The organism is Pontimicrobium sp. MEBiC06410 (genome assembly GCF_053601615.1).
Genome location: NZ_JBSHNT010000155.1, coordinates 1 through 57,671 on the forward strand (window position 1 = coordinate 1; position 57,671 = coordinate 57,671).

Sequence of the window (57,671 nt, forward strand, 5' to 3'; positions counted from 1 at the left end):
TTCCAAAATTCAGTTCTTATGATTAAAGATAGAAAAATTTATGGTATTGACATTAGTAAATCTGTATTTGATATTTACAGTAAATCTAAAGGTCATGTTGAATTAAAAAATGATGAATCTGGTTTTAAACAACTTTTAAAAGGTTTACCAAAAAAGGCATTAGTAGTTATGGAAGCTACTGGTTATTATCATTATCGCTTGGCTCAATTTTTATATAAAAATGGAGTTGTAGTTTCGGTTGTAAATCCTTTAAGTGTTAAGCGATTTATCCAGATGAAATTAGCAAAAGTAAAAACCGATAAGAGTGATGCAAAAGCAATTTGTGAGTATGGTACAATAAACGAAGTGCCACTTTATAATGCCTCAACAGATATTCAGGCAGAATGTTTACAGTTGTTTAGATTACTGGATAGTTATGTAAAAAAGAGCACAGCAACGAAAAATAAACTATATGGTGAAAATATTTTAGGTATTCCATCAAAAAACAGTTTATCGTTCTTTAAAAAGAAATTTATATCACTTAAAAAAAGAGATAAAATTATTAGAAGATAGATTGTTAGAATTAGTAAAACAAGACCAACCACATCAATTAACATTATTACAAACTATTCCAGGAATAGGAATAAAAATAGCATTGTTTCTAATAGTTGTAACCGATGGTTTTAAGAAGTTTGAAACGGCTTCACAGCTTTGTAGTTATGTAGGTGTAACACCAACAATTAGAGAGTCAGGAAGTAGTGTTAGAGGACGAAGTCGTATTAGTAAAGTAGGAAATAAAAAACTTAGAAATTTAGTGTCTTTAGCAGCGTTTTTAGCTTATAAATATAACAAAGCTTGCAAAGCATTATTTGACAGAATAGTTGCTAAAGGCAAGAGTAAAAAACTAGCATTAATAGCAGTAGCAAATAAGTTATTAAAACAAGCTTTTGCTATTGCAAAAAGTGGATTACCTTATGATGAAAACTTTGTTTCAAGATTAGCTTAAAATTGCTTGTTTTTTAACTCAGTTCTTTGTTGTAAAACGTTTTTCTACATTGCCATAATTGACCAATTATTTGGAAACTGTTTTTCCATTACCGCTTCTTTAAAAGCTTGTGGAATTAAATCAGCTTTATTTTCGAAGTATACTACAGCAAAGAAAAACTTATAGATTGGGTCTCCAACATAATTATCGGCATCAGTCTTTATTTCGTCTAAATAATCCTCAATATTATGTCCTGAACGAATAAACTTATATTCAACTGCGGTGCTTAATTCTGGAACTAATATATCTGGGTTATAAGTTTTAAATTTATGAATGAACCTTGCCTTTTTTAAACTTCTCGTTGAAGGATAAACTATTTCAGTAATCCATTTTACTGGTTTATAAATCGATGCCTCATTTGAGATTTTTGTTTTCGTTCTTGCAATTATTGATGTAGTATTTTCTAAAATCAATTTTAGTTTGTTTACCTCAAAGTCTTTCGGTGCTTCATAATCAAATTCACGAAAAGCCGATAAAAATTCACGGAATTCATCGTGGATTATCATTGAAGGTTCGTCATCCATATAAAGTGGACCTCGGTCTTTGCGTACTTCTGTTTCGTTATCAATGATTTTACCAAATCGTTCCGTGAACATTTGATAATATCTCGGGACTTTTTTGTATTCAAGAAAAAGACATATTTTATAATATAATTTTCGAGTTCCATAAAAAAGCCAAGTTTTTTTATCCTCTTCCTCATAATCTATATGCGAAACTCCAGGTGGTGGTGGTTCAAAATCAAATTCTCCTGGTAAAACATAAACTTCAAAAAAAGCGGATTCGAGTTTATGTAATTGAGTTCGGATTTGCTTGACTAAAAATTCTATTTCTTTTTCCTCTTTATTCAATGATTATCGGTGTTTTCTTAAATGTTTTACAACGGTCTTGTGTATGAAACGTAGCGTATAAATAAACGCTGATTTTTCGGATTATACACGAGCCGAATTTTTAATTTTTATGTTTAATTTTCTTTTCTAAATATAACCAAATTAAAAATTTGGCGTACTTTGTAAATATACACAAACCTCTCGAAAAGCCTTTAATAGCTATGTTTTATACACGTTGTTACCTGCTGGCTTTTATTCCGCAAACTGGCTAGCGTTGGCAAAGACATACTCTTTTGCAATTTTGGGTTTGTGTGTTGGCTGGTGCGAATTGCAAATGTGTATGGCTTTCAGCGTTGGCTATATTCCTAATTAGACATATTGGTAAAGTCGAATATCAAATGTTTTAAAACTCCAATTTCAGTATGTTCAGATTCAAAATATTCTTTATGTAAATCATTCTTTTTTGAATTCAGAGTTTGAGTATTTCGTTTATCTTTAATTAACAATTTATTAATACCCTTTACAGTTCCATTTACACTACCTTGAAGTAAGTAGCCTAACATACAGCCAGAAGGATATTTCTTAGAAGTAAACCTGTCCATTCCATCATTTATGTAGCTTCTCTTAAGTCGAGCATCATTTTCTTTTAATCGTTTAGCTTCAAAAAAGTATTTAAATTCTAGTCTCGAAGTTATACTAGACATTTTCAAATCTACACGTGGTAGTTTATCTGCAAAACCTTTCTTTTTCTCTACATCTTTTGATAAATGTTCTTCTCTGGTTGCAAATATGCTAAACTCAAGTCTTTTAGGGTTACTGTCTAATTTTTCAAATAATACTTGTGAGATATCATTCTCGTCCATATTTAATTTTATAATTTTCTCATTTAACGAAAAATAATAAGACTCTATAATTAGACTGAAACATTTAAATTCAAATGCATTCCTGAATTTTTCTTGAATAATCGTATTTAATGCCATAATTAATTCTCGTTTAAAATTTCAAGAATTAATTCTGAAGCATCTTCTAATGCCATCGATTGCGACCAAAATCTTTGTTGATTTGGTCTAATAATATAAATATCATTCCCTGTTTTATAGTTAAGTTTTTTTCTAAAAAAGATATTGGTGGCTTTTTCTTCCCATAAGTGTTTATCGAGTTTTTTTAATTCCTCATCAATAAATTCATTTGATTGAAAAGTTTTGTTTTTCTTTTCATTAAAAGAAATTTTAATCATCATTAAAGGACTAAATCTATTGATAGAATTAAAAATTGTCGTATTTGCAAATAAATTTTGACCCTCAAGAAAATTATTTAATTCATTAGAAATTAATGTGCTAAACATTTTTACTTGCTCTTGACGTGCGGGAAATAATGCTTTTGATTTTTCCTGTTTATGGAATAAATCAATATTATTTAGTAAATGTTGAATAGTAAATCGGTCATACTCTGATAAATCACTTAAAATAATATTATTTAATTCGTCTTCAATTGTTCTGTTAACTAAATAAAATTCTTTGTCGTAAAGCTTATTATCAAATAGTTTTACTATCTGATTTCTGCTTTTTTTATTTAATTTATCTATTAAAAAAGGGGCTTCGAATAATTCTTTATGTTTAACGACATCTCTTTCTATTCCCCAACTAGATGTTGTTAAAAAAGAAAAGTAGCGTATGAAGTCAGAATTTAAATAGACAGTTAACAATTTTAATAAATCAATATCGTCATCCTTTGAATAAATACCAACAATCCCTTTAGAATAAGCACTTTTATAATCAACAAAAGAAGCTAGTAATGTTAAATTGCCATTATGAACTTTTACGCCTTCGTTTAATAGAATATGTTCTTTTTGATATGCTTCGGTTTTTCCTAATCTGTGAAATGCATCTAAATTAATTCTTTTATCAGGTTTAGGTGTATAGTATTTTACTATATTTCTTGGAAAATGAATAGGAAGTTTTTTTATTTCAGTATTGGGTTTATTTCTAGGACTGCTCGTTTGAAATCCTACGCCATAACTAATATTTTCTTTTTCAAGAAAATCCTTGATTAATGGGTTATCTCGATTTAACCGTTTTACTAATTCCCAATCATTCATTCCTCCCCACATTGTGATTTTCCAAATTTTAGTGTCGGGTTTTTGACATTCCTCTCTTGGTAAATATTTTAAATCTGAAAAATCTATATTTAGGCCTTCAATAATATTTGACTTGATGTAGGTTTTAGGCGCATAATAAGCGATTTTATCAGAAGGATTGATAGGTTGCTCTTTTTGATAAAATACAATGCTTATAGGTCCAGTTGCATCTCCAAATAATTGACCACCAAAATTTTTCTTTGCATTACGAAGTATCGAAAAATTATATACTTTTTCTACATAACAATCATTAAATAGCCATTTCCTGAAATTCTGATAAGTTCCTCCTCGATTAGTTAAAACTTTAGTGTTGAATATTAGTGCTATTTCTCCTTTCGGTGAGAACTTTGTGGATTTATGTAAAAATGGTAAAACCATTTCTTGAGCAAAATCAAATTTTTTGCAATAGTTTTTTACAGATTCAAGCAAACCTTTAGTTCCAAACGGTGGATTTCCGACTACTAGATTAAACTCTATGTTTTCTATTTCTTCGTTTGTCTCTACAGTATCTCTACAAAATAAATTTCTACCTTGTACTTTTAATGATTTATCTTTTGGATTATTAATGAGATTTGGTAAGCTATGATTTTTATTTTGCCATATATTTTTTGGATTAAGATTATCAACTAAAGCTAAGTATAAACTAAAAGCAGCAACTTTAATCGCTTGTGGATGTAATTCAATTCCAAAAATATTATCAATAAGTAGTTTTTTTAATTTATTAAAATCGGTTAGTTTTTCATTATGAGAATTCTCATAACGCTTTACTAATCGTTTAAAGCTTTCTACTAAAAAAATTCCAGAGCCACACGAAGGGTCTAAAATCTTTATATTATAATTAGTTTCTGCTTTATTAACTGGTAGTTTCTCATTTAAAATAAATTCAACTAAAGAAGGTGGTGTGTAATATGTTCCTGTTTTTTTCTTTAATTCAGGGTCAGTTTTAAATAAAAAGTTTTCATAGATTTCACTTAACAATTCTATTTGTATGATGCTAAAATCAAATAGTCTCCAATCCTCAAATAGATTTTTTTGCGGTGTGTTATCATAACCATTAGTAAAACATTTTTTAATCAATTGAAGTTGATTGATAGATATGTTTTCTCCATCTTCTAAAGTAAAAACGTTACCATTAAAATGTTCTTCTAATTTATCGAATAAATCATAAGTTGAGTTTACATCATTCAGAATGTCAAAATAGGATTTTGCTCCCTTTTTAATTTTGGAATAAAATTTCTCATCTGTAGCCTCTCTATCTTCTAAATATAACAGAAACAAAGAACGAAGAATAATTTTATGAATAAAATTAATTTCAAGTCCTTGTTGTTCCAATTGTTTAGCTGTGTTAACTAAACTATCTACTAAATACTTATCTACTCTGCGTTGTAAGTTTATTTTATTTCTAATAAACTGAGCTTCTTCTAAAGTCCAGATAATTCCTGTATCAATTGCAATAGTTGAAAAAAGTTGATTAAGCTCTTGAATTTGTTCTTTGTCAGAAAATTTATAAGACTTTATTTCAATGTTCTGTAGTTCTTTATCATAATCAAAATCATCTTTAGTGATGATAATAGGTTTTTCAGAACAGTTATAAATACGAATTTCTGTTTCAGAGTAAACGTATAGAAATAGTACTTTTTTGAAGTTCCAAGCTTTTTTGTGAGTGTTTACAATTTCTTTTAATGAATCTGTATCGAATGAGTTTATTTTTTTTAAAAATATAGCAGGAAAGCTATTGTCGTTTTCATCGGTATTAAAATAAACTGCATCTATGCCAAATTCCTTTGCTTGGTTCAAGACAATAGATTTACTTTCGGACAGCTTCTTGCCTTTCGAAGTAGTAGAAAAGGCTTTGTTTAAGCCAATTAAATCTATTGTTTTTTGTCCGTTCATTAATGTTTTCTATGGTCTTTTCTCGTTTTTCGTAAAATACGAATTTATTAACCTACAAAGTTAATCTTTTTGAAAAAAAATATAGTCAAATTAATTCGAATCTAGTAAAGAAATTTTCATCAGATGGTGTTGGAAAAAGGCAAGCTCTTTTTATTTTTTGAGGCACGAAAAAAAATGAAATGTGCTTGACTGTGCGTAGGCTTTTCAGCTTGCAGGTAACTAGTGTATATACGCAAGTTATAAATAATTATAGATATTATAAGGGGTAAGCGCTTATAATTTGTAAATAATTAGAAGTTTAAACAAAAATGTATATAAGTATGTTTTAAAGAAAAAAATAATTAAGAGCTATTATATAGTACTTATAATAATACATAGTTTATGTGTTATTTCTGGCTTTAGGAAAGGTGAATAGTTAATCTGTAATTTTAAATTAACAGGTTATGAAGATGTAAAACTACTTATATACACAAAAAAAGAGAGTTTTATTAAATTATAAATAGTGAGTAAAAAAAGACCTTTCTAAATGAAAGGTCTTTTTAAAAATGTATAATTATAAGAAGGTTTATAAACCAAATTCGGCTTTAACCTTATCAACGTAATCTAATTTTTCCCATGTAAATAACTCTACGTCCATAGTTTTAGGAGCGCCATTAGGTTGTGTAAACGTTTTAGAAACCGTTTCGTTTTGTCTTCCCATGTGCCCATAAGCAGCAGTTTCGCTATACATAGGACTACGCAGTTTTAAACGCGACTCTATAGCAGCAGGACGCATATCGAAAATTTTAGCAATTTTCTCAGCAATCTCACCATCGGTCATATTAAACGGACAAGTACCATAAGTATCTACAAAAATTCCCATAGGCTCTACAACACCAATAGCATAAGATACCTGTACTAAAATTTCGTCACAAACACCAGCAGCCACTAAGTTTTTAGCAACATGGCGTGTAGCATAAGCCGCACTTCTATCTACCTTACTAGGATCTTTTCCAGAAAAAGCGCCACCACCATGTGCTCCTTTACCACCATAAGTATCTACAATAATTTTACGTCCAGTTAATCCAGTATCGCCATGAGGCCCACCAATAACAAACTTTCCTGTAGGGTTTATGTGGTATTTAATATCGTCGTTAAATAACGCCTTTAAATGCTCGGGTAATTTAGCAACAACACGAGGAATTAAAATTTCTACAATGTCTTTTCTAATTTTAGAAAGCATAGCTTCATCTGTATCAAAATCGTCATGCTGTGTAGAGACTACTATTGCTTCAATACGTTGTGGTACATTATCATCGCTATATTCTATAGTTACTTGACTTTTAGAATCTGGCCTTAAATAAGTAATATCTTTGTTTTCTCTACGTAACTCTGCAAGCTCAATAAGTATATTATGCGACAAATCTAAAGCCAAAGGCATGTAGTTTTCTGTTTCTTTAGTCGCATAACCAAACATCATACCTTGATCTCCAGCCCCTTGTTCTTCTTTAGTTTCTCTATCAACACCACGGTTTATATCGTCCGATTGTTCGTGGATAGCGCTAAAAACACCACAAGAATTACCATCAAACATGTATTCGCTTTTAGTGTAGCCAATTTTGTTTATAGTATCTCTAGCAATTTTTTGTACATCTAAATAGGTTTGCGATTTAACCTCCCCGGCCAATACAACTTGTCCAGTAGTAACTAACGTTTCGCAAGCGACTTTAGAGTTCGCATCGAACGCTAAAAAGTTATCAATTAAAGCATCACTAATTTGATCTGCTACTTTATCTGGGTGTCCTTCAGAAACACTTTCTGAGGTGAATAAATATGCCATTCTTTTAAAATTATTTTAGTCAGAGGATTTGACGAAAACGTCGAAGGAAGTTTACACTGCCTTTAGCATTTTTTAATCTCGAACGCTATTCGAAACTGTTTCTTAATACCTTAGAAACTAGAGGTTGCAATCAGTCAAATCCTTCCTCTTTATATTATATGGATGCAAAAATACGTATAATATTAAAACTACAAATAACATTATTGCTAAAAATTTAAACAGAAGAATTAACGTTGTTGTATAGAGACAAAAAAGCCTTTGCGTTAACAAAGGCTTTTCTATAATTATAGAGAGTAAAAAACTATTCCTTTTTTAAACCGTCTATTTTTTTCTTAGCATCGTCAACAGCTTTGTCAGCTTTCTCAGCCGCTTTATCTGCAGCATCAACAGCAGAATCTTTAACATCTTTAGCAGCATCTTCTACAGCATCAACAGCTTTGTCAGCAGCTTCTTTAGTAGCGTCTATTGCGTCACCAGCAGCATCGGTTGCAGCATCTACAGCATTTTCTGTAGCTTCAGCAGCGTTATCTACTGCTTCTCCAGTAGCTTCAACAGCGTCCTCAACAGCGTCTCCAGCAGATTCAGCAGCGTTTTCTATCGCATCTCCAGCAGAATCTGTGTTTTCTTTTACGTCTCTACAAGAAGTGAATGATACACTTAGTGCTAATAATAAAGCAGCACTTAATAATAATTTTTTCATTGGTTTAAGTTTTTAATGAGCGGTAAATTTAACATTTTGTAAATTAAAAACAGCTCTTTTTTTTAACAGTTTTTAACATATTGTCGGTAAAAGACAAATATTACAGCTTAAATACGTAAAAAATTAAGAATTTGGATCACGGCACCTTTATTTTTTTCAATATAAAGCTGGTTTTGTTTACCATAAAGTATGCGCTTTTCGGTATCATTAATAAATGAAGTTAAAGCTTTATTAAGTTCCTCTTGGTTAGTAATAGAGAGCATGCCATTATTATTTATCATGTCTTGAGCCTCAGGAAACTTTTTATGATTAGCACCAATAATTATAGGAACCCCAAAAACGGCTGCTTCTAAAGTATTGTGTAACCCTGTATTGCCCATAGCGCCGCCAACGTATGCAATATCTGCATAATTATACACTTTACTAAGTAAACCAATGGTATCTAAAATAAAAACTTGATACTTGCTTAAATCTTTACCCTCCTTTTCCGTAAATAGAATACAAGGCTTATTAATACTATCATTTAAATGATTAATTTGATTTGCTTTAATATTATGAGGCGCAATAATAAACTTAGTATTTGATTGAGCTTCAGTATTAATGTAATTAATTAATAACTTTTCATCTTCAGGCCAAGAACTACCAATAACAACACATAAATGATCTTGTTTAAAATTATTAATAAAATCTATAGTGTTATTTTGTTGTAATTGGCTAGTAACTCTATCAAAACGAGTGTCGCCAGATACCGTAGTAGAAGTGTAGTTTATACGTTCTAAAAGTAATTTAGAATTTTCATTTTGAGTAAAAATATGATGAAAAGCAAATAAGGCCTCACGTGTTTGTTTGCCGTACCATTTAAAAAACGATTGGTTGGCTCTAAAAGTTGCCGAAATTAAAATAGCCTTTAATGTTCTATGCTTTAATTCTTTTAAAAAGTTTGGCCAAATATCATACTTTACAAACACGGTTAATTCTGGGTTTACTAGATTTAAATAACGCTTTGCGTTAGTAGGTGTATCTAGTGGCAAGTAAATAACAATATCTGCAATAGGCGAGTTTTTACGTATTAGGTAACCAGAAGGAGAGAAAAAAGATAACACAATTTTATAATCGGGGTACTCTTGCCTTAAAGCTTTAAAAACAGGTAAACCTTGTTCGTATTCTCCAAGAGATGCGCAATGAAACCATAATGTTTTATCGGTTTTAGAAAGCCCAGCTTCTAAAACTTTAAACGTGTTAGAACGCCCTATAATACCTAGCTTAATTTTTGTATTAAAAAAAGAAATGATTTTTAGTATAAAACCAGTCAAATAAATCCCAAAAGTGTAGAGTGTGTTCAAATTTAAAAACGTTTGTGCTAAAATACATAATTCATTGTTTAACAATAATGAATTTTGTAATTTCGCATAGTATGAAAAAAATTCAAATGGTTGACCTTAAAGGTCAGTATACAGGTATAAAAGATGTTGTAAACGAGTCTATACAAGAAGTTTTAGAAACTACAGCATTTGTAAATGGACCAAAGGTTCATCAATTTCAAAAGAATCTAGAAGATTATTTAGGAGTAAAACATGTTATTCCATGTGCCAATGGTACAGATGCATTGCAAATAGCAATGATGGGATTAGGATTAAAACCAGGAGACGAGGTTATTACTGCCGATTTTACCTTTGCAGCAACAGTAGAAGTTATAGCCTTGCTAAACCTAACACCTGTGTTAGTAGATGTAGATGCCGAAACATTTAATATAGATGTAGACGCAATAAAAAAAGCAATAACGCCAAAAACAAAAGCCATTGTGCCGGTACATTTATTTGGGCAATGTGCTAATATGGAAGCTATAATGGCAATAGCAAAAGAACATAACCTGTATGTTATAGAAGATAATGCCCAAGGTATAGGTGCAAAATATAAGTATAGTAATGGAGACGAGGTTATGTCTGGAACAATAGGGCATGTGGCATCAACATCATTCTTTCCATCAAAAAACTTAGGTTGCTACGGAGACGGAGGCGCTATATTTACAAACGACGACGATTTAGCACATATCATTAGAGGTATTGTAAATCATGGGATGTACATACGTTACCATCACGATGTGGTGGGTGTAAACTCTCGCTTAGACTCTATACAGGCAGCAGTTTTAGATGCAAAGCTACCACATTTAGATAGTTATAATAAAGCAAGAAGACGCGCAGCAGTTAAATACAATGCCGCTTTTGCTAACCATACGAACATTATAACCCCAAAAAAAGTAAATAACTGCGAAGGCATTTGCGATACTTGTAATTGTCACGTATTTCATCAATACACATTAAAAATAAAAGGAAAAGACAGAGACGCCTTAGCAAAACACTTAAACGAACAAGGCATTCCTTGTGGTGTATATTATCCAATTCCTTTACACAAACAAAAAGCCTATTTAGATACTCGTTATAAAGAAGAAGATTTTAAAGTAACAAATCAATTAGTAAAAGAAGTGATTTCGTTGCCAATGCATACCGAATTAGACGATGAGCAAATCGACTTTATAACTAAAACGGTCATTAATTTTATAGATAATAATTAGGGCGAGCCTTTTGCAGAAAAAGCAAAAGTCAGGCTGTCCACTGTATCTTTTTAATCACTTTTTTGTTTTACCACAAAAAAAAGTGATTAAAAAGGATGCCGTTACCATCCCTCTCGCAAAACCAAGACAAATTTATCTATTTAAGAAATTGTTTGTCGCATAAATAAGTAATAAACACATCTAGCTTTAGAGCATAATGAAAATATTAGTAACAGGAGGATTAGGTTTTATAGGTTCGCATACAGTTGTGGAACTTCAAAACTCAGGATTCGAAGTAATTATAATAGATAACCTTTCAAACGCCTCTATAACAGTTCTGGAAAATATTACAGCTATCACAGAACAAGCCCCTAGTTTTGTTAAGTTAGATTTAAAAGAAAAAGAAAAGGTACAAGACTTTTTTAAAACGCATCAAGACATTAAAGGTGTTATTCATTTTGCTGCAAGTAAGGCCGTTGGCGAGAGCGTAGAAAGCCCTTTAATGTATTACGAAAATAATATTAATACATTAGTGTATCTATTACAAGAACTAAAAAAAATAGAACAATCTAATTTTATTTTTAGTTCATCATGTACTGTATATGGCCAAGCAGATGAGATGCCTATAACAGAAAATGCGCCAATAAAACCAGCAGAATCACCATACGGGAATACTAAAAAAATTGGCGAGAATATAATAGAAGACGTCTGTAAAATTAATCCAGATTTTAAAGCCATAGCATTACGTTATTTTAATCCAATAGGTGCGCATCAATCTGCAAAAATAGGAGAGCTACCAATAGGTGTACCACAAAATTTGGTACCCTATATTACACAAACTGGGCGCGGTATTAGAAAAGAATTGTCTGTCTTTGGAAACGATTACCCTACACCAGATGGTACCTGTATTAGAGACTATATACATGTAGTAGATTTGGCAAAAGCACATGTGGTAGCTTTACAACGCTTGCTACATGATAAAAACGAAACCAATTATGAAGTTTTTAACTTAGGAACAGGAACAGGAAGTTCTGTATTAGAAGTTATAGACTCTTTTGAGCGTGTTTCAAATAAAAAATTAAACTATAAAATAGTAGAGCGCCGTAAAGGAGATGTAATTACTGCTTATGCCGATACTACTAAAGCTAATACCGTTTTAGGTTGGACAGCAAAATCTACATTAGATGATGCCATGCGTTCCGCCTGGAATTGGCAACAAAAACTATAAGCCTATGAAACGTTTTATTTTACTATTAGTACTATTGCTTTGCATAACCATTAATGCACAAGATACTTATCTGTATTGTGGGACATTAATAAACACAGAAAAAGGAACTATAGAGCATAACAAAACTATAGTCGTTTCTGGTAACAAAATTATAGCAATTAATAAAGGCTATACACAACCAAAGGATGCTAGTACAATAATAGTAGATTTAAAATCTAAAACAGTAATGCCTGGCCTTATAGATATGCATGTACATTTAGAAGGCGAAAGTAATCCAAAAAAATATTTAGAAAAATACACACTAGATGATGCAGATATTGCATTTAACTCAACCGTTTTTGCAAAAGAAACATTGTATTCTGGTTTTACAACAGTAAGAGATTTAGGAGGCAGTGGTGTTAATATCTCTTTAAGAGATGCTATTAATGCAGGAAAAGTAGAAGGCCCCAGAATATTTACAGCAGGAAAATCTCTAGCAACAACAGGAGGTCATGCAGACCCAACAAACGGTAATAGAAAAGATTTGGTAGGAGATCCTGGGCCAAAAGAAGGCGTGGTTAATAGTGTAGAAGATGCCAAAAAAGCTGTGCGACAACGCTATAAAAATGGAGCAGATTGTATAAAGATAACAGCAACAGGAGGAGTTTTAAGTGTTGCAAAAAGTGGAAGTAACCCACAATTTACCCTAGAAGAAATAAAAGCTATTTGCGAAACAGCAAAAGACTACGGAATGCATGTTGCTGCGCATGCACATGGAGACGAAGGCATGCAACGTGCTATTTTAGGAGGTGTAAAAACAATAGAACATGGTACTTATATGAGTAATGAAACCATGGAGCTAATGAAAAAACATGATGCTTATTTAGTGCCAACCATAACAGCAGGGAAAGAAGTAGAGGAGAAGGCAAAAATTAAAGGGTTTTACCCAGACATTATAGTTCCTAAAGCATTAGCAGTAGGACCAAAAATTCAAGGAACTTTTGGAAAAGCTTATAAAAAAGGAGTGGGAATAGCTTTTGGTACAGATGCAGGTGTTTTTAAACATGGCAATAATGGTAAAGAATTTGGTTACATGATGGAAGCTGGGATGCCAGCAATAGAAACAATACAAAGTGCAACAATAACAAACGCTAAACTATTAGGTATGGAAAACGAAATAGGTCAACTAAAAGTAGGGTTTATTGCAGATATTGTTGCCACAGATGATAATCCATTAAAAAATATAAAAACAATGGAAACTGTCGTTTTTGTCATGAAAGAAGGAAAAATTTATAAAAATTAAATTAGCTGTCTCATAATTTTTAACCCTTATCATTAGTAAATATGTAACAATAACACAATTGTATTGTTATAATCACATTCAAAATATTGATTAACAATAGCTTAACGTTTAGTTTTTGGCATTAGTTATTTATCTTGCTTTCTTTGTAGCTAATGCAATAGATATTATGAAACTGATAAAAATTAAAAGAAAAACCAAACAAGAAAACAGATTTGCTCCTAAAATGGGTAGACTAAACGCAAAAGTAACGTATGTTAAAAAACTATTTTTAGGCATGCCTATTAAAACACTTCACAAGTATAGAGAAACGTATTACGGAGAAGTTAAAGACTGTAAAGATTGTATTTTAGCTAGATAGAAATAATAAAAAACCTCGATTTTAAATCGAGGTTTTTTATTATAATATGTTGTCTAAATCTTGTGTAATTATTCAGTTACTTGAGTTTTCTTTTTTCTATTTTTAAAACTAGAAAGTAATAAGCAGCCCATTCCAACCATTACAGAAACATCTGCAAGATTAAAAATTCCTGTTCTAAAAACACCACCTAAATCTATATGTAAAAAATCGGTGACAGAGCCATAGAGTATTCTATCGTATACATTGGCAACACCACCACCTACAATACAAGCAAAGCCTATAACAGAAGCTCTATCTAAAGCTTTATTTCTAAAAAGGTGAATGAGTACAAAACCTAAAACTACAATAGGTAAAACATTAAGCAATATTATTTTTAATACAGGGCTAAAGTCTCCTCCTAAACCTAGAAAAGCACCATCGTTTTCTACATTATGTAACGATAAATATTGTCCTAAAAGCTCTGTTCTGCTTCCAGCAACAACATCTGCTCTAACCCAAATTTTAGACACTTGATCTAGTACAATATTTAAAATAATAAGGAAACTTATAAAAAGTGATCTAGAACTCATTAAGAATTACTTTGAAACGTTGCTGAAGCTGTTTGCGCTTCTCTATTTATTTTTCTTACTAAACCTTGTAATACTTTACCAGGACCAACTTCGGTAAACGAGTTAGCGCCATCAGCTATCATTTGTTGTACAGATTGTGTCCAGCGTACAGGAGCAGTTAATTGAGAGATTAAATTAGCTTTAATTTCAGATTCATCTATAATAGCATTTGCCGTTACATTTTGATAAATTGGGCAATTTGGTTTGCTAAACGTAGTGTTTTCAATAGCAGCCGCTAATTCTTCTCTTGCTGGTTCCATCATTGGTGAATGGAAAGCGCCACCAACTGGTAATACTAATGCACGACGAGCACCTTCTGCTTTTAATGTTTCGCAAGCAGCATTAATAGCTTCTATTTCTCCCGAAATGACTAACTGCCCTGGGCAATTATAGTTTGCAGCAACAACAATACCATCTGTAGTAGCACATACTTTTTCTACGATATCATCATCTAAACCTAAAACGGCAGCCATAGTACTAGGTTGCATTTCGCATGCTTTTTGCATAGCTAAAGCACGTTGCGATACTAATTTTAAACCATCCTCAAAGGTTAAAGCTCCATTAGCAACTAATGCAGAAAATTCCCCTAGAGAGTGTCCAGCAACCATATCTGGTTTAAAAGAGTTTCCTAGCGTTTTTGCTAATATTACAGAGTGTAAAAATATTGCAGGTTGTGTTACCTTAGTTTCTTTTAAGGCCTCAGCAGAACCTTCAAACATGATATCTGTGATGTGAAATCCTAAAATTTCATTAGCGTCTTCAAATAAATGTTGAGCTTCTGGAGAATTCTCGTATAAGTCTAAGCCCATTCCTGAGAATTGAGCACCTTGGCCTGGAAATATATATGCGTTCATTAATTTTTAATTTAGTGCTGCAAAAATAGGAATAATATTTTTATAGACTAAAGATTATATTACTGAAAGTCTTTAAGGTAGATGAATGTTAGATCCCTTTAATAGCCGCTTCTGCACAACGTTCGCCATCCATAGCAGCCGAAATAATGCCACCTGCATAACCGCCACCTTCTCCGCAAGGGAATAAATTTGAAATTTGTGGGTGCTCTAAAGTGTCCGTTCTTGGAATATTTACAGGAGAAGAGGTTCTAGATTCTACACCTATTATGTTAGCTTCTTCTGTGTAATAGCCTTTCATTTTTTTACCAAAAGCGGCGAATCCTTTTCGTAATCGCCCACCAATTAATTTAGGTAGTAACGAATGCATTGGCGCAGATTTTAAGCCAGATTGGTAAGATGTTTCGTTTAAATCGTTAGACAGTCTGCCTTCTACAAAATCGGTTAATCTCTGGGCTGGCGCTACTTGACTTCTACCTCCAGCGGTAAATGCTAAACGCTCTAAATCTTTTTGGAACTCTAAACCTTTTAATTCGCCAAATTGCTCATATTTTTTTAAATCTTTTTCTGCATTAATTTCTACTACAATTCCCGAATTTGCAAATTTGTTATTTCTTCGAGAAGGAGACATGCCGTTTACAACAACTTCTCCATTGGCTGTAGCTGCTGGTACAATAAAACCACCAGGACACATACAGAAAGAATACACACCACGCTCGTTTACTTGTTGTACCAAACTATATGCTGCTGCGGGTAATAACTCATGGCGCGCTCCAGAACAATGGTATTGTATAGAATCTATAATATGTTGTGGATGTTCTACACGAACCCCCATAGCAAACGACTTAGATTTTATAGCAATTTCTTTATTTTTTAATAAATAGAAAATATCTCTTGCAGAATGGCCTGTAGCTAGTATAACACGTTCTGTATCTAACTCATTTCCATTTTGAAGAATCATAGATTTTATAGAATTATCTTTTATATTAAAATCTACAACGCGCGTCTCAAAATGAACTTCGCCACCATATTTTATAATATTTTCACGGATATTCTGAATGATTTTAGGAAGTTTGTTCGTTCCAATGTGTGGATGCGCATCTATTAAAATTTGCTCAGTGGCTCCGTGGTATACAAGGTTTTCGAAAATTCTACGAACGTCACCACGTTTTAAACTGCGAGTGTATAATTTTCCGTCGCTATACGTTCCTGCTCCACCTTCTCCAAAACAGTAATTGGAATCTTCGTTTACAAAATGATCTTGGTTTATTGCTTTTAAATCTCTACGGCGGTCTTGTACATTTTTTCCACGTTCTAAAACAATAGGTTTATATCCTAATTCTATGCAGCGTAATGCCGCATACATACCTGCTGGGCCAAAACCTACAATATGTATTGGTTTGGCTTTAGAAACATCTTTATAATCAAATTGGTATTCGGATTGTTTTGGTAAAGCTTCTTTTATATATACAGCAACCTTGTAGTTAAGTATAATTTTAGGTTTACGTGCATCTATAGATTTACGTAATACTTTTATTCCTGTAATAGCTTCTTTAGGAATATCTAAATGATATGCTGCCTTAATTAATAATATATCGCTACGTTCTTCGTCTTTTAGTGTAATACGAAGTTGAATCTCTTTTACCATAGCACAAAATTAGGGAAAATTAGGCGGTTTATATTATTATACTTTAGCGTAGTTTTTCTAGTCGTTTTACTTTCTAAATAAACGAACAACTGGTTTTAAAAAAGACAATGAGTTTTTTATAAAATGTATAGAGTGTTTGTAGGCTATATTATATAATTTTAATTGACTTTGGTGTACTTGAAGCTGAGCAGAACGTTTTTTGGCTAACATAATAATCAATGCTAAACCTCCCCACATTTGTCTATTTAAATTATCTGGTGCAAATACACCTGAAATAAAATCTAATTCAACATAATGTACATGTTTATTCTCATTGTAATTGTATAATTTCATTCCTTTTCTACATCTAGGGTTAAAACTATCGTGTAATAAAATATGTAAACTCTTTAATGGTTTATAGTTTAATAAATTTTTAATATCTGTGGCAACACCTTCAGTACTATGGTCTCCATCTATTAAAGCAAACTCTATAGAGTCTCCTTTAGCTTGTAAATCTTGTATTAATTTGGGGACTAGTATTTTAGAGTCTCCTATTAAAAATTCAACATTAGAGAATTTTGAACCTAAACGTTCTACTATTGTAGAGTCGGTATCTATAGCATAAACTTTTTCAGAATATTTACTTATTACTTGTAAACTTCCGCCATTATATGTGCCAATTTCTATTGAAATTTTAGGTTTTACATGTTGTAAAACATGAATAAAACCATAACGTTCGTTTCTAGTCATTGACCAATCTAACGGAAAATCATTTTCAGTAAACGCTGGTGTGTTAGTATCTGATGTTGTTAATTTGTTTTTGTAATTAACCATTAGTATAGAATCTTATCTTCTTTTGTAAGTTAAAAAAGAAAAGACATGTTTGTGATCTTTGTCTTTTGTATGGAAAGTATTTGCAATTTCCTCCCAAATATTTTCATCGATCTCTGGAAAAAAAGTATCGGCTTCAAAACTTTCATGTACACGAGTTAACTCTATAGAGTCTGCTATAGACATAGCTTGTTTATATATTTCCCCACCACCAATAATATATGGCCTTTCATCATTTTTAGCAACTTTTAATGCAGCTTCCAAAGAGTCAACAGTAATAACACCTTCAGGTACTTTGTAATCACTTTGTCTAGTAATAACTACGTGTGTTCTATTTGGTAAAGGTTTGGGGAAACTTTCAAATGTTTTACGGCCCATAATAATATGGTGTCCAGATGTTAAGGCTTTAAAGCGTTTAAGGTCGTCTTTTAAATGCCAAATAAGTTTATTGTCTTTACCAATAGCATTATTTTCAGCTGCTGCTACGATTATGGTAACGTTCTGCATTTTTGTGTTTAGTTCGTTATTGTAGACTTCTGTCTTTGCAATATGAATATCCTCTTTTTTTAATTGTGTTTTTAGCTTCTCTATGCGTACTTTTTGTTTTGCTACTAATTTATCTAATTGTGCTTTTTCCCAATCTTTCCCCATGAATTTATGAGTAATAAAAACATTAAAAATATGATATAAAAGAAAAAACAACCAGAGAAGTATGGCAAATACAAACCATTCTGTACCAAAGAATGTTACAGTGTCTCCAATACCTAAAAGCGTATTTGCGAGAACTAAAAAGAGTGCTCCAATTAAAAAAATAACAAAATGAACGTATAAGCGTTTTTTTTGCTTAATACGACGTTGTGCATTTTGAATGAGTTCTAATTGCTCTTGATCTATTTGTGGTTTTACTTTTTTCTTCCCGAACATAAATTATATATATAATGTAAATTTAATGTTTTTAAAAATAAAGCAATAATTAGAAATCAAAAATAAATAGTCATTAGTATTCCCATAGGAACATTAACAGGTTTTCCATCTTTATATGCAGGTTTCTTTAATTTAGGAAGTCGTTTTAAAACCTTTATAGCTTCTTTGGCTATTTCTTTATTGTAAGCTTTCGCTGTAATTTTTTCAACCTTTCCTTTTTTATTAATTATAAAATTAACTTGAAACTTAGTCGTTTTAGCTTGCGGTAACACTTTGCTTGCTAATTCGCCATCGAAGCTAAGTTGTACAAAGTTATTTATTTTTTGTGTTGTACATTTCTTAATATCTGCATTAGTAAGTTCATCTTCGCAACCTTTATAGACAGGGTAGGTGTCTGGTTTTGTAGTTATTTCAATGCTATTTTTTTTGTTACTTTTACTCTGCTTTTCAACCATAAATTGAATAGGTAGGTAATATGGTACAATAACGGCTTTCCCTTTTTGCATACCTGGTTTTTTTAACTTCGGAATTAATTTTAAAACACGAATGGCTTCTGCTTCTAATTTAGGGTGTGGTCCACGTATTTTTATAGCTGTAATTTCTCCATTAGTATCTATTTTAAAAAAACAGGAGATTTTAGCTTTGCCTGGTTTTAAACCTAGATCCTTAGCGATATCGATATTAAAGTTTTTAGAGACAATAAACTTAATATTCTCATTCATGCATTTTTTTAACCCGTCGTTATCCAATCTTTCGTCACAACCTTTAAATAAGGGAACACGTTCAATTTCCTCTAAAGTTTTTTCTTCAGTATCGTTTGTATTTAGTTCTTGCGTTTCAATAGGTTTGTTGTCTTCTGGAGATTGTTCTTGAGTAAAAGCTGTTAAGCTTAATAAGTACAAGATAGAGGATAATAATAACTTCATAAATGGTATACTATATAGTTTAAATAGGGGGAGCTATGTATTGAAAAGGCCTTTCTTTTGTAGTAAAAGAAAAGCCTTTTAATTATTTGTAAAAGTACAAAAGCTTAAACTGCTACTGCACCTTTAATATGTGGATGTGGATTATAATTTTCTAGCGTAAAATCTTCAAATTTAAAATCTAAGATATCTTTTACTTCTGGGTTAATTTTCATTGTTGGTAATGGACGTGGTTCGCGAGATAATTGCAGTTCTAATTGTTCAAAATGATTACTGTATATGTGTGCATCTCCAAAAGTGTGTATAAAATCTCCTGCTTCGTAACCGCAAACTTGTGCCATCATCATCGTTAATAAGGCGTAAGATGCAATATTAAATGGAACGCCTAAAAAAATGTCTGCACTACGTTGGTATAACTGACATGATAATTTACCATCTGCTACATAAAACTGAAAAAAAGCATGGCATGGTGGTAAGGCAGCCTTACCATTAGCTACATTCTCGCTAAATGATTTTGAAGTATCTGGTAATACCGAAGGATTCCATGCAGAGACTAACATGCGTCTGCTATTTGGATTTGTTTTAAGTGTTTCAATAACATCTTTAAGCTGATCTATGTCATCGCTATTCCAGTTACGCCATTGGTGTCCGTAAACAGGGCCTAAGTCTCCATTTTCATCGGCCCAACTGTTCCATATTTTCACACCATTTTCAGTAAGGTAATTAATATTTGTATCCCCTTTTATAAACCAAAGGAGTTCGTAAATAATAGATTTTAAATGTAACTTTTTTGTTGTTACCATAGGAAAACCTTTACTAAGGTCAAATCGCATTTGGTGTCCAAATACACTTTTTGTTCCTGTTCCTGTTCTATCTCCTTTTTCGTTTCCGTTTTCTAAAACGTGTTTTACTAAATCGTGATACTGCTTCATAAACACTTCCCATGGTATGGGAGTCTCATTAAATTAAACGCTTATTTTTCAGGGTTAAAAATAAAAAAATAAGGATTGAATTTAATAAACTCAATCCTTTATAATATTAAAAGTTATTAACTAAGTTAACCTTTACTGTATATCTTTTGTTTAGCCAATAATCATTCCTGCAATTGTTGCAGAGATAAGTGATGCTATTGTTCCGCCTATTAAAGCTTTTAATCCAAATTTAGATAATACTTTTCGTTGCCCTGGTGCTAACGACCCAATACCTCCAATTTGTATTCCTATAGATGCAAAGTTTGCAAATCCGCAAAGCATATAGGTTGCCATAATTATAGATTTGTTATAAGTAAGATGCGTTGCGCTTGCTATATTTTTAAGTTCTGCTAATTGTATGTATCCTATAAATTCACTAGCTGCTAATTTTATACCTAATAATTGGCCCATTAAAGCCATGTCTTCTTTTGCTACACCCATTAACCACATTAAAGGTGCAAAAACATAACCAAGAATTAATTCTAGAGATAAGCTTTGATATGGTGTGTTTGCAGCAACCCAAGTATTTAGTGTAGAGACATTACCAACCCAGCCTAAAATACCATTAACCATGGCTATAAATGCAACAAACACAAGTAACATTGCACCCACGTTTACAGCTAATCTTAAACCTTCTGTTGTTCCGTTAGCAATAGCATCTAATATATTTGAGCCAATTTTTTCTTGAGAAACTGTAACGTCGGTATCGATTTTCTCAGTTTGTGGGTATAATATTTTTGAAATAACAATTGCACCTGGTGCTGCCATTACTGAAGCTGCTAATAAGTGTTTTGCGAATTGTAATCTTAATATAGGGTCATCTCCTCCTAGAAAACCTATGTATGCTGCTAAAACGGCTCCGGCTACTGTTGCCATTCCGCCAATCATAACTAGAAGAATTTCAGACTTATTCATTTTTTCTAAATAAGCTTTAATAAGTAGTGGTGCTTCTGTTTGTCCTAAAAATATATTTCCAGCTACACTTAAACTTTCTGCTCCAGAAATTCCTAAAACTTTAGATAGTAACCAAGCCATCGCTTTTACTATTTTTTGTATTATACCTAAGTAAAATAAAACAGATGTTAAGGCAGAGAAAAATAAAATAGTTGGTAATACTTGAAATGCAAATATAAATCCGTAGGAACTAACATCCATAATATCTCCAAAAAGGAAAATACTACCTGCTCTAGTATATTCTAATAAATCAATGAATTTTTGGCCTATAAATTCAAATACTTTTTGAATAAATCCTACTTTTAAAACACCAATAGCAATTATTAATTGAAATGCTAAACCAATACCGACAGTTTTCCAATTAATACCTTTTCTGTTACTACTAAACAAAAAGGCTATAAAAATTAAAGAAAGCATCCCTATAATACCTCTCCATAAACTATTAAATGAAAAGCCTTGACTAGGTATAATTGCATTATTTTCTGTAGTAGATACAAGAACTGCTTCTTCTGTATTTATGTCTTTTGGAGTAGAAAAAGAATACTTAATATTCTTTTCTTTAAAGACTAAAGTAGAGTCTGTAAATTCTGTGATTTTATATCTACGAATAGTATCGTTTGGTGTATTGTAATAAAATACTAACAGATTATTTTGAAAAATATAATCTCCTGATGCTTTTAAATTATCTTTGGCTTCTAGCGAATAGTTAAACTCTCCATTTTTTAATTCTAAAATATCGTTTTCGCTAACTGAAAATAAAGTGTTTCCTATTTCATTTTGAATATTTTCAAACTGCCATGATTTATTAATGTCCTGAGCAGAAAGCGCATGTATTCCAAAAAAGATAGCTGCAATAGCTAAAATAAAATTTTTCATAATTGTTAGTTATCGTTTAGATATCTCGTCACGAAGCTTAGCGGCTTTTTCATAATCTTCATTGTTTACGGCTTCGTCTAATAAGTTATGTAAATCTTCAAGGGAGTGTTTTGCGTAGTTGTCTTGCAAAGGTGTAGGTTCTAGATCTTCGTTAAGAATATCTTCTACTAAAATACTGTCTTCTTCTGTTTCTTCTTCTTTGGTAGGGTCTACTTTTAAATATATTCCAGCTTTATCTAAAATATTTTTATAAGTAAAAATTGGTGCTTGAAAACGTAATGCTAAAGCTATAGCATCACTAGTTCTTGCATCTATAATTTCTTCTATTTTATCACGTTCGCAAATTAAACTAGAATAAAATACTCCATCTACAAGTTTGTGTATAATAACTTGTTTTACAACTATATCGAAACGGTCAGAAAAGTTTTTAAATAAATCGTGAGTAAGCGGTCTTGGAGGTCTAATTTCTTTTTCTAATGCAATAGCAATAGATTGGGCTTCAAAAGCACCAATAACAATAGGGAGCTTTCTGTCTCCATCTACTTCGTTTAATATCAATGCATAAGCGCCATTTTGTGTCTGGCTGTATGATATTCCTTTAATATTTAGTCGTACTAGACTCATAGTTTATAAAACGCAAAGAACTGTTTAAATTTGGACTTTACCAACTGTAAATTACAGATTTGATTTTTTGTCACTGTAATTTTACAAATTTTATATGACTTTAAAGTTTGTAAAATTAAATTTAAACAGCCCTTTGATAATTAAACTTAAATTTATAAAAAATTATGCGTTTGTGGCTTTAAAAGCTTTTAATTTTTCTATTAATTGTGGAACAACTTCAAAAGCATCTCCAACAACACCATAATCTGCAGCTTTAAAGAAAGGTGCTTCTGGATCTGTATTTACAACTACTTTTACTTTAGAAGCATTAATTCCTGCTAAATGTTGTATTGCTCCAGAAATACCAATAGCAATGTATAAGTTTGATGCAACTGGTTTTCCTGTTTGCCCTACGTGCTCAGAGTGAGGTCTCCATCCTAAATCGCTAACAGGTTTAGAGCATGCAGTTGCAGCACCTAATACATCTGCTAATTCTTCAATCATTCCCCAGTTTTCTGGGCCTTTCATTCCACGTCCAGCAGAAACTACTATTTCTGCATCTGCAATGGTTACTTTATCTGTTGCTTTGTCTACAGATTCTACTTTAACACCTGAAGTAGGAAGTACTGGAGAAAAATCTTCTGTAGTTGCACTACCATTATTTTCTACTAAACCAAATGCATTGTTTGAAACACCTACTATTTTTACATCTGTATCTATAGTTGTTAAATTAAATGCTTTGTTAGTAAATGCTGTACGTTTTACAGTAAAAGGCGCTGTGTTTGATGGAGCTTCTACAACATTAGAGGCATATCCTGCATTTAATCCTACTGCTAAAACTGGCGCTAAATATTTACTGTCTGCACTTTGGCTAACGATAACAACTTTAGCATCTTCTTTTTCTGCTGCTTGTTTTACAACAGCTGCATAAGCTTTTGCATTAAAGTCATTTAAATCGGCATTAGATACGTTTAATACTTTATCTACACCATACGCTCCTAGTTCTGAGCTATCATTTGCATTTACTGCTACAGCAGTCACAGAGGTTCCTAATTGATCGGCTACTGCTTTTGCGTAAGATGCGACCTCGAATGCTGTTTTTTTAAATTTTCCGTTTTCTGATTCTGTATATACTAAAACTGACATAATGTTTTCTTTTTTTTGTCATCCCTGCGAAGGCAGGAATCTCATTTAATGTTTTCGTAAACTTTAAAAGATCCTAAATCAAGTTCAGGATAACTTAGTTTACAACTAAATTACTTTAGCTTCGTTATGAAGTAAGTTTACTAACTCATCTAAATTATCTGCATCTACTAAAGTAACTGCACCTTTAGGAGCTGGTTTTTCAAATTTAAGTGTTGTCGTTTCTGCACTCGAAGCACTTGCTTCTACAACGGTTAAAGGTTTTTTACGAGCCATCATAATTCCTCTCATATTTGGAATACGTAAGTCACTCTCTTCAACTAATCCTTTTTGTCCAGCAATAACTAATGGTAATGTTGTAGAAACCGTTTCTTTACCTCCGTCAATTTCTCTTGAAGCTGTAGCATTAGTACCATCAATTTCTAAATTTATACAGTTTGTTACATAATTTGCTTCAGTTAATTCTGCTAACATACCTGGTACCATCCCTCCGTTATAATCAATAGATTCACGACCAGCAATAACTAAATCATAACCACCATCTTTTACAACTTTTGCTAGTTCTTTAGCTACTTGAAAACCATCTGTAGCTGGTGTATTTACTCTAATAGCGGTGTCTGCACCTATTGCTAATGCTTTACGAAGTGTAGGTTCAGTTTCTGGACCCCCAACATTAACAACATCTACGCTTGCTCCCTGTTTTTCTTTAAACCACATAGCACGTGTTAAACCAAATTCGTCATTTGGGTTAATAACAAATTGAACACCATTGGTATCGAATTTAGAATCACCATCAGTAAAATTAATTTTTGATGTAGTGTCTGGAACGTGACTAATACACACTAAGATTTTCATATTTTTTTGATTTTATTTGCTTTAACTATAAAACGTTACTAAAACGATATAGTAACTGCTATTTATAGCTAATTTTTAATTTTTATTTTCCTCTAAAAGAGGTCTAATTTATTGAGGTTACGAAGATAATTATTTTATTTGTAATAAATGCTATGCATGCATAGCAAATTTATAAGAAAAGTAAAATGAGGTTATTTATGTTTTTAATAATTTACTTCTATTATCTTTATCAAATACCTTTATTATATATAGACTTGAAGGATAATAATCAATCTTTATTTTATTATTCTCCAATGTTGTTTTTTCGAGGATTAATTTACCTGAGGTAGAAAAAACTTCAATAAATAGACTGTTGTCTTTTATATTAGATATTTGTAGGCATGGATTACCTTCTTTTTCATAAATATTGATATCTTCTATTTTAAAATACAATTAGTAATATAAAAAGAAAAGTAGTGGTTTTTCATAGCAATGATTAATGAATTTTACTTAAAGTATAAAAAAAAGTCTTTTTTAACTAAATTTAAAACTATTATTTATTTAATAGTTTTACGTGAATTCTTATTTTTGCTTTTCAATTAAAAAGAATAGATGAAGACAATTCAATTTAGAGAAGCAATAGCTGAAGCGATGAGTGAAGAAATGCGCAGAGATGAAAGCATTTATTTAATGGGGGAGGAAGTCGCAGAATATAACGGTGCATACAAAGCATCAAAAGGAATGTTAGACGAGTTTGGACCTAAACGTGTTATAGATACACCAATTGCAGAGCTTGGTTTTGCAGGTGTAGCAATTGGTTCTACTATGACGGGTAATAGACCTATTGTAGAATACATGACATTTAACTTCTCTTTAGTTGGAATTGATCAGATTATAAATAATGCAGCTAAGATTAGACAAATGTCTGGTGGGCAGTTTAAATGTCCAATTGTATTTCGTGGGCCAACCGCTTCTGCAGGACAGTTAGCAGCAACGCATTCTCAAGCTTTTGAAAACTGGTTTGCAAATACACCAGGATTAAAAGTAGTAGTTCCCTCTAACCCTTATGATGCAAAAGGACTATTAAAATCTGCCATTCGTGATGATGATCCAGTAATTTTTATGGAAAGTGAGCAAATGTATGGAGATAAAGGTGAAGTGCCAGAAGGAGAATACACTATTCCATTAGGTGTTGCAGAATTAAAAAGAGAAGGAACAGATGTAACTATTGTTTCTTTTGGTAAAATTATAAAAGAAGCTTACAAAGCAGCAGACGAATTGGCTAAAGATGGAATTTCGTGCGAAATTATAGATTTACGTACAGTAAGACCTTTAGATAAAGCTGCAGTTTTAGCATCTGTTAAAAAAACTAACCGTTTAGTAGTTTTAGAAGAAGCATGGCCATTTGGAAATGTATCAACAGAGTTAACATACATTGTACAATCTGAAGCATTCGATTATTTAGATGCTCCTGTTGTAAAAATTAACACAGCAGATACTCCTGCACCATACTCTCCAGTATTGTTAGCAGAATGGCTACCAAATAGTGAAGATGTTGTTAAAGCTGTTAAAAAAGTAATGTACAGATAGAATTGTACTAATAAATAATATTTTTTTACGTTATTTAAACTTCATTAGCACGATTGTTGATGAAGTTTTTCTTTTTAAAACCATTACATGAATAGATATAAATTACTGTTTTTCTTTTTTTGCTTCGGATGTCTTTCCGTTTTAGCGCAAACAAAAGTTAGTGGCTACGTTTTTGATGAATACGATTTACCTGTAGCCTATGCCAATATTATATTTAAAGGAACAAGTAAAGGAACAATTACGGATGAAAACGGAAAATTTTATTTAGAAAGTGATGAAAACCATGACACACTTGAAGTCTCTTTTATAAGTTACGAGACTCAAACTATTAAGCTAGAAAAACGTGTAAATTATAATTTAAAATTCACTTTAAAAGAAGCTGTTGCGGCTTTAGATGAAGTGGTAATTGTATCTGGGAAACAGCCTAAAAAGAATAATCCAGCCATTGATATATTAAGGAAAATATGGGCAAACAAACGTAGTAATGGCTTAAAACAATACAAACAATACCAATACGATAAATACGAAAAAGTAGAGTTCGATCTTAATACAATAGACAGTTCGGTTATAAAAAGTAAGCTATTTAAAGGGATGGAGTTTGTGTTTGACCAAGTTGATACCTCTAAAGTAACGGGGAAAACGTACTTGCCAATGTTTATTAATGAAAAATCTAGTGAGGTATACGGAGATAATGTAACAAAACAAAACAGAGAAATATTAAAAGGTAATAAAAACTCTGGGTTTAGCAATAATCAAGTAATTATAGATTTTGTGGACGACTTATATTCTGATTACGATGTTTATAATAACTATTTAAAATTTTTCGATAAAAGCTTTACAAGTCCAATATCTAGAACAGGAATACAAACCTATAACTATGTATTATCCGATAGTACTTTTATAGATAATAAATGGTGTTACAACATTATATATTACCCTAGACGTAAAAACGAACTAACTTTTAAAGGCGATTTTTGGGTGGCAGATACTACGTTTGCTATTAAAAGTATTAATATGCAAGCCTCTAAAAGCGCTAATATAAACTGGGTAAAAGAAATATATATAGAGCAAGAATTTGATGTCCTTAATGATTCTGTATTTTTAATAAAGCGAGATTATTTTATGTCGGATTTCGCCTTTAACAAAAAGGAAAAATCTAAAGGAATTTACGGTAAGCGAACAACACTTTACGATAACTATAAATTTGATGTAGAAAAAGATCAAAAATTCTACAAAGAAAAAGTATACAGTTTCGATGAAGACCTATATAACCAAAGTGATGAATTCTGGGAGAAAAACAGAATGGAATCCTTAAGTAAGGACGAAAAAGGGGTTTATACTATGTTAGACTCTTTAAAGAAAACCAAGAAGTTTAAACGCTTATATAATTTAGGAAGCATTCTAGCATCTGGTTATATTGAATTTCCTGAGTTAAAATTAGATTACGGACCAATTTTTTCAACCTTTGGCTATAATGATGTAGAAGGTTTAAGACTACGAGGTGGCGGAAGAACCTATTTTGGGCAGAACGATTTATGGCGTATTGAAGGTTTTTTAGCTTACGGATTTAAAGATGATAAATTTAAATATGGTATTTCAGGAAAATGGCTACTCGATAAAAAGAGTCGTTTTATAATCTCTGGAGGAAATAGGAGAGATGTAGAACAAATAGGAGCCAGTTTAACAACATCTACGGATGTTTTAGGACGTAGTTTAGCTTCGTCATCGGTTGTAGGAACAGGTGTTAACGATAAGTTGACTAATGTTAACCTAACCACATTAGCCATAGAAGCAGAACCGTTTAGAAACTTTATAACTCGCCTTAGCGGAACCTATAGAACGTTAGAGTCGGCATCGCCAACCTTTAGTTTAGACTATTATACAGACGCAACACAAACAACTACAGAGTCTGAGATAAAACAATTTGAAACAGCCTTTTCATTATCGTATTTTCCTAAACGAGAAATGACAGGCTTTGGTGTAGAACGCCGAACTAAAAATGATGACTTTGCTCGCCTATTTGCACAAGTAACACGAGGAGATAAAAGTATATTAAATGGAGACTTCGATTACACCAAATTACAATTTTCCTATTTACAACCTTGGGCCATTGGTGGTTTTGGTAGATTATATACTACAGTAGAAGTTGGTAAAACCTTTGGAGAAGTTCCATTAGGTTTAATGAGTGTGGTACCAGGAAACCAAACCTATTTCTCTATTTATAACACGTTCTCTCAATTAGATTTTTATGAATTTGTAACCGATGAGTATGCAACGCTACATGTAGAGCATAATTTTAATGGTCGTTTATTCTCAAGAATACCGTTCTTAAAAAAGTATAACCTAAGAGCCATTGCTGGGTTTAGAGCAGTTGTTGGAGATATTTCTCAAGCTAATAGAGATTTAAACGCTTCTGGATTAATCTATAAAGCACCTACAAAAGAAGCTTATTACGAATATAGTATTGGTATTGGTAATATTTTTAAAGTGTTTAGATTAGATTTCAACTTTAGAGGGAATTACTTAAACCCGCAAACCAATCCAGATGCTAGAAAATTTGGAGTTACTGGTAGTTTTGGATTTTATTTTTAACTTAAAAAGCGATTCTAAAACTAACATTTGGAGTTAATTTTAACGATAAGTTATCTATTTGTATCGTTTTTTCAGAATCTTCACGATTAACTTCGTAATAGCGATTAATAATGTTTTTTTGATTGGTTACGTTTTTAATACCTGCATTTATAGTACCCTTTGTTGTTTTAGAGAATTGAAAGGAATAACTTAAAGACGTATCAAAACGCATAAAACTTGGTAGATTTTCATTATTTGGTAAATCGTAATTAACAAAAGTATTATTACCATCTTGTATTGTCTCATTTCCATCTAAAGGTTTAGTAAAAGGTTGCCCAGATCGCCAGATGCCACCAAGAGCTATTTTTAAATTCTTTAGTATAGAGTAGTTAAAAGCTAAAGAAACAGAGTGTCTAATATCTACATTGTTTGGAAACATAGAAGGCGTAAATTGCTTAAACTCATAATCGTTTTTTGCATAAGTATAACTAAGCCATGCACTATAATTTTCTGCTGTTTTATTAGCTAAAAACTCTAACCCTTTTACGGTATAATTGCCAGAAGCATTAAGGAATTGAAAATTATTATAAAAGCCTTGATTTCTTGTCGTAATGCCTTCTACTAACTTATAAAATCCTTTAAATTCTAAATTAAAATTATTTTGCTTAAAAAGAATTCCCATTGACCCCTGCTTACTTGTTGTTATTGGTATATCGTTTTCGTTAGCTAAAATCCAACGCCTGTTTTCTACACCTAAAAAATCATCCTGAAAATCTATTATTTGAGTTGCTGTTTGATTTTTAAATTGCCCTTCTAGCTTTAAAGAAAATTGATGAGATAAACGCTGACTTATATTAATGCGAGGCTCTACAAGCAGAAGTTTAAATTTTTGAAAATAATTAACACGAACACCACCTCTTAAATAGGTTGAACCATTATTATACTCGCCTTCAGTATATAAGGCATGATTTATTAACACCTCTTTATTAACACGATTAAAGAACGGGATAGAAACACTGGTTCTGTTTAATATACCCGTTTCATTAAATTGATAGCCTAAAAGTAAGTTGAACTGCTTGGACCATTTATAATTAATATTTAATTTCGCACCAGTCTCTAAGACTTCATTCCCTTGTAGTAATAATTGATTGGTTTCTTTTCTTAAATCTGAAGCCTCTACATTATATTTAGAATAATATGTAATGAATTCTGTCTTTAGTTTAGGAGACCAATGTGCCATCCAAGTAGCTCCTATACCAAGGTTTTCTTGTTTTAAATTACTCGATTTAGTAGATGTTTCGTTATCAGAGTTTATAGTCTCTGAGTAATCTAAAGTATTATTAATACCTATAATATTTGCCCTAATTTTATGATTATCGTTTATATTATATAATACTTTGGAAGTGTAATCATAAAAGTTAAAATTAGAAGCGGTTGTACCATTTTCAAGAGAAGTGTTAATGTCACTATCTTGAAAACTTCTATTAAAATAGTTTTCGTAAGTAGGTGTAGATAAAATGTCTGTAAAGGAACGTCTCCCCGAAACATGGAACTCAAGATTTTTGGTAATAGGAATTTCTAAAAATAAATCGGCACTTATTAAATTAATGCCAGCTCCACCAGAAAAAGTATTACTTATATTGTTTTTAGTATACATATTTATAGTGCTAGACACCCCATCACTATATTGACTACTTGTACCATTTTTACTAACAATAACTTTATTAGTTAAATTAGGATTGTATGCAGAAATAAGTCCAAAAAAATGGCCAGAATGATACATTTTTATGTTGTCCCATAACATCAAATTTTCATCATTAGAGCCACCACGAACGTTAATATTAGAAATACTTTCATCGGTACTTTCAACTCCTGGTAAAGCTTGTATGGACTGTAAAATATCGGGCTCTATTAAACCAGGAAGAATACCAAATTTTTTAGTGTTAAGTACAGTACTTCCATCTAATCGTGTTTGTAAACCTGTTGTTAAATATTTAGTAATATTTACCTCATTAAGCTCAACATCGTCTTCAATAAGTCTAATAATATTGCAATTATCTAGCTCACTTTTAAAAAGTGTGTTGGTATTAATACGTATACTTTTATACCCTAAATAGGAAATAAAAACGGTACTATTTAAAGGCACATTATCTAATTGAAATGCTCCAGAAAAATTACTAATAGTGCCTTTAGAAGTATTTTCTATAACAATAGATGTACCAGCCAAAGGCTGCTCGTTAGCACTGTTTTTTATAACACCACAGATAGTAATAACTTTGTTTAAAACAGAAACAGTAATATAGCGTTCATCTAACTTTTTAAAGTTTAAAAGCGAGTTTTTGTTAAGATAAATAAGGGTTTGTTCAAGGTTTAAACGGTCTTTAGGAGGTGTTATATTTACGTGAGAAACATCGTTAAAAGCATAGGAAAACTTTACATTAAACTTAGTCTCTGTGGTCTCTAAAAATGTTACAAGTGGTATTTGTTCTAATGCTACTTGACTAAAACAAAACTGTGTAATTGTAACAAGTATGTAGACAAGGTGTTTATTCGCTTTCATATTTGTAAAAAGTAACCGTATTGCCATCAATTTTATAACTTAGTTTTAATGGTATAGTAACGGCTTGTAATGCAACTTCTTTGTTAGTATGAGAAAAAGAACCTGAGTATAAAATGCTTTTATCTATAGCTTTAGTAATAATATTAATATCGTAATAATTTTCTAATTCAGTAATAACGTGCTCTAAAGGTACTTTAACAAAGGTCGATTCTTTATTTAACCAAGAAGGCATTAGTGTTTTAAAATCACTAACAGGGTCTATATTACCATTAACAACCCTAAACGATTTTCCAGGAGTTAAAACCATGTTAGTTTTGTTATAAGTAACAGAAACAGAGCCTTCATAACATTGCACTTCAAAATAATTTTTACGTTCTTTTACATTAAATTGTGTGCCAAGTACTTTTACAACACCTGCATTTGTGTCTACAGTAAAAGATTGGCCTTTACTAACCTTAAAAAAAGCTTCTCCTTCTAAATTTAAGTGTCTTTCTTTTTCCCATTCTTTAGCATTATAACTTAACTTAGAAACAGCATTAAGGGTTATTATTGAATTATCTGGAAGCGTTATAACTTCTGTTTCTGCAATAGCAGTATTAAAATTGGTGTTATTAGTATTAAATATAAAATAGCCAGCAGTTAATGCCACTATAAGTAGTGCAGCGTATTTGTAAAAGCGTGCAAAATTTAAAGACTTAGTTTTTGTCTTCGTTTTATGCTTTACTTTAAACTCTTCTAGCAGTTTATGTGCGTCAACTTTTGGAGCTTGCATTTGAGAGCTATAATGCGCTATTTTTTCTAATACTTCAAAATCCTCTATTTGCTTTAGGTTTTTTACAGCGTCATTAGAAAGTTCATTATCTAACCATTTTAATATGTCTTTTTCGTTTTTCATTTTATAATACCTTCAATTTTAGGACACTCACTATTTAAATTACCCTACCTTAATTTATATGTTTCCTATTGTTTGCTTTAATTTTGTCAAAGCAGAAGACATTCTTTTTTCTACTGCCTTTTGCGAAATACCCAGTAACTCTGCAATTTCTCTGTATTTTTTACCTTCAATTCTATTTAGTAAAAAAACTTCCCTTTGTTTAACAGATAATAAGGCAATGGCATCTTGTAATTTGGTTTTAAACTCCTCTTCTTCTAATAAATATTCTGGGTTTTGATTATTAATATCTACATAAGGTGCCGCTTTTGCATACTCTAATACAATTTTGTGATGTCTAATTTTATTTAGAAATAAATTATTAACAGATGTAAAAAGGTAACTCTTAGCTTTATTTAAATCTACATTAGCACAGTTTTCCCATAATTTAGAAAAGGCATCTTGTACTAAATCTAATGCTTCATTACTATCACCACACTTATAAAATGCAAAATTAGTAGCATGTTGTATGTGCTTTAAATAAAAATTATTAAAAAAAGCATCCTCGCAAAGCATCTTATTACTCATTATATGATAAGTTTAAAATAAAGAAATAGCAATGTAAACTAAAAAAAAATATTTACAAAGGTGGGGTAAATTAAAAAGTATGTGTCTAAAGTACAAATGGGCGAAGATTCGCTATTGAAAAATAAAATTTACAATAAAAAACTAATGATCTAAAAAAAAATAAAATTATGAAAAACTTAAAATTAATTACAGGAGTATTTTTAACAGCCTTACTAACATTTACATCATGCCAAGATGAAATTAGTGAAGAAACAGGACAAAACCCAACAACTAATGCTAACACTGCAAATTCGCAAACAGCAACCAATTTAAAACGATCTGCAATGTTAGATGGTTCGTTTGATGACTTTTTAGATGGTGTATCTTGTGCTACGGTACTTTTTCCTGTAACTGCAACAGTAAATAATACAGAGGTAACCCTTGTAAGTGAATCTGACTACCAAACAGTAACAGCTATTTTAGCCGAATTTAATACAGATGAAGATAATGTAACGTTACAATTCCCTTTTTCACTTCAATTAAGTAATTATACTGAAGTGGTAATATCTAATCAATCGGAGTTTGATGCTGTTATAGATGCATGCGAAACAGCAGAAAACCAAGCCGAAGATGCCTTATCTTGTATAGATATCCAGTTTCCAATGACAATTTTAACTTATAGTTTGAATTTAGACCAAACGGGGAGTGTTGTCTTAGAAAGTGAAGAGCAGTTGTTTACTTATATTAATAATTTTGATGAAAACGAGTTGTTTACAGTAAGCTACCCAATTACAGCTGTAACTGCAGGAGAAGTAACCACTACAATAGCTAGTGATTCTGAATTACAAAACAGTGTTCAAGAATGCATGGATCATGAAAATGAAATGGAAGAAGCAGAAGAAAATTTAAATGCTTTAGAAGAAATATTAGTAAATAATATATTTAAAATAGAATCTTTTGTTAACTCTGGTATAGATACAGCTAATGATTATGCTGAATTTACTATAGATTTTGCTAACGATTTAACAATGGTAGCAGAAAATACTGTAAACACTACAATAGAAGATGTAGAAGGAACCTATGAGGTAACGTCTGAAACAGAAGTATTTTTAAACTTAAATTTTTCAGGAAATGCAACCTTTACGTTATTAAATCAAAACTGGGAGGTTACTAGTTTTAGCAATAACTCGGTCTCTTTACAAAGTACAACCAATACAGCAATAACATTAGTTTTAAACACTGTTAATTAGTAAAAATATTAATATAAAACATATTACTTATAAAAGAAAATTCTTTCAAAGTACATAGTTTATTATTTTTACAAACTCTAAATCATGATTAAACTGTCATCGTAAAAAAGAATTAAGATGACAGTTTAATTTTAACCTAATTATTTATGAAACGAATTATTTTATTTATCGCTGTAATATTACTGTATTCCTGCTCTAAGGACGATGAAAATAATACTAATGGAGGTACAGGAAATAATCAAAATAATACAACGGCGAATCAACAAGTAACAGGAAGTTCATCAAGAGATTTATTGTCGGACGATACTTATACAAGCATGGTTATAGAACTTGTTTATGTAGAGGGCTTTAAGCCAACACAGACTGCAATAAACAATTTTATATCATTTTTAGAAGCAAGAACATTTAAACCAAACGGAATAACTGTACAAGAACGAGCTATAGCACCTCCAGGTAATACAACCTACTCCATACAAGAAATAGTAAATTTAGAAGAGGCTAACAGAACTCAATATAACTCTGGAAACACAATAGCAGTATGGGTGTTTTTTGCAGATGGAGCTTCGGCAAGCAATTCTGGCAATAATGTAGTATTAGGAACAGCCTATAGAAATACTTCTTTTGTTATATTCGAAAAAACAATTCACGATTTAAGTAATGAGCCTTTAGAGCCAAATAGAAGTGTGCTAGAATCAACAGTAATACATCACGAATTTGGTCATATTTTAGGATTAACAAATTTAGGAGCCGATTTGCAGAGCAATCATGAAGATGCTGCACACCCTAAACACTGTGATGTGAATGACTGCCTAATGTTTTGGCAAGCAGAGACAGGAAGTGGTATTGGTGGTATGGTCTCAGGAGGACAAATTCCTCAGCTAGATGCCCAATGCATAGCAGACTTACAAGCTAATGGCGGTAAATAATACATGATAATTTTGCTAACTCAAGATAAAAACATATAATATATTCAACATAAAATAAAAAACCAATGAACAAATACATTTTAACAATAGCATTATCTTTTTGTACCATACTAATGGTAAACGCGCAAGACGACAAAAAAGAATCTAACGCAGGAATAAAAGCAGGTTATAATTTAGCATCAGTAAAGTTTGAAAACGGTGGTGACACTAGCCAGAGACATGGATTTCATGTAGGGTTTTATGGAGAATCTTTTGTAAGTAATGCTGTAGCATTGCAAGTAGAACTTTTATACTCTCAGCAAGGCTATGAAATAAGAAATAATAATAGTGTTTTCACACAAAAGCTAAACTATATAAACTTACCAGTACTATTAAAGTTATACCCAACCTCTAATTTTTATTTAGAAGCTGGACCACAAATAGGTTTTGCTATTTCTCATAAGGAAGAGTTTGATAGTAGTTTTAATCTATTTGATGTAGAACAAGAGTTTGACCCTAATAGCTTTGATTATGGTGCTAATTTTGGAGTTGGCTTTAAAACAGAATCTAATGTTAGTTTAGGCGTAAGATACTATTTAGGATTAGGCGAAATTTATGATGATGGGCAGCCTAAAAATAGAGTATTACAAGTCTCTTTAGGATTTGGATTTTAAAATTTAGGTATAAAAACTATAAATTAAAACCGATTAAAAATATACTTTTTAATCGGTTTTTGTATAATACCACTTTTCTTTAAGTTACCAAAACGTAATCAAATCCTAATTTGCTTGTACAAACTCAAATGTTTCAGTACTTTTGCACGCCGAAAAACACTTGTTTTTTGAGTTAATTAAAGTGAATAATAATAGATTCCTGTTTTAATAGGGATGACAAATAAAATTTTTGAATGAGTCCAAAAGGAAAATTAACGTTCGACGTTTTAATAGAAATACCAAAAGGAAGTAGAAATAAGTATGAATACGATTTCGATTTAAAGAAAATCCGTTTCGATCGTATGTTGTTCTCATCTATGATGTATCCGGGAGATTACGGTTTTATTCCAGAAACTTTAGCATTAGATGGAGATCCATTAGATGTTTTAGTAATGGGAACAGAGCCTACATTTCCAATGTGTGTTGTAGAGGTTAAGCCTATTGGAGTATTCCACATGGCTGACGAAAAAGGGCCAGATGAAAAACTAATATGTGTGCCAGTAACAGACCCAATTTGGAATAGTTATAATGATTTAGGAGATTTAAATCCGCACCGTATTAAAGAAATTACACACTTTTTTCAAGTATATAAAGACTTAGAAAAAAAGAAAGTAGATGTAGGTGGATGGGGAGATGCTAAAGAAGCATACGATATTCTTAATAAATGTGTAGAGCGTTACGAAACTAGCGAACATAAAGCAAAAGGAGATTTTACTATATAGTATTATTTTTTAATAAAATGTTAAACCCTTTAAAGTATTTACTTTAAAGGGTTTTTTATTGGAATTATTTTATAGTATTAAAAACAACTCACTATATTTGTAGTGTGATACAGTTAACAACATTTTTATTTATAAGTGGAGCAGAAATAGGCGTTATTCTTATTATTGTACTTATGGTTTTTGGTGCAGATAAAGTACCAGAAATTGCACGTGGTCTTGGTAAAGGAATGCGTACACTTAAAGATGCTACTAACGATATTAAAGGCGAAATTACTAAAAGTGTTGAGGAACACGGTATAGATACCAGTATTACTAAAGACGTTAATGAAGAACTAAAAAAAGTAAAAGACGATCTTGAGGATTTTACAGGTTCTGTTAAACGTAGATTTTAATTCTACAAAAAATAGCTTTCTCTTATTTTATAAATCAGTTAGTTTATATTCATTAAAATGAATTTATAGATCGAGTATTCATTCGTTTGAATTATCTTTTTATCGATTAAAGTATTATGCATACATAGTATTTTGTAAATATTTAATATATTTAGTAAAATATTAATAAATCACCAAAATATTATGAAAAAAATCACCACATCCTTATTAGTGTTGTTTGTGTTGTTTTCTTGCTCTAAGGAAGAAAACAGTAGTACTTTAAAAGCAATACAACAGGATCCCTCACAACCCCTCACAATCAATGAAATTAATTCAAAAATTGAAACACAATTAAATCATGGGCTCACTTTCGATTGGAAAAATGAAAGCGATCATATGCTGTGGAGCGCAGTATACCATGGTAATAACATTTTAACCATAGGTTATGGAGAAGATGGTCAAAGTTTTAGTGAAACACCAACATCTAAATTAAATACAACTAAAGAGAATATTTTAAAATTAGTTGAAGCAAATGAAAATTATACACGCTCTAAAGAAACAGTAATAGAGCATGAAATTATAAATGTTATAGATGTTAAGGTTGAAAACTTTAAAACCATTCAAAAATTACGTAAAACTAAAGGAATTCGTTATTTACAACCTAATGGCTATAATCATTTTGGAAAGGAACTAGAGCAAAAGTCTAGTTCTGGCTGTGATAAAACAGGAGTAAGTATTAATGCAGCACATTACACGACAATTGCACCTAATAATGCACAAGTATCTTGGCATTTTAATAAGCATAATATACCACAGGCTTGGAACTATAGTACAGGAGCAGGTATAACTATAGGGTTAATAGATACAGGAGTTTCACAGTCGCAAGTACTATTAAATTCTTCAGGAATTAATGATGGATATTCAAATGGACGATTCGTACAGAAATACGGTACTTTTATAGACTCTAATTGGTGGTGGTCTAGTAATTATGATGGGCCACACGATAAATGCGGACATGGTACAGCAATGGCCTCTACTATGGCAGCTCCTAGAAACGATAACGGAATGCCAGTAGGTGTCGCTTATAACGCTAATTTAGTAGCCTACAGAGCAACAGAAGATGTCCTTTTAAACGATTACCATGAGCGTAAAGGTGTCTCAGCAGCATTAACTCAACTAGCCAATAGAAGCGATGTAAAAATTATATCGATGTCTATAGGTTATGTATGGTCTATAGGTAACATTAAAGATGCTGTTAAATATGCTTATAGTAAGAACAAACTTATCTTTGCAGCAGGAGGAACATCTACAAGTTTTACAAATGGTTATGGTGTTATTTTTCCTGCATCTATGAATGAAACTGTAGCAGTAACAGGTGTTACAGATGGAAATAATTATGAAAGATGCGATGTTTGCCATAGTGGTAGTAAAATAGATTTTACTATTATAATGGAAGGAGATAATAACACAAGTAAACATCCTCCAGTTTTAGGATTTTATAATAATCAAAGACGTTACACAGGAGGGTCTTCTGTAGCAACAGCAACAACAGCAGGAATAGCAGCATTAGTTTGGGCAAAACACCCATCGTGGTCTAGAACCCAAGTTTTAAGTAAATTAAAACAGTCGGCAGAATTTTATCCAAATAAAAACTCAAACTTTGGTTATGGTAACATAGATGCTTTACAAGCAGTACAATAAAGTTAATTTAGCCTTAATAAAAAGCCCTTGAAAAATAATTATTTTTGAGGGTTTTTACTTATAAGGATGTTATGTATTTAGAAATCAAAAAGTTTAAAAGACATCTTCGCTGTCATAAACGTATTTGAGTAAAATATTAAATATGAAAAGAAAAATAACTATTTTATTCGTCTTTCTAGTATCTGTAATAGGATATTCTCAAACTGAAAACACCCCCTTAGATGTATTATTTGTTGGAAACAGTATAACCTATTTTAATAATTTACCACAAACTTTTGAAGCTATTGCAGAAGAACAAGGCTACCAAATAGACTTAGACCAACATACGCCAGGTGGAACAGGTTTTGTGCATCATGTAAACAATGCTGCATTGTATCAAAAATTTAGAGATAGAACATGGGATTACGTGGTTTTGCAACCTGGATCTAATGAATCTCCTGGGTTTTCATATTCTATAGATCAAACTATAGAAAGAGGTAAGCAACTGCGAGACTCTATATTAAAGTATAGCCCATGTGCTTCTATTTATTATTATGAAATAGCTTATGGTATTGTAGATGATACCCAAGCAAGTTTCGATCAATATTTAGAGCGCTCACAACTCATAAAAGATAACATCACACAAATGTCTAATGAAACAGGAATTCCATTAGCGCCTGTAGGTGAGTGTTTTAAAACTTCTATGCTAACGGATGATTCTGAATTTTTATGGGGAGGCTATGGGGATATTCATCCAAATGCTAAAGGTTCTTTTTTAGGAGCTTGTACGTTTTATAATGCGTTATTTAAAAAGGAGATTATAAACTCTAATGTAAATGCGGGTTTAACAAACGAAGAAGCCAATTATTTTAGAGGAATAGCACAAGATGTAATGTTAAATAATTTAGACGATTGGAATATTTCTTCATTAACAGCAACAGCTTTGTTTACTATAGAAGCTGTTAATGATGGATCTGTTAATTTTATAAACCAATCTTCAAATTATGATGCAGATGCCGTACTATGGGATTTTGGAGATGGACAGACTAGTACAGATATAAACCCAAACCACACGTTCGATTTTAATGCAGCTTCCACATATCAAGTTGTATTAACTGTAAGTAAAAATTGTAAAGAACACCATCATATACTTAATATAACCCAAGAACAATTAAGTGTTAATACATACGAATTGGTTAGTAACGATATTAAAGTACTACCAAATCCAACAACAGATTTCGTAACAATTACATCTAATAATAATTATGACTTAGAGGTTTATAATTTGTTAGGAGCTAAAGTTTTAAAAACAAAAGCTTATAATAATAAACACATTAACCTTAAAAGTTTACAAAAAGGAGTCTACTTATTTCGCTTCTATAATGAAGAAAGCAATAATAGTATGGTGAAAAAAATTGTTGTTAAATAAATTTTTACTTGTTTTTAAAGTCCTTTAAAAGACCATTGCAAATCCAACTGGCTAAGGCTTCTCTGTTTTTATAATTGAGAATACGTTTTTGATCTTTAGCATTTTTTATATTCCCTAGCTCTATATAAGTCATAGCTGGTAATGTGTTATTTACCATATATAAACCTCTAGACCTAATAGTGCCAGAATAAATTCTATTTGGTTGGTGTTTTGCATATTTTTGTCTAAACGAATTAAGAATATTTTCGGCTAGACGTTTTCCTTTTTTGCTTTTTTTATGATGATAAAAAAAGACATCTATATTTTTGTTTCTATTTCTACTATCTACATGCGTAACAATTAAACGTTGGTATTTACCGCTGTTTTTTAAGAATAAGTTATTTACAATTTGCGCACGCTGTCTTAATCGTAGTTTTTGGCTTTTAGAGATTTTTTTACCCTTATAATTAACTTCATCATAATCAATTTCTAGTATGCTTTCATCTCTAATGCCGTCATTGGCATCTTGTATAATAATATAAACTTTGGCGCCATGCGACAATAAATGTTTAGCCAAACGTAAAGTAACATCGTAAGCATATTCGTCTTCAGAAATTAATTTGCCTTTATACTTAGTCGTTGTTCCTGGATCTGGACCTCCATGGCCAGAAACTAAGTAGTATACTGCGCCTTTTAAATTGTTGCTTTTTACAATTATTTTAGAATGTTTTTTTCCAAAAAGGGGATAGTCTTTAGTTTTAGATACTTCTGTACTAGTTTTTATTATTTTACTGTTTGCCTCTACAGTTTTTGCAGCAGTAGTAGCTTTAGTTTTTACTACTGTTGAGGTGTCCACTTTTATTGTTGTAGTGTCTTTTTTAGGCAAAATATAAGTTTTACCTATGAACAGACCATTAGTTTTGGTTAGTTTTTTCTTGTTTAAAGAAATAAAAGCCTTGTAATATTGCCTAGGGTTTAAATTATGTTTTCTAAGTAATGAATATATCCCATCACCACGAACAGCAATAACGGTTTGCTCTGGTGTCTGAGCAACAGAAAAAAAACTTATTAATAGAAATAATTTAAGTAAATGTGTATGCATAGTTATAGTAAGCTGTAGCTACATAACGATAATAATACAAATTTAATATGTTACAAATAACATATATACTAATTAAAGGGAAGGTAGGTTTATAGTTGCTCCTTTAATTGTTCTATTAATTGCTTTGAAGCAGGAGTATTTTGTAGTTTCAACTCTTTAATCATAAGTTGTATTGTTTCGGTAGATAACGTTTCTTGAACGTCATATTCTAAATCAAAATTATATCCAAGAGTTTTAAATAACTCATCAGACCATTCATTTCTTACGCAATCCATAACCAGGTGAATACGGTTAGTATTACCTTTATTAGCAACACTATGTGGTAGATTTACATTGGTGTACCAAACTTGCCCAGACTCCATAACTATACGTTTGTCGTTTAATGTAAAATAAACTTCATCATTGGTAGTAATAGGAATATGCACTCTAAACAAACCATCTTCATATCCGCAAAAATCATCTACATGTGTATTTATATTTGCGCCAGGCGGTAAATTCATTAATCTAATGGCTTCTTTATCGCATAAGAATAAATTAATGCTCTCTCTAAAATAATGGCATTTTTCCATGACTATAGTATCCTTATACCTATGTTGTTGATTAGGTAGGGCAGCAGGAGCATTTAACTTTCCATCTATAGAGCGTAATGGCAAAATATAATTTTTACCATTATAATTAGCTGGAATGTAATTTTGTAGAAAATCGTAATTGAAACAAATATCTAAATCCTGTTTTAGTTTTATTGGGTTAAACTGAAAGGGAAGTTTAAAAGCTGCGTTTTCTGGAGCATAGTTTTTCATATAGTGAATATACGAAGTTATTTTTTTCTACTAATAGTTAAACCATCTCTAATAGGTAGTAATACCGTTTCAACTCTGTCATCCTCTTTTAATAAAGTATTGTATTCTAAAACTGCTTTAGTCATTTTGTCTTTAGGGTTTAAAGGCTCTATAACCTTTCCGCTCCATAATACATTATCTGAAAGAATAATGCCGCCTTTGTTCATTTTACCAATAATTAAATTGAAGTAATTAACATAGTTGTCTTTATCAGCATCAATAAAAACCAGATCGAAAGTAGTATTAAGTTTAGGTATAATGTCTAAGGCGTTACCTAAATGCTGAACGATTTTTGAGCCATATTCTGAAGCATCGAAATATTTGCGCTGAAAATCAAATAATTCTTCATTAACATCAATAGTATGTAATTGTCCTTCGCTTTGCATACCTTCAGCTAAACATAAAGTAGAATAGCCAGTAAATGTACCTATCTCTAATATGTTTTTAGGGTTAATTAATTTAGAGATTATACTTAATACACGACCTTGATATGGCCCGCTAGACATTCTTGGCTGCAATATTTTCTGAAAAGTCTCACGGGTTAATTTTTGTAATAATTCAGGTTCATTTTCTGTATGTTTTACAACATAATCATCTAATGCTTCAGGTATAAAATGCATGTGTTTGTATTAAAAAATTAATTTTTAATGGTCACTTCGAGTGAAATTAATTGTAATGCAATGAAGGTTAATTTTGTATCGAGAAGTTCTCGTTTTTAAAGTTGTTCTCGATACAATTGTCCTTCGTTTCACTTCGTAAAATCACTCGAACTGACATTTATCGTTATGTTTTAATGTCAATTGATTTCTATAGCTAATTTTAAAACTATCTATTAGTTAATGCCAGACATCATTTTTTTAATTATTGGCGAAATAACTATTGCAAATATACCAACAATAGCACTAATTACACCAAAGCAAGCATAAACAGATAGGTAGGAGTATAATTGTTGAAAATTCTCCCCATTTTGTAATGCTGTTTCTGGAGTTATACCTGTAAAAAAGGTTACAATATCTCCAAAAATGCCTTCGGTAAAAGGATTAGTTTCTCCATTAGAAACAGTTGTTAATTTAGCTATTTTTCCAGCAAAAAAATGCCCGTAAAAATTAGCCGAAAACCAAACGCCCATAATAAAAGCTACATATTTTAAAGGCGATAACTCGGTCATTTTTGAAAGCCCAATAGGAGACAAGAATAGCTCTCCAATGGTATACACTAAATACCCAATAACTAAATAAGTCATAGATGTTTTTGCAAACTCGTCTACACTATGAGCAGATAGGGCAAAAATAAGAAACCCTATACCTAAAAAGAGTAACCCTAGGCCAAACTTAATAGCAGAGTTTGGGTTTTTGTTAATACGGCTTAAGTAGGTCCATAACATAGAAAACGGAATTGCAAACAAAATTATAAAGCCTGCATTAATACTATTAGTCCCAGCGGCATCCATACCTACTAAGTTTACATTTCTATCTGCAAATAAGGTTAATGAACTTCCTGCTTGTTCAAAAATTGCAGCAAATAATGTGTACAAAGCAGTAAAATAAACAATAACGAGGAGTCGTTTTTTTTCAACACGACTAACGGTACTATAAATGTAAGCGATGTAGCAAATTAAAAAGAGAGAAATTATCCATACAATATAATGTTCAAACTCATTAAAACGAATAACTAAAGCAAATAATGGAACCGTTAAAAAAGCAATGACTGTTATTAATTGCCCTTTGTTTAAACCTAATGTTTTAATATTATAGTTGTTTATATTAGGTACTAACCCTTTGTTTTCAAAAACATTATTTTTTAATCCTTGTCTAAAAACGACTAAACCAGCAACCATACCAATACCTGCTAAAACAAAACCATAATGCCAGCCATAAGTTTCTGCAAACCAAGCACAGGCTAAAGGAGCTACTGCTGCCCCTATATTTATGCCTAGATAAAAAATAGTAAATCCAGCATCTCGTCTAGCATCTCCCTGTTTATATAAATCACCAACAAAAGAAGATATGTTAGGCTTAAAAAAACCATTACCAACAATAACTAAAGCTAGAGAACCATAAAAGAAAATTGGGTGTTCAAAAGTTAAAAAAAAATGACCTAGAGCCATTAAAAATCCGCCAAGTAAAATAGCCTTTCTAAAGCCTAGAATTTTATCGGCTAATATGCCTCCAATCATTGGAGTTACATATACTAGAGACATATAAGCGGCATACACACCAAAAGCCATATCGTCTGTAAATAAAAGTTGTTTGGTCATGTACAACACTAACAAGGCGCGCATACCATAGAATGAAAAACGCTCCCATAATTCTGCGAAGAATAAATAAAATAACCCCTTAGGATGCCCAAAAGCTTGATTAGTTTTAATAGTACTATTACTGTTCATCTGTTCTAAATTTTTCGATTGGTTGGCAATCTATTTACAGATAAACTTATGGGTAAGAGCTGTAACTAATTATAGTAAAAAATAACGAATTGTAAGGTTTTGTTATTACAGTTACAAAGAGTTACAAAGGGTTTTATAGTCTTTGTTTTCAGGACTTTTGTTAAATTCTTCTAGTAAAGTGGGGTCTATAGTTATATGGTTAGGAATCATACGTAAACGGTAACGCCCTTCTCCAATAAAGGTTACTAAATCTCTTCGTTCTAGTAGTTGTGTATCGTCTAGATCTAGAATAGAATTAATATTATCAATAATTCTTGTTAGGTAAGTTTGGTTTTTTATTTCTCCAGCAGCTCCAATAGCTAAACTTTGCGAATCTCCTTCGCCGTATTTTCTTCTAATAGCAAACTTTAATAAATTTTTATATTGTGTTGTTTTAGAACCAAAATCTATAGTTTGCTCAAATACATTTTTTGTAGGAATACTAATTTTTACCAAACTCCAATCCATAAAACTAATAGTCATTTCATTAGGTTTAGGCATACTTGCTAAACGAATAACCCAAGTTGTTGCCAGTACTAAAAAAATAGAAATTAGAGAGGTCTTAGCTATAATTTTAATTAGGTTGTTACTAAACTCGTTTCCATAGTTTATAAAAACATCAGAGAGTTGAGAGGAGAACATTAAAATAATAATAAGTACAGAAATAATCCCTACTATTTTTAAGCCTCTAAAGGCAAAGGTTCTGTATAAAGAAATACCTAGCAAATAACATAAAAATACAGATAATAAAAGATCTGGAATACCACTTATGTTAAGCCCGTTTATAGTATCGTTGTCTTTTAAAAAGTAGGATAATCCAAAGGTTATTATTGAAGTAATAACAATAACTACGAGTATAGATTTAATATTCTTTTTGTTATTATAGATAAAGCTTGGAGCGTAATAAAAATAAAACAAGGCAAGAAACAAAAACATATTATTTATAATAGACAAGAAGTGAATGCCTAATAAATAACCATTTGTAGATTTAAATTCAAAAATTTGACCAGTATAAGCCCAAATACCAGAAGCAACCCAAACAAACATGGCAAAACTTAAATACAGTAATCCTTTATCTACGCGTTTTTGAGTGTCGTTTTCCTCTAAAATAACTTTAAAACGTTGCCTTATATTATACCAAATAGCAATTAATAGTATAGCGCCTATTAAAGAAATAAAAATATGCGATAATGTATAAAACTCGGCAACTTCTATCATGCTAACCGTTTGTAATTCTATTAATTAGTTTTTGTTTTGCAGCTGTATCATCTCCACACAACCATTGTATAACATTGTTTTCCCAAATAGCATCATACTCTTCACTATTAATAATGTTACGTTCCATAGCTAAATCTAATATTTTACCAGGATAAGAACTTTGGTTTTCGCTTTCCATTTCTCCTAACGGATAAGGATCGTCTAAGCCCATAATAACTTGTTTAGAGCCCTGGTTTTCTACTAGTAGTTTTAAAGAACCTGTATCGTGTACTAAAGTGTCAAAGAATATATTTTTATGTCCTACCGATTTTCTTGGGTGTGTTTTACCTTCAAATAAATCTGGTCTTCCATCAAACCCTTGAATACGTCTTCCTAAGTTAATTTGTGCTAATTGCCCACCATGAGCAAAACAGGTTCTCATATTTGGGTATTTATCTGGATAGCCATTAAGTGTTAAAAAGTGGTAAGCATCTGCACATTGTGCTAACATCCATATTAAATGAAAACGCCAACTTGTATTTTCTAGTTTAATAAATTTTTCGCCATCGTATGGGTGTATTTCTACAGCCAAATTGTATTTATTTGCGAGCTCAAAAATAGGTTCGTTTTCTTCATCAAAAATACAACGCCAAGTACCTATAGTATCCATATAGTGTGTTGGTAAACATAATAATTGCATGCCCAGCTCTTCTACACAACGTTCTATTTCCCAGCAAGCACCACGAACAAAACCTGGATGTACTACAAAACCACAAGTAAATTTACTTGGGTGATCGTGTTGTACTTTAGCATTAAAGTCGTTTTGGAACCGTAAGGCTTTTTTCATTTCTTCAACACGTAACCCATTTCCGTATAATTGAGATAGATTTAAAACAACTGCATGGTCTAACTTATTACGCTCCATCCACTCTAGCTTTTCATCTAAGAAAAAACTAGAATCTGTTACAGGACGACTCCAATCTTTTTGAAGCATAAATTTTCGGTCTTTATCAACCCAAAAAATACCTTTGTCTTTCATAAATTGAGGAATTTCCTCAGGGTAAGGTAATAAGTGAGAGTGTCCGTTTATTCTTAGTTTACGTTTCATAAGTTGGTTTTGTAATTCCTATTGTTATTATGTGGAAGCTATTTTATTTTTATTGTTCAATTTTAACCTTACTAGGTGGCTGCATTACTTCGCCGCAGTTAGGACAAGAACGTTTCTCTTTATCGCTATAATACTTATCGAAAATTTTTGGCATATCTGTTTCAATATTTTCTACTGTAAAATCTTCTTCATATAATTTAGTAACGCAATTTTCGCAGAACCAAAGCAGAGCATCTTTCATGCCTTTTGGTCGTTTATATTCTATAACTAAGCCTACTGTATTAGCACCGCGCTGAGGAGAATGTGGTACTTTTGGAGGGAGTAAGTATATATCTCCTTCTTTAATATGTACATCTTTAGGTGTGCCCTTGTCAATAATTTTTAAAACAATATCTCCTTCAACTTGATAGAAAAACTCAGGTGTTTCATTATAATGATAATCTTTTCTATTGTTAGGGCCTCCAACGACCATAACAATAAAATCTCCATCTTTCCACACACATTTATTTCCTACGGGTGGTTTTAATAAGTGTCTGTTTTCTTCAATCCAAGCTTTAAAATTTAAAGGCGATACTAAGTTGCTCATTGTTTTATGTTTTTGTCATTCCTGCGAAGGCAGGAATCTATGTTAAAGTTGTTTTGTTTTTTTTGAATTCCTGCCTTCGCAGGAATGACAAACAATATGCTTATAAATTTACTAATTCCTTTTTAGATATTATATATTAAAAGAATTATAAACTTTTGGTTCTTCCACCATCAACAGGAAGGTTAATCCCATTAATATAACTAGCGGCTTCACTTGTTAAAAAGGTAATGGCATTGGCGATTTCTTCAGGTTTAGCAAAACGTTTTGCAGGTACAGCGTTTTTCATGGCTTGGCTAGCATCATCAACACTAATTCCTGTTTTTGCCGATTTGTTTTTTATAATTTCACTTAAACGTTCTGTTCCGGTAGCACCTGGTAAAACATTGTTAACGGTAATGCCAAAACCACCTAGCTCATTCGCTAAAGTTTTACTCCAGTTGGCAACAGCACCACGAATAGTATTACTTACCCCAAGACCATCTAAAGGTTGTTTTACCGATGTAGAAATAACATTTACTATTCTGCCAAAACCAGTTTCTTTCATAAAAGGAACTACAGTCTGGGCGAGTACATGATTGCATTTTAAATGTTGTGTAAAAGCCGCTTCAAACTCGCTTACCTCAGCTGCAAACACAGGGCCTCCTTTTGGACCTCCGGTATTATTTACTAAAATATGAAACCCATGATGGTTAGAAACATACTCAGCTACTTTAGTTTTTAATGCTTCTGGATTTGAAAAATCTGCAACAATATAGCTATGGTTTCTATGTCCAGGTAATTCTGAAAGGACTTGTTTTAATTTATCTTCGTTTCTTGCAATTAAGGTAACATTTACACCTTCTTCAGCTAAAATCATAGCTGTTGCTTTACCTATGCCTTGTGTGCTTCCACAAACTAAGGCATTTTTGTTGTTTAAGTTTAAATTCATAATATTTCCTAGGTGAATAGGAATTTTTTAATGTCATTCTAAAATAACTTCAGTTTGACGTATGGTTAATATTTTAGTTTCAATTTATAAGATTCTCGCTTTTGAGAGAATTAATATTTTATACAAACGTTTTTAGCTTCAGTAAAAAAGCGTAAAGCTTCAAAACCACCTTCTCGGCCTACGCCAGAGGCTTTAACGCCTCCAAACGGTGTGCGTAAATCGCGCATCATCCAGGTATTTACCCAAACAATTCCTGCTTGTAATTGGTTGCTCAAGCGCATGGTGCGTTTTAGGTTGTTGGTCCAAAGTGTGGCAGATAAACCATACTTTACTTTATTTGCCATGACTAAAACATCATCCTCGGTTTTAAATGACATAATGGTAACGACAGGACCAAATATCTCTTCTTGATTTACTCTACACTCATCATTTGGTACTTCTATTACTGTAGGTTCTAAATAGTATCCGTTTTCATAACCTGTAACTGTTACTTCATTGCCACCGCATAATATGGTTCCGTTTTCTTCTTTGGCTATAGCTATATAGTCTTTTACTTTTTCTAAATGTGGTTTAGAAACTAAAGCACCAATGTTGATGTCTTTATGAGATGGATGTCCCACTTTTAAAGCTTTTACTTTAGCTACAAAATCGGTTTTAAACTGTTCGTATATGGTTTCTTCTACAAATATGCGACTACCGCAAAGGCATATTTGTCCTTGGTTAGCAAAAGATGAACGTACGGTTGTGTTTAGCATATCATCATAATCGCAATCTGCAAAAATGATATTAGGGTTTTTACCGCCTAACTCTAAGGATAGTTTTTTAAACATTGGTGCTGCTACTCTTGCAATATGGGCTCCTGTGGCAGTTCCTCCTGTAAATGAAATAGCTTTAATATCTGGATGTTCTACAATGGCTTGTCCTGTTGCCCCTCCAAGTCCATGAACGATGTTTAATACGCCATTTGGTAAACCAGCTTCTGTACAAATTTCGCCTAATAAATATGCGGTCATTGGTGTAACTTCGCTAGGTTTAGCGACTACACAATTTCCTGCAGCAATGGCTGGTGCTATTTTCCATGTAAATAAATAGAGAGGAAGGTTCCAAGGCGAAATACACCCAACAACACCTATAGGTTGCCGTAAGGTATAGTTTACAGCTTGTTGCCCAGTACTTTCATGACTCTCACTTGCAAATTGCGTAATGGCATTTCCGAAGAATCTAAAATTACTAGCAGCTCTAGGTATATCTACAGCTTTTGCTAAACTTATTGGTTTGCCATTATCTTTACTTTCCGCTTCTGCAAAACGCTCTAGGTTAGCTTCTAATAGTTCAGATATTTTTATTAGTATTCTACTACGTTCTTCAAGTGTGGTTTGAGACCAAATAGGAAATGTGGCTTTTGCAGCAATATAGGCGTTTTGTACATCTGCTTTAGATGAGTTAGGTATTTGCCCATAGACTTCCCCATTTGCAGGGCAATAGTTGTCTATCCAATTATTGTCTATTGGATTATGAAATTTGCCGTTTATGTAGTTTTGAATAGTCATTATTTCTAATTTTTTATTCTTCTAAGTCTTTTAAATATTTCAATAGGTTTACTAAATGTTCTTCAGAATGGTTTTTCATTAAAAACATAAAAGACCAATTAGCATTTTCTTTTGAGTAATTTTCATATCTCCATTTAACTTCTAATAAGTCTTTTAATATGTCACAGATATCATCAATTGGATCACCTAAAGCCAAGTTTACATATGGTTCGCTTTCTCCTTTTTTGTAAACTACATCATGGCTATCTAATACTAGATTATAATAACCAAGTTTAGGGAAGTTTTCTATAACATTTTCTTTTACTTCATCATAGCTTAAACTATAACTTTCTTTATAGTTAGTATCATTATCTAATTTTTCAATAGTTAAAAACTTTGCGTAAATTGAAACTAATAATTGTTTTAAATCCTTAATTTTATTTTCAGATTTTACATCTGGATTTATAGCAAATTCTGTTACTTTTTCAATTAACTTAATAGTTTCTTTCATTACAGTTTTTTATAAGCCATCACCTTTATTTCCACTACCAAATCTGGGTGTGGTAATTGGTGTACAGCTACTGTTGTACGAGTTGGTCCTGTTTCTTTTTTAAAAAACTCAGCATAAGCTTTATTATAACCAGCAAAGTCATTCATGTTTACCAAAAACGAAGTAACATCTACAACGTCTTTTAAACTTGCACCTTCTTTTGCTAAGTTACGCTCTATGTTTTTAATGACTTCTTGAGTTTGTACATAGGCGTCTAAACGTTTTGTTCCCATTTCGTCTATAACTTCTACGCCAGCTATAGTATTGTCTGGTCTACGAGAACTAGTTCCCGATACAAAAATAAAATCGCCTACACGTTTTACATGTGGGTAAGCGCCTCTTGGTGTTACTTTTTTCTCTTCCATGTCTTTATTTTAATCCTGCAATTTTATCTTCTTCAAGAATATTATTTGTTTCTTCTTGTACTTTTTTTAGTACTTCTTTTAAATCGTCATTGTCATGCAACTCATTATCGGTAATCATATTTAAAATGGCTTTGTCTTGTGCTCTTCCTTTTTTCATGGCTTCATTATAAGGAATATCTTCATTAAAGGTAACCATAGAATATTTAGAGAAATAAGCTTCTGGAAAGTTTTTTTCTAAAGCCATTTCTATAGAACGCTTTTCTTTAAATATAGGATTCGCGACATGATCTCTCATTTCGTAATAATTGTCTATGGCTAAATCTGCAATAGCATCTGTATCTGCTTTTCTAGAACTTTCATAAACTTTAAAAATGGTTTCCCAATCACCTTCATGTTGTTCTAAAATAGCATCAAAAACAGTAACATCTTCAAAGGAAGCGTTCATGCCTTGTCCGTAAAAAGGTACTATGGCATGGGCAGCATCTCCCATTAAAACGGTCTTGTTTTTGTAGTGCCATGGTGAGCACTTTACTGTTCCTAATGCGCCTGTTGGGTTGTTTGCAAATTCTTCTGCTATGTTTGGTATTAATGCTAGTGCATCTGGAAATTGCGCTTCAAAAAATGCTTTAATATCTTTTTCGGTTTCTAAATTTTTAAAGTTATATTTTCCTTCTTCGTAACTTAAAAATAGGGTAACGGTAAAACTCCCATCAAGGTTTGGTAAGGCAATTAACATATAATTCCCTCTTGGCCAAATATGCAAGTAGTCCTTACTTATTTGGTGTTCTCCATTTTTAGATGCTGGTATTTCTAACTCCTTGTAACCATGGGTTAAATAGTTTTGCGAATAGCTAAATAAGAATTTACGTTCTAAATAGTAGCTTTTACGTAAGGAAGACCCTGCACCGTCTGTTCCGAAGATGACATCTGCAGAGACTTTAAAATCGGCTTTGGTTTTATAATCGTAAAATGATGCTTCGTTATTTTCTATATCAACGCCATTACATTTTTTATTAAAATGAATGGTAAGATTATCGTAAGCATCTGCTTCAGTTAATAGTAAGCCATTAAGTTCGCCTCTAGAGATAGAGTTAATGTATTCTCCATCTCTTCCAGAATAGTTAGAGGGGAAGGTGTTACCTTCTACATCATGTATTAAGCGCCCATACATTGGGATGCATAGTGGCTTTACTTTGTTTTCTACTCCTGCTAAACGCATAGCTTTTAATCCACGATCTGATAACGCTAAATTTATAGAACGACCAGCAGAAATATCCGTGGTTCTTAAATCTGGTCTACTTTCGTATACGTTTACAGTATAGCCTCTTTGCGCTAGACGTAATGCTAATAAAGATCCGCATAATCCAGCACCTATTATAAGTATGTTGTCTTTTTTAGGCATTTAATAAGGTTTTTAATTTTTCTACCATGTTAAATACATCCTCGAACGAGTTGTATAATGGCACAGGAGCGCAACGTATTACGTCTGGTTCTCTCCAATCGCTAATTACGCCTGCTTCTGTTAATTTATTGTGTAATGCTCTATCAGCATTTTTAACTTGTATAGACAATTGGCAACCGCGCTCGTCTGGGTTGCTTGGTGTTATTATTTTTATATCTGAATTGTTTAATTCATTAATTAAATATTCAAAATACCCAGTTAGCTTTTTAGATTTGGCAATTAATTTATCCATGCCAACTTCGTTAAACATATCGGCAGAGGCTTTTATTGCTGCCATAGATAATATTGGAGGGTTAGAGAGTTGCCAGCCTTCTGCTCCTGGTAAAACATCAAACTCACCACGCATGTTAAAACGCGTGTTTTTATTGTGGCTCCACCAACCTGCAAAACGATTTAAGTTTTTATCGTGTGCATGACGTTCGTGAACAAAGCATCCTGATAAACTTCCTGGTCCAGAATTCATGTATTTATATGTACACCAAACTGCGAAATCTGCTCCTGAATTATGTAAATCTAAATTTACATTTCCTGCGCCGTGTGCACAATCGAAACCTACAACACAGCCATTTTTATGACCTAGTTCTGTAATGCGTTTTAAATTGAAAAACTGTCCTGTGTAATAGTTTACACCACCAATCATAATTAAAGCAATTTCGTCTCCGTGTGTTTCCATTATGGCTTCTAGATCCTCATAGCGTGCTAATTCTTCTCCTTCTCTGGCTTTCCATAATATAACACCTTCTTTATCATCATAGCCATGATGACGTAATTGTGATTCTACTGCATATTTATCACTAGGGAAAGCATCTGCTTCTATTAAAATTTTATAACGTTTTGGCGTTGGTTTATAGAAACTAACCATCATAAAGTGTAGGTTAGCCGTTAGGGTATTCATTACGACGACTTCTATTGGCTTCGCTCCAACAACTTTAGCCATGCTTTCTGTAAGAAATTCATGGTATGGTAACCATGGGTTTTTAGCTTCTGTATGGCCTTCAACTCCAAGATTAGCCCAATCTTCTAGTTCTTGATTTATATACTCTTTGGTAGATTTTGGCTGTAAACCAAGCGAATTTCCGCATAAATAAATTAATTCGTTTCCGTTTTTATCTTTTGGGATGTGGAATTGCTGTCTGTAGTGAGCTAATTCGTCTTGTTGGTCTTGTGCTTTGGCGTAACTTAAGGTGGCTTTATTCATTTTTAGTAAAATAAAATAGTCGTTTTATTTGAATTTATTCAAAAGTGTTTCATATATTGAAACGCTGTTTCAAAAATACGTAATATTTTTGAATAATAAAATGAGAGCGGAAAGTTTAATGAAGATTTGTTCTTTCTTAAAAACTCATTTTAAAACGATTATAGAGTTATGAGTAACGATACTAAAGATTTAAATTTATCGGTTGTAAAGGCGTTTACGCTTTTAGATGCTTTTATAGGCGACCAAAAAGAATGGGGTGTAAGAGAGTTAGCAAAAAAAACGGGTTATAATAAAAGTACTACTTATCGTTTATTAAGTACTTTAGAGGCCTTAGGTGCTTTGCAGAAAAATGATGATGATAAGTATTTATTGGGGTTAAAGTTATTTGAGTTAGGCAACCTAGTCTCTATACATAAATCGTTACGGAAGCATTCTAGAATTCCATTGGAGCAAATTGCAAGAGAAATTAAAGAAACGGTACATTTTGGAGTGCTGGATAAAAACCAAGTATTGTATTTAAATAAAACCGAAAGTCCACAGGGGTTAAAGGTTAGTACTCAAATAGGGTCTTACCAAAAGGCATATTGCACTGCTATAGGTAAGGTGTTGTTAGCGTTCTCTCCAGAAAAAAAGCTTAACTATTATTTAGATGTTGTTTCTTTAGAAGCTTGTACTGAGCACACTATTACCGAGAAAGGTTTATTATTAACAGAATTGACTAAAATAAAAGAGCAAGGCTACGCTTTAGATATGGAAGAGCTGGAGTTGGGGCTTATTTGTATTGCTATTCCTGTATTTAATAAACAACAAGAAATTATTGCTAGTATTAGTGTCTCAGGGCCTTCTAGTCGTTTTAAGTTGGAGAAGATTGATGATTATTTAGCAATTATTAGAAAAGGTGCTGAAGGAATAGAGGAACGGATCAGTCATGGGGTGTAAGTTGTAAGTTAAGAATAGGTTGTTCATAAATAGAAGTCCTTTTAATATATTTTTAAAATTACTCTAAGTCGCTTTATCTGCATCTGTTTTTGGATGTAACCTTGAATATCATCTGTATAAGAAATTATTGCTTCTAAAAAATCTTCTAGAAATTCAATTTGTGTCACATTGTTTTTCTATTTTAATAATGTTTCTCCATAATTCCATAGGATTAACTCCACAATATCCACTTTCTTGAGCATCATTACATTCAATAATAATCCATTGGTTATCTATTGTTAGGGCGAGATCTATTGCTAAAAAAGGAGCATCTATTAACTGTGGAGCTTCTTGGGCAACTTTTATGGCGGTTTCTGCTTCTGCATCACTCCAATTGTAATCTAGGTATTGAGACCAGTAATGTCCAGACCCTACGAGTCTTTTTTTCCACCAAAATGTTCTAAACTCATAAGAGAGTTGAACTTTACCTTCAACATTATGATTTATTGGTTTAAGCTTAACAAACTTCCTAATAACAACTTTTTGCCAATGTAAAATGGAGTTTTCTCTATAGGCTTCTTTGATTTCTAGAAATTCCTCTTTTGTTTTAGCTACAGATAATTTATAATTATGTTTAGAGGTTTGTCTGTTTCCTTTTATAAATACAGGAAAATTAAAATCTTTATTAAACGTTTCAAGGCTAGGAAAATTTTGATAGACTTTACTTTTGGGAGTTAGTTTATTAATGATAGGGTACCAGTGTTCTAACTCACTGGCAAGCAAATGCTGTTTTGGGGTATGTATTAGTTTGTAACCATAATTCAAAAAAGAACTATAAATTGCATTGTAATTACTAATGGCTCCAATTCTAGCAAAAATATCTACAGTATTTTCAATTCTTGGTCGATTAATTTTGAATAGAGGTTCAAATTTAAAATCGTAAGCTGGGATGTTTACTGTTTTATTAGCAATCCATATGGTAGATTCTGTATTAAAGAAATCTATAGTTTTTAATTCTTTCATTAAATAATTTACTCTAGTTTTATAATGATATCACTAAAATTTAAATTCCAATCACTATCTGCTTTTTTATGGTCTAAGGCTATTTTTATACCATTAAAATCTTTGTAGTTTTCAAAGGTGTTTGTTATTGACGCTTCAGTTGTATTGCCTTCTCTAAATACCCATTCTTTTATAATATAATTATCGTCATAAAATATATCGTAAGCATCTCCTGATGTATAGCCACCTGTATTTGTATAGGTTAATGTTACTTTGTTTAGTGGGGCTTTGCTAATTGGCGCTTCTGCTTTAATTGGCTCGCTTAGGGTAGCTGTAGTATCCCAAACCAATTGAAAAGGAAACAATGCCCAGTACTTATCGTTAATAAACCGTTGGTCTGTTTTTATGTTCGTGCTATCTATTTTAGTGGTATAATAAGTAATAGTGTCTTTTTGGGTTAACATGGTTACCGCATTAGTTTTTGGATTCCATTTCCAAGAGCGTTGATAGTGCTTATCGTTATTATCTATATTAAAAGTAAATTGAATTTCGGAAACCTTATTCCAGTTTTTAAAACCATGTGCATTTGCAATATTTTCTGCTAGCGTTAATGGTTTTTCTGAAGTTGTTTGTTCTTGTTTGTTTTCAGACTTACAAGACGCTAAAGTAAGTAGTGAAATAATAAGAAAACGATACATATTTTTAAGGTTTTTTTCAAAGCTATGAAATATTGACTAGTTTTGAGAAAAGCTATTAAACTATGAATGATAATTTAGACTATTTTAACGCAAATAAAGCCACTTGGAATGATAAAGTAAAAGTACATGCTAAAAGTGATATGTACGATATGAAAGCTTTTAAAGCAGGGAAATCTTCGTTAATGCCTTATGAGCTCAATGCTTTGGGAGATGTTAGTGGAAAAACACTATTGCATTTACAGTGTCATTTTGGTCAAGATACTTTAAGTTGGAGTAGGAAAGGCGCTAAGTGTATAGGTGTAGATTTAAGTGATGAGGGTGTAAAATTAGCTAGAAAGTTGAATGAAGAATTGAATCTAGATGCGGAGTTTGTTTGTTGTAATGTGTTGGAGACTTCTAAACATGTAAAAGAAACGTTCGATATTGTATTTACTAGTTATGGTGTTATTGGTTGGTTACCAGATTTAAAACCATGGGGACAAATGATTGCCGAGCGTTTAAATAAAGGAGGAACGTTTTATATTGTTGAGTTTCATCCTATTGTTTGGATGTTTGATTATTTGGAAGAAAAGCCAGTTATGAAATATGGCTATATGCAGGATGAGGTTATTTATGAAGAGTACGAAGGAACTTATGCTGACGTGGATTCTAAAATGATAACCAAAGAGTATGGTTGGAATCATGGTTTGAGCGAAGTAATAAATGCATTAACGGCAGCTGGGTTAAAAATAGAATACTTAAATGAATACGACGAAGCGCCATATAATGTATTACCCGACTTGGTAGAAACCAAATCGGGCAATTATGCAACAAAGGATAAATTATATCCTCTTATTTTTGAGCTTAAGGCAACTAAGCTTTAATTTTTTACTATTAGTTTAGAGTTTATTAATTTGTCTTTAATAAAAAAGGACAGGAGGTAAGTGCCTTTTTCTAACCTAGATAAATCTATAGAGGCACTTTTAGTGTTTAGCTCTGTTTTATTTATTTCTTGACCTAAAAGCGTATAGATTTTTATCTTAGAAATTATAGCATTAGACGAATAGTTTACAATACCATTTGTTGGATTTGGATGTAACTTAAATGTAACACGATTAAAAGATGTTACGCTTAATGTGGTATTTGTAATTTCTATATTTTGTGTTGTTTTATAGTAGTTGCATGTTCCAGTTTCATATGTAATAATATAATCTCCAGGAGTAGATGCTGAGACATCTATAATACCCGTTGTCATATCTATTACTAGACCAGATGTGCTTGAAAAAAGGCCTCCAGAAGCTCCTTGAATTGTAGGGGAAGGATCAGGATCTAATATATCATAAGTGGCAGAAGGATAGCTAAATTTAGCAAAGTCATTATAGTGAATGTCTATAAAGTTTAATATTCCAGCGGCATAATCTTTTGCAAAAGGAACTAAAGTTTGTGGTCTCGTGTCGTAAACAACTCCGTTGTAAGTTCCTAAGTCTCTTACGCGTCTATTAACTTCTGTCATTATACCATCTATTGTTCCTCCTCCTCCTAAGCCGTCGCTTGCTCCAGAGCCAGAACCGTGTCTTTTATTGTTATAAAAATCCCCATCAAAATAGGCATTC

General features: G+C 31.8%; 52 protein-coding genes and 1 pseudogene (1 of these 53 running past the window's edge). 16 read left to right on the top strand and 37 right to left on the bottom strand.

Features of this window, described 5'->3' with window-relative positions; genetic code table 11:
* Positions 1–18: 18 nt before the first annotated feature.
* A pseudogene (locus ACVC08_RS11075) lies at positions 19–985 on the top strand (IS110 family transposase).
* A gap of 44 nt (positions 986–1,029) precedes the next feature.
* Here ACVC08_RS11075 and ACVC08_RS11080 read toward each other — a convergent pair.
* The 6 genes from ACVC08_RS11080 to ACVC08_RS11105 form a co-directional block, all read right to left on the bottom strand.
* Positions 1,030–1,872, bottom strand: a complete 843-nt coding sequence (locus ACVC08_RS11080; protein ID WP_452602076.1) for a PD-(D/E)XK nuclease domain-containing protein — start codon at positions 1,870–1,872, stop codon at positions 1,030–1,032.
* Between the two features lie 344 nt (positions 1,873–2,216).
* Entirely contained in the window at positions 2,217–2,831 is a 615-nt protein-coding gene (locus ACVC08_RS11085; protein WP_452602077.1) for a hypothetical protein, read from the bottom strand.
* 2 nt (positions 2,832–2,833) lie between these two features.
* Positions 2,834–5,881 carry an HsdM family class I SAM-dependent methyltransferase gene (locus ACVC08_RS11090; protein WP_452602078.1) on the bottom strand — a complete coding sequence of 1,016 codons (3,048 nt, stop codon included), beginning with the start codon at positions 5,879–5,881 and terminating at the stop codon, positions 2,834–2,836.
* A 565-nt stretch (positions 5,882–6,446) separates the two neighbouring features.
* Positions 6,447–7,700 carry a methionine adenosyltransferase gene (gene metK, locus ACVC08_RS11095; protein WP_452596865.1) on the bottom strand — a complete coding sequence of 418 codons (1,254 nt, stop codon included), beginning with the start codon at positions 7,698–7,700 and terminating at the stop codon, positions 6,447–6,449.
* A 301-nt stretch (positions 7,701–8,001) separates the two neighbouring features.
* Positions 8,002–8,400 (bottom strand): hypothetical protein, encoded by a 399-nt coding sequence (locus ACVC08_RS11100; protein ID WP_452596866.1) that lies wholly within the window; start codon positions 8,398–8,400, stop codon positions 8,002–8,004.
* Between the two features lie 107 nt (positions 8,401–8,507).
* The gene (locus tag ACVC08_RS11105) at positions 8,508–9,743 is read right to left on the bottom strand and encodes a 3-deoxy-D-manno-octulosonic acid transferase (RefSeq protein ID WP_452602079.1); all 1,236 of its coding nucleotides are present in this window, start codon (positions 9,741–9,743) and stop codon (positions 8,508–8,510) included.
* Positions 9,744–9,814: 71 nt separating this feature from the next.
* On the opposite strand from ACVC08_RS11105, the gene ACVC08_RS11110 reads away from it, so the two are divergent.
* The 4 genes from ACVC08_RS11110 (at position 9,815) to ACVC08_RS11125 (ending at position 13,819) form a co-directional block, all read left to right on the top strand.
* The gene (locus ACVC08_RS11110) at positions 9,815–10,972 is read left to right on the top strand and encodes a DegT/DnrJ/EryC1/StrS family aminotransferase (RefSeq protein ID WP_452602080.1); all 1,158 of its coding nucleotides are present in this window, start codon (positions 9,815–9,817) and stop codon (positions 10,970–10,972) included.
* A 196-nt stretch (positions 10,973–11,168) separates the two neighbouring features.
* Complete coding sequence (gene galE / locus ACVC08_RS11115) at positions 11,169–12,179, top strand: UDP-glucose 4-epimerase GalE (protein ID WP_452602081.1); 1,011 nt, start codon at positions 11,169–11,171, stop codon at positions 12,177–12,179.
* Positions 12,180–12,183: 4 nt separating this feature from the next.
* Positions 12,184–13,461: an amidohydrolase family protein gene (locus ACVC08_RS11120; RefSeq protein WP_452602082.1), complete on the top strand. Its 1,278-nt coding sequence runs from the start codon at positions 12,184–12,186 to the stop codon at positions 13,459–13,461.
* 166 nt (positions 13,462–13,627) lie between these two features.
* Complete coding sequence (locus ACVC08_RS11125; protein WP_452596871.1) at positions 13,628–13,819, top strand: hypothetical protein; 192 nt, start codon at positions 13,628–13,630, stop codon at positions 13,817–13,819.
* Positions 13,820–13,887: 68 nt separating this feature from the next.
* Here ACVC08_RS11125 and lspA read toward each other — a convergent pair whose 3' ends face one another.
* The 12 genes from lspA to ACVC08_RS11185 form a co-directional block, all read right to left on the bottom strand.
* Complete coding sequence (gene lspA, locus ACVC08_RS11130) at positions 13,888–14,388, bottom strand: signal peptidase II (protein ID WP_452596872.1); 501 nt, start codon at positions 14,386–14,388, stop codon at positions 13,888–13,890.
* Positions 14,388–15,281, bottom strand: coding sequence for an ACP S-malonyltransferase (fabD, locus tag ACVC08_RS11135; protein ID WP_452596873.1), 894 nt, complete (start codon positions 15,279–15,281; stop codon positions 14,388–14,390). The genes lspA and fabD overlap by 1 nt, the downstream gene beginning before the upstream one ends.
* 88 nt (positions 15,282–15,369) lie before the next feature.
* Positions 15,370–16,926 (bottom strand): NAD(P)/FAD-dependent oxidoreductase, encoded by a 1,557-nt coding sequence (locus ACVC08_RS11140; RefSeq protein ID WP_452602083.1) that lies wholly within the window; start codon positions 16,924–16,926, stop codon positions 15,370–15,372.
* A 66-nt stretch (positions 16,927–16,992) separates the two neighbouring features.
* On the bottom strand, positions 16,993–17,739 hold the full coding sequence (locus ACVC08_RS11145; protein WP_452602084.1) for a class I SAM-dependent methyltransferase: 747 nt from the start codon (positions 17,737–17,739) through the stop codon (positions 16,993–16,995).
* Between the two features lie 12 nt (positions 17,740–17,751).
* Positions 17,752–18,660: a dihydrofolate reductase gene (locus ACVC08_RS11150; protein WP_452596876.1), complete on the bottom strand. Its 909-nt coding sequence runs from the start codon at positions 18,658–18,660 to the stop codon at positions 17,752–17,754.
* Between the two features lie 56 nt (positions 18,661–18,716).
* Positions 18,717–19,586, bottom strand: coding sequence for an energy transducer TonB (locus ACVC08_RS11155; protein WP_452602085.1), 870 nt, complete (start codon positions 19,584–19,586; stop codon positions 18,717–18,719).
* A 104-nt stretch (positions 19,587–19,690) separates the two neighbouring features.
* A complete protein-coding gene (locus ACVC08_RS11160) occupies positions 19,691–20,515 on the bottom strand; it encodes a thymidylate synthase (RefSeq protein ID WP_452596878.1) in 825 nt (274 codons plus the stop codon).
* A gap of 150 nt (positions 20,516–20,665) precedes the next feature.
* Positions 20,666–22,384: a nucleoside transporter C-terminal domain-containing protein gene (locus ACVC08_RS11165; RefSeq protein ID WP_452602086.1), complete on the bottom strand. Its 1,719-nt coding sequence runs from the start codon at positions 22,382–22,384 to the stop codon at positions 20,666–20,668.
* Positions 22,385–22,393: 9 nt separating this feature from the next.
* On the bottom strand, positions 22,394–23,008 hold the full coding sequence (locus ACVC08_RS11170; RefSeq protein ID WP_452596880.1) for a bifunctional nuclease domain-containing protein: 615 nt from the start codon (positions 23,006–23,008) through the stop codon (positions 22,394–22,396).
* A gap of 162 nt (positions 23,009–23,170) precedes the next feature.
* The gene (locus ACVC08_RS11175; protein WP_452596881.1) at positions 23,171–24,133 is read right to left on the bottom strand and encodes an electron transfer flavoprotein subunit alpha/FixB family protein; all 963 of its coding nucleotides are present in this window, start codon (positions 24,131–24,133) and stop codon (positions 23,171–23,173) included.
* 105 nt (positions 24,134–24,238) lie between these two features.
* Positions 24,239–24,985, bottom strand: a complete 747-nt coding sequence (locus ACVC08_RS11180) for an electron transfer flavoprotein subunit beta/FixA family protein (RefSeq protein WP_452596882.1) — start codon at positions 24,983–24,985, stop codon at positions 24,239–24,241.
* Between the two features lie 195 nt (positions 24,986–25,180).
* Entirely contained in the window at positions 25,181–25,417 is a 237-nt protein-coding gene (locus ACVC08_RS11185; protein ID WP_452602087.1) for a T9SS type A sorting domain-containing protein, read from the bottom strand.
* Positions 25,418–25,576: 159 nt separating this feature from the next.
* Here ACVC08_RS11185 and ACVC08_RS11190 point away from each other — a divergent pair, with 159 nt between their 5' ends.
* Together ACVC08_RS11190 and ACVC08_RS11195 are read left to right on the top strand one after the other, a co-directional pair.
* Complete coding sequence (locus ACVC08_RS11190; RefSeq protein ID WP_452598215.1) at positions 25,577–26,554, top strand: pyruvate dehydrogenase complex E1 component subunit beta; 978 nt, start codon at positions 25,577–25,579, stop codon at positions 26,552–26,554.
* Positions 26,555–26,641: 87 nt separating this feature from the next.
* Positions 26,642–29,146 carry a DUF5686 family protein gene (locus ACVC08_RS11195; RefSeq protein ID WP_452602088.1) on the top strand — a complete coding sequence of 835 codons (2,505 nt, stop codon included), beginning with the start codon at positions 26,642–26,644 and terminating at the stop codon, positions 29,144–29,146.
* A gap of 1 nt (position 29,147) precedes the next feature.
* Here ACVC08_RS11195 and ACVC08_RS11200 read toward each other — a convergent pair whose 3' ends face one another.
* The 3 genes from ACVC08_RS11200 to ACVC08_RS11210 are packed head-to-tail and all read right to left on the bottom strand — an operon-like array spanning position 29,148 to position 33,144.
* A complete protein-coding gene (locus ACVC08_RS11200; RefSeq protein ID WP_452602089.1) occupies positions 29,148–31,685 on the bottom strand; it encodes a carboxypeptidase-like regulatory domain-containing protein in 2,538 nt (845 codons plus the stop codon).
* Entirely contained in the window at positions 31,672–32,580 is a 909-nt protein-coding gene (locus ACVC08_RS11205) for a FecR family protein (RefSeq protein ID WP_452602090.1), read from the bottom strand. Before ACVC08_RS11205 ends, ACVC08_RS11200 begins: the two co-directional genes overlap by 14 nt.
* A gap of 54 nt (positions 32,581–32,634) precedes the next feature.
* Positions 32,635–33,144 (bottom strand): RNA polymerase sigma factor, encoded by a 510-nt coding sequence (locus tag ACVC08_RS11210; RefSeq protein ID WP_452602091.1) that lies wholly within the window; start codon positions 33,142–33,144, stop codon positions 32,635–32,637.
* Positions 33,145–33,311: 167 nt separating this feature from the next.
* On the opposite strand from ACVC08_RS11210, the gene ACVC08_RS11215 reads away from it, so the two are divergent.
* From ACVC08_RS11215 to ACVC08_RS11245, 7 genes are all read left to right on the top strand, one after another.
* A complete protein-coding gene (locus ACVC08_RS11215; RefSeq protein WP_452602092.1) occupies positions 33,312–34,373 on the top strand; it encodes a hypothetical protein in 1,062 nt (353 codons plus the stop codon).
* 146 nt (positions 34,374–34,519) lie between these two features.
* On the top strand, positions 34,520–35,299 hold the full coding sequence (locus ACVC08_RS11220) for a membrane metalloprotease (protein ID WP_452602093.1): 780 nt from the start codon (positions 34,520–34,522) through the stop codon (positions 35,297–35,299).
* 65 nt (positions 35,300–35,364) lie between these two features.
* Positions 35,365–35,952 (top strand): porin family protein, encoded by a 588-nt coding sequence (locus ACVC08_RS11225; protein ID WP_452598208.1) that lies wholly within the window; start codon positions 35,365–35,367, stop codon positions 35,950–35,952.
* A 233-nt stretch (positions 35,953–36,185) separates the two neighbouring features.
* Positions 36,186–36,713: an inorganic diphosphatase gene (locus ACVC08_RS11230; protein WP_452602094.1), complete on the top strand. Its 528-nt coding sequence runs from the start codon at positions 36,186–36,188 to the stop codon at positions 36,711–36,713.
* A 104-nt stretch (positions 36,714–36,817) separates the two neighbouring features.
* On the top strand, positions 36,818–37,105 hold the full coding sequence (locus ACVC08_RS11235) for a Sec-independent protein translocase subunit TatA/TatB (RefSeq protein ID WP_452598516.1): 288 nt from the start codon (positions 36,818–36,820) through the stop codon (positions 37,103–37,105).
* Between the two features lie 183 nt (positions 37,106–37,288).
* A complete protein-coding gene (locus ACVC08_RS11240) occupies positions 37,289–38,785 on the top strand; it encodes a S8 family peptidase (RefSeq protein WP_452602095.1) in 1,497 nt (498 codons plus the stop codon).
* A gap of 142 nt (positions 38,786–38,927) precedes the next feature.
* Entirely contained in the window at positions 38,928–40,193 is a 1,266-nt protein-coding gene (locus ACVC08_RS11245) for a T9SS type A sorting domain-containing protein (protein WP_452602096.1), read from the top strand.
* 4 nt (positions 40,194–40,197) lie between these two features.
* On the opposite strand, the gene ACVC08_RS11250 is transcribed toward ACVC08_RS11245, so the two are convergent.
* From ACVC08_RS11250 to kynU, 13 genes are all read right to left on the bottom strand, one after another.
* Entirely contained in the window at positions 40,198–41,274 is a 1,077-nt protein-coding gene (locus tag ACVC08_RS11250) for an N-acetylmuramoyl-L-alanine amidase family protein (protein ID WP_452602097.1), read from the bottom strand.
* A gap of 89 nt (positions 41,275–41,363) precedes the next feature.
* Complete coding sequence (locus tag ACVC08_RS11255) at positions 41,364–42,074, bottom strand: aspartyl/asparaginyl beta-hydroxylase domain-containing protein (protein WP_452598520.1); 711 nt, start codon at positions 42,072–42,074, stop codon at positions 41,364–41,366.
* A gap of 17 nt (positions 42,075–42,091) precedes the next feature.
* Positions 42,092–42,733: an O-methyltransferase gene (locus tag ACVC08_RS11260; protein WP_452602098.1), complete on the bottom strand. Its 642-nt coding sequence runs from the start codon at positions 42,731–42,733 to the stop codon at positions 42,092–42,094.
* A 212-nt stretch (positions 42,734–42,945) separates the two neighbouring features.
* Positions 42,946–44,499: a peptide MFS transporter gene (locus ACVC08_RS11265; protein ID WP_452600120.1), complete on the bottom strand. Its 1,554-nt coding sequence runs from the start codon at positions 44,497–44,499 to the stop codon at positions 42,946–42,948.
* Positions 44,500–44,610: 111 nt separating this feature from the next.
* The gene (locus ACVC08_RS11270; protein WP_452600121.1) at positions 44,611–45,756 is read right to left on the bottom strand and encodes a hypothetical protein; all 1,146 of its coding nucleotides are present in this window, start codon (positions 45,754–45,756) and stop codon (positions 44,611–44,613) included.
* A gap of 1 nt (position 45,757) precedes the next feature.
* Positions 45,758–46,843 carry an amidohydrolase family protein gene (locus ACVC08_RS11275; protein WP_452600122.1) on the bottom strand — a complete coding sequence of 362 codons (1,086 nt, stop codon included), beginning with the start codon at positions 46,841–46,843 and terminating at the stop codon, positions 45,758–45,760.
* Between the two features lie 49 nt (positions 46,844–46,892).
* The gene (locus ACVC08_RS11280; protein WP_452602099.1) at positions 46,893–47,429 is read right to left on the bottom strand and encodes a 3-hydroxyanthranilate 3,4-dioxygenase; all 537 of its coding nucleotides are present in this window, start codon (positions 47,427–47,429) and stop codon (positions 46,893–46,895) included.
* Between the two features lie 145 nt (positions 47,430–47,574).
* On the bottom strand, positions 47,575–48,357 hold the full coding sequence (locus ACVC08_RS11285; RefSeq protein ID WP_452602100.1) for an SDR family oxidoreductase: 783 nt from the start codon (positions 48,355–48,357) through the stop codon (positions 47,575–47,577).
* Positions 48,358–48,467: 110 nt separating this feature from the next.
* A complete protein-coding gene (locus tag ACVC08_RS11290; RefSeq protein WP_452602101.1) occupies positions 48,468–49,907 on the bottom strand; it encodes an aldehyde dehydrogenase in 1,440 nt (479 codons plus the stop codon).
* Between the two features lie 13 nt (positions 49,908–49,920).
* Entirely contained in the window at positions 49,921–50,397 is a 477-nt protein-coding gene (locus tag ACVC08_RS11295) for a DUF5063 domain-containing protein (RefSeq protein ID WP_452599363.1), read from the bottom strand.
* Complete coding sequence (locus ACVC08_RS11300) at positions 50,397–50,801, bottom strand: RidA family protein (protein WP_452602102.1); 405 nt, start codon at positions 50,799–50,801, stop codon at positions 50,397–50,399. The genes ACVC08_RS11295 and ACVC08_RS11300 overlap by 1 nt, the downstream gene beginning before the upstream one ends.
* 4 nt (positions 50,802–50,805) lie before the next feature.
* Positions 50,806–52,203, bottom strand: a complete 1,398-nt coding sequence (locus ACVC08_RS11305) for an FAD-dependent oxidoreductase (RefSeq protein WP_452602103.1) — start codon at positions 52,201–52,203, stop codon at positions 50,806–50,808.
* Complete coding sequence (kynU, locus tag ACVC08_RS11310; RefSeq protein ID WP_452602104.1) at positions 52,196–53,461, bottom strand: kynureninase; 1,266 nt, start codon at positions 53,459–53,461, stop codon at positions 52,196–52,198. The genes ACVC08_RS11305 and kynU overlap by 8 nt, the downstream gene beginning before the upstream one ends.
* Before the next feature lie 168 nt (positions 53,462–53,629).
* On the opposite strand from kynU, the gene ACVC08_RS11315 reads away from it, so the two are divergent.
* Positions 53,630–54,400 (top strand): IclR family transcriptional regulator, encoded by a 771-nt coding sequence (locus tag ACVC08_RS11315; RefSeq protein ID WP_452602105.1) that lies wholly within the window; start codon positions 53,630–53,632, stop codon positions 54,398–54,400.
* Positions 54,401–54,553: 153 nt separating this feature from the next.
* Here ACVC08_RS11315 and ACVC08_RS11320 read toward each other — a convergent pair whose 3' ends face one another.
* Positions 54,554–55,402: an ATP-grasp domain-containing protein gene (locus ACVC08_RS11320; RefSeq protein WP_452602106.1), complete on the bottom strand. Its 849-nt coding sequence runs from the start codon at positions 55,400–55,402 to the stop codon at positions 54,554–54,556.
* Positions 55,403–55,410: 8 nt separating this feature from the next.
* Positions 55,411–56,079, bottom strand: coding sequence for a hypothetical protein (locus ACVC08_RS11325; RefSeq protein ID WP_452602107.1), 669 nt, complete (start codon positions 56,077–56,079; stop codon positions 55,411–55,413).
* Positions 56,080–56,141: 62 nt separating this feature from the next.
* Here ACVC08_RS11325 and ACVC08_RS11330 point away from each other — a divergent pair, with 62 nt between their 5' ends.
* Positions 56,142–56,942: a class I SAM-dependent methyltransferase gene (locus ACVC08_RS11330; protein ID WP_452602108.1), complete on the top strand. Its 801-nt coding sequence runs from the start codon at positions 56,142–56,144 to the stop codon at positions 56,940–56,942.
* On the opposite strand, the gene ACVC08_RS11335 is transcribed toward ACVC08_RS11330, so the two are convergent.
* Positions 56,939–57,671: the end of a T9SS type A sorting domain-containing protein gene (locus ACVC08_RS11335; RefSeq protein WP_452602109.1), read on the bottom strand. 839 nt of this gene lie beyond the right edge of the window; only the last 733 of its 1,572 coding nucleotides appear in the window; its start codon lies off the right edge, out of view — the gene reads right to left on this strand; it ends in the stop codon at positions 56,939–56,941. The genes ACVC08_RS11330 and ACVC08_RS11335 overlap by 4 nt on opposite strands.

Excerpts from the sequence above, each read along its gene's own strand:
- ACVC08_RS11085 (WP_452602077.1), bottom strand. The coding sequence starts at position 2,831 with ATGGCATTAAATACGATTATTCAAGAAAAATTCAGGAATGCATTTGAA.
- ACVC08_RS11090 (WP_452602078.1), bottom strand. The coding sequence starts at position 5,881 with ATGAACGGACAAAAAACAATAGATTTAATTGGCTTAAACAAAGCCTTT.
- metK (WP_452596865.1), bottom strand. The coding sequence starts at position 7,700 with ATGGCATATTTATTCACCTCAGAAAGTGTTTCTGAAGGACACCCAGAT.
- ACVC08_RS11100 (WP_452596866.1), bottom strand. The coding sequence starts at position 8,400 with ATGAAAAAATTATTATTAAGTGCTGCTTTATTATTAGCACTAAGTGTA.
- ACVC08_RS11110 (WP_452602080.1), top strand. The coding sequence starts at position 9,815 with ATGAAAAAAATTCAAATGGTTGACCTTAAAGGTCAGTATACAGGTATA.
- galE (WP_452602081.1), top strand. The coding sequence starts at position 11,169 with ATGAAAATATTAGTAACAGGAGGATTAGGTTTTATAGGTTCGCATACA.
- ACVC08_RS11120 (WP_452602082.1), top strand. The coding sequence starts at position 12,184 with ATGAAACGTTTTATTTTACTATTAGTACTATTGCTTTGCATAACCATT.
- ACVC08_RS11125 (WP_452596871.1), top strand. The coding sequence starts at position 13,628 with ATGAAACTGATAAAAATTAAAAGAAAAACCAAACAAGAAAACAGATTT.
- lspA (WP_452596872.1), bottom strand. The coding sequence starts at position 14,388 with ATGAGTTCTAGATCACTTTTTATAAGTTTCCTTATTATTTTAAATATT.
- fabD (WP_452596873.1), bottom strand. The coding sequence starts at position 15,281 with ATGAACGCATATATATTTCCAGGCCAAGGTGCTCAATTCTCAGGAATG.
- ACVC08_RS11140 (WP_452602083.1), bottom strand. The coding sequence starts at position 16,926 with ATGGTAAAAGAGATTCAACTTCGTATTACACTAAAAGACGAAGAACGT.
- ACVC08_RS11145 (WP_452602084.1), bottom strand. The coding sequence starts at position 17,739 with ATGGTTAATTACAAAAACAAATTAACAACATCAGATACTAACACACCA.
- ACVC08_RS11150 (WP_452596876.1), bottom strand. The coding sequence starts at position 18,660 with ATGTTCGGGAAGAAAAAAGTAAAACCACAAATAGATCAAGAGCAATTA.
- ACVC08_RS11155 (WP_452602085.1), bottom strand. The coding sequence starts at position 19,586 with ATGAAGTTATTATTATCCTCTATCTTGTACTTATTAAGCTTAACAGCT.
- ACVC08_RS11160 (WP_452596878.1), bottom strand. The coding sequence starts at position 20,515 with ATGAAGCAGTATCACGATTTAGTAAAACACGTTTTAGAAAACGGAAAC.
- ACVC08_RS11165 (WP_452602086.1), bottom strand. The coding sequence starts at position 22,384 with ATGAAAAATTTTATTTTAGCTATTGCAGCTATCTTTTTTGGAATACAT.
- ACVC08_RS11170 (WP_452596880.1), bottom strand. The coding sequence starts at position 23,008 with ATGAGTCTAGTACGACTAAATATTAAAGGAATATCATACAGCCAGACA.
- ACVC08_RS11175 (WP_452596881.1), bottom strand. The coding sequence starts at position 24,133 with ATGTCAGTTTTAGTATATACAGAATCAGAAAACGGAAAATTTAAAAAA.
- ACVC08_RS11180 (WP_452596882.1), bottom strand. The coding sequence starts at position 24,985 with ATGAAAATCTTAGTGTGTATTAGTCACGTTCCAGACACTACATCAAAA.
- ACVC08_RS11190 (WP_452598215.1), top strand. The coding sequence starts at position 25,577 with ATGAAGACAATTCAATTTAGAGAAGCAATAGCTGAAGCGATGAGTGAA.
- ACVC08_RS11195 (WP_452602088.1), top strand. The coding sequence starts at position 26,642 with ATGAATAGATATAAATTACTGTTTTTCTTTTTTTGCTTCGGATGTCTT.
- ACVC08_RS11200 (WP_452602089.1), bottom strand. The coding sequence starts at position 31,685 with ATGAAAGCGAATAAACACCTTGTCTACATACTTGTTACAATTACACAG.
- ACVC08_RS11205 (WP_452602090.1), bottom strand. The coding sequence starts at position 32,580 with ATGAAAAACGAAAAAGACATATTAAAATGGTTAGATAATGAACTTTCT.
- ACVC08_RS11210 (WP_452602091.1), bottom strand. The coding sequence starts at position 33,144 with ATGAGTAATAAGATGCTTTGCGAGGATGCTTTTTTTAATAATTTTTAT.
- ACVC08_RS11215 (WP_452602092.1), top strand. The coding sequence starts at position 33,312 with ATGAAAAACTTAAAATTAATTACAGGAGTATTTTTAACAGCCTTACTA.
- ACVC08_RS11220 (WP_452602093.1), top strand. The coding sequence starts at position 34,520 with ATGAAACGAATTATTTTATTTATCGCTGTAATATTACTGTATTCCTGC.
- ACVC08_RS11225 (WP_452598208.1), top strand. The coding sequence starts at position 35,365 with ATGAACAAATACATTTTAACAATAGCATTATCTTTTTGTACCATACTA.
- ACVC08_RS11230 (WP_452602094.1), top strand. The coding sequence starts at position 36,186 with ATGAGTCCAAAAGGAAAATTAACGTTCGACGTTTTAATAGAAATACCA.
- ACVC08_RS11240 (WP_452602095.1), top strand. The coding sequence starts at position 37,289 with ATGAAAAAAATCACCACATCCTTATTAGTGTTGTTTGTGTTGTTTTCT.
- ACVC08_RS11245 (WP_452602096.1), top strand. The coding sequence starts at position 38,928 with ATGAAAAGAAAAATAACTATTTTATTCGTCTTTCTAGTATCTGTAATA.
- ACVC08_RS11250 (WP_452602097.1), bottom strand. The coding sequence starts at position 41,274 with ATGCATACACATTTACTTAAATTATTTCTATTAATAAGTTTTTTTTCT.
- ACVC08_RS11255 (WP_452598520.1), bottom strand. The coding sequence starts at position 42,074 with ATGAAAAACTATGCTCCAGAAAACGCAGCTTTTAAACTTCCCTTTCAG.
- ACVC08_RS11260 (WP_452602098.1), bottom strand. The coding sequence starts at position 42,733 with ATGCATTTTATACCTGAAGCATTAGATGATTATGTTGTAAAACATACA.
- ACVC08_RS11265 (WP_452600120.1), bottom strand. The coding sequence starts at position 44,499 with ATGAACAGTAATAGTACTATTAAAACTAATCAAGCTTTTGGGCATCCT.
- ACVC08_RS11270 (WP_452600121.1), bottom strand. The coding sequence starts at position 45,756 with ATGATAGAAGTTGCCGAGTTTTATACATTATCGCATATTTTTATTTCT.
- ACVC08_RS11275 (WP_452600122.1), bottom strand. The coding sequence starts at position 46,843 with ATGAAACGTAAACTAAGAATAAACGGACACTCTCACTTATTACCTTAC.
- ACVC08_RS11280 (WP_452602099.1), bottom strand. The coding sequence starts at position 47,429 with ATGAGCAACTTAGTATCGCCTTTAAATTTTAAAGCTTGGATTGAAGAA.
- ACVC08_RS11285 (WP_452602100.1), bottom strand. The coding sequence starts at position 48,357 with ATGAATTTAAACTTAAACAACAAAAATGCCTTAGTTTGTGGAAGCACA.
- ACVC08_RS11290 (WP_452602101.1), bottom strand. The coding sequence starts at position 49,907 with ATGACTATTCAAAACTACATAAACGGCAAATTTCATAATCCAATAGAC.
- ACVC08_RS11295 (WP_452599363.1), bottom strand. The coding sequence starts at position 50,397 with ATGAAAGAAACTATTAAGTTAATTGAAAAAGTAACAGAATTTGCTATA.
- ACVC08_RS11300 (WP_452602102.1), bottom strand. The coding sequence starts at position 50,801 with ATGGAAGAGAAAAAAGTAACACCAAGAGGCGCTTACCCACATGTAAAA.
- ACVC08_RS11305 (WP_452602103.1), bottom strand. The coding sequence starts at position 52,203 with ATGCCTAAAAAAGACAACATACTTATAATAGGTGCTGGATTATGCGGA.
- kynU (WP_452602104.1), bottom strand. The coding sequence starts at position 53,461 with ATGAATAAAGCCACCTTAAGTTACGCCAAAGCACAAGACCAACAAGAC.
- ACVC08_RS11315 (WP_452602105.1), top strand. The coding sequence starts at position 53,630 with ATGAGTAACGATACTAAAGATTTAAATTTATCGGTTGTAAAGGCGTTT.
- ACVC08_RS11320 (WP_452602106.1), bottom strand. The coding sequence starts at position 55,402 with ATGAAAGAATTAAAAACTATAGATTTCTTTAATACAGAATCTACCATA.
- ACVC08_RS11325 (WP_452602107.1), bottom strand. The coding sequence starts at position 56,079 with ATGTATCGTTTTCTTATTATTTCACTACTTACTTTAGCGTCTTGTAAG.
- ACVC08_RS11330 (WP_452602108.1), top strand. The coding sequence starts at position 56,142 with ATGAATGATAATTTAGACTATTTTAACGCAAATAAAGCCACTTGGAAT.